This window comes from Sorangium sp. So ce296 (assembly GCF_051529605.1).
In the GTDB taxonomy this organism is placed as follows: Bacteria; Myxococcota_A; Polyangia; order Polyangiales; family Polyangiaceae; genus Sorangium; species Sorangium cellulosum_D.
In genome coordinates, this window is the sequence record NZ_CP150325.1 from 2,073,250 (window position 1) to 2,130,920 (window position 57,671).

39 protein-coding genes and 3 pseudogenes (1 of these 42 running past the window's edge) are annotated in these 57,671 nt (G+C 69.4%); 19 read left to right on the forward strand and 23 right to left on the reverse strand.

Annotated elements, in window-relative coordinates:
* The first annotated feature begins 180 nt into the window (after positions 1-180).
* Positions 181-1,800 (forward strand): chaperonin GroEL, encoded by a 1,620-nt coding sequence (gene groL / locus WME98_RS07970; RefSeq protein ID WP_437950735.1) that lies wholly within the window; start codon positions 181-183, stop codon positions 1,798-1,800.
* A gap of 338 nt (positions 1,801-2,138) precedes the next feature.
* On the opposite strand, the gene WME98_RS07975 is transcribed toward groL, so the two are convergent.
* A complete protein-coding gene (locus tag WME98_RS07975; protein ID WP_437950736.1) occupies positions 2,139-2,522 on the reverse strand; it encodes a CBS domain-containing protein in 384 nt (127 codons plus the stop codon).
* Between the two features lie 327 nt (positions 2,523-2,849).
* Between WME98_RS07975 and WME98_RS07980 the strand changes: the two are divergent.
* The 7 genes and pseudogenes from WME98_RS07980 to WME98_RS08010 form a co-directional block, all read left to right on the forward strand.
* Positions 2,850-3,671, forward strand: a pseudogene (locus WME98_RS07980) (helix-hairpin-helix domain-containing protein); the annotation flags it as partial.
* Between the two features lie 26 nt (positions 3,672-3,697).
* Positions 3,698-3,763 (forward strand): annotated as a pseudogene (locus tag WME98_RS07985) (hypothetical protein); the annotation flags it as partial.
* 3 nt (positions 3,764-3,766) lie between these two features.
* A complete protein-coding gene (locus WME98_RS07990) occupies positions 3,767-4,627 on the forward strand; it encodes a PHP domain-containing protein (protein WP_437953963.1) in 861 nt (286 codons plus the stop codon).
* Positions 4,628-4,745: 118 nt separating this feature from the next.
* A complete protein-coding gene (locus WME98_RS07995; RefSeq protein ID WP_437950737.1) occupies positions 4,746-5,507 on the forward strand; it encodes a BON domain-containing protein in 762 nt (253 codons plus the stop codon).
* 168 nt (positions 5,508-5,675) lie between these two features.
* Positions 5,676-6,635 (forward strand): ribose-phosphate diphosphokinase, encoded by a 960-nt coding sequence (locus tag WME98_RS08000; protein WP_437950738.1) that lies wholly within the window; start codon positions 5,676-5,678, stop codon positions 6,633-6,635.
* A 27-nt stretch (positions 6,636-6,662) separates the two neighbouring features.
* Complete coding sequence (locus tag WME98_RS08005; RefSeq protein WP_437950739.1) at positions 6,663-8,066, forward strand: family 43 glycosylhydrolase; 1,404 nt, start codon at positions 6,663-6,665, stop codon at positions 8,064-8,066.
* Positions 8,067-8,409: 343 nt separating this feature from the next.
* On the forward strand, positions 8,410-9,318 hold the full coding sequence (locus tag WME98_RS08010; RefSeq protein WP_437950740.1) for a PLP-dependent cysteine synthase family protein: 909 nt from the start codon (positions 8,410-8,412) through the stop codon (positions 9,316-9,318).
* A gap of 30 nt (positions 9,319-9,348) precedes the next feature.
* Here WME98_RS08010 and WME98_RS08015 read toward each other — a convergent pair whose 3' ends face one another.
* Together WME98_RS08015 and WME98_RS08020 are read right to left on the reverse strand one after the other, a co-directional pair.
* Positions 9,349-11,760: a heavy metal translocating P-type ATPase gene (locus tag WME98_RS08015; protein WP_437950741.1), complete on the reverse strand. Its 2,412-nt coding sequence runs from the start codon at positions 11,758-11,760 to the stop codon at positions 9,349-9,351.
* A gap of 107 nt (positions 11,761-11,867) precedes the next feature.
* Positions 11,868-12,368 (reverse strand): universal stress protein, encoded by a 501-nt coding sequence (locus WME98_RS08020; RefSeq protein ID WP_437950742.1) that lies wholly within the window; start codon positions 12,366-12,368, stop codon positions 11,868-11,870.
* Positions 12,369-12,601: 233 nt separating this feature from the next.
* Here WME98_RS08020 and WME98_RS08025 point away from each other — a divergent pair, with 233 nt between their 5' ends.
* Together WME98_RS08025 and WME98_RS08030 are read left to right on the forward strand one after the other, a co-directional pair.
* On the forward strand, positions 12,602-13,798 hold the full coding sequence (locus tag WME98_RS08025) for an NrdH-redoxin (protein WP_437950743.1): 1,197 nt from the start codon (positions 12,602-12,604) through the stop codon (positions 13,796-13,798).
* A gap of 559 nt (positions 13,799-14,357) precedes the next feature.
* Positions 14,358-14,483 carry a hypothetical protein gene (locus tag WME98_RS08030; protein WP_437950744.1) on the forward strand — a complete coding sequence of 42 codons (126 nt, stop codon included), beginning with the start codon at positions 14,358-14,360 and terminating at the stop codon, positions 14,481-14,483.
* 890 nt (positions 14,484-15,373) lie between these two features.
* Here WME98_RS08030 and WME98_RS08035 read toward each other — a convergent pair.
* Entirely contained in the window at positions 15,374-15,742 is a 369-nt protein-coding gene (locus WME98_RS08035; RefSeq protein ID WP_437950745.1) for a hypothetical protein, read from the reverse strand.
* A gap of 541 nt (positions 15,743-16,283) precedes the next feature.
* On the opposite strand from WME98_RS08035, the gene WME98_RS08040 reads away from it, so the two are divergent.
* Together WME98_RS08040 and WME98_RS08045 are read left to right on the forward strand one after the other, a co-directional pair.
* The gene (locus WME98_RS08040; protein ID WP_437950746.1) at positions 16,284-16,532 is read left to right on the forward strand and encodes a hypothetical protein; all 249 of its coding nucleotides are present in this window, start codon (positions 16,284-16,286) and stop codon (positions 16,530-16,532) included.
* An 875-nt stretch (positions 16,533-17,407) separates the two neighbouring features.
* Positions 17,408-18,814, forward strand: a complete 1,407-nt coding sequence (locus WME98_RS08045; protein WP_437950747.1) for a trypsin-like peptidase domain-containing protein — start codon at positions 17,408-17,410, stop codon at positions 18,812-18,814.
* Between the two features lie 120 nt (positions 18,815-18,934).
* On the opposite strand, the gene WME98_RS08050 is transcribed toward WME98_RS08045, so the two are convergent.
* Entirely contained in the window at positions 18,935-20,719 is a 1,785-nt protein-coding gene (locus WME98_RS08050; protein WP_437950748.1) for a protein kinase domain-containing protein, read from the reverse strand.
* Positions 20,720-20,743: 24 nt separating this feature from the next.
* On the opposite strand from WME98_RS08050, the gene WME98_RS08055 reads away from it, so the two are divergent.
* A protein-coding gene (locus WME98_RS08055; RefSeq protein WP_437950749.1) for an IS3 family transposase occupies positions 20,744-21,912 on the forward strand; the annotation gives its coding sequence in 2 pieces (ribosomal slippage) (positions 20,744-20,996 and positions 20,996-21,912; 1,170 coding nt in all).
* A 248-nt stretch (positions 21,913-22,160) separates the two neighbouring features.
* On the opposite strand, the gene WME98_RS08060 is transcribed toward WME98_RS08055, so the two are convergent.
* From WME98_RS08060 to WME98_RS08080, 5 genes are all read right to left on the reverse strand, one after another.
* On the reverse strand, positions 22,161-23,828 hold the full coding sequence (locus WME98_RS08060; RefSeq protein ID WP_437953964.1) for a sigma 54-interacting transcriptional regulator: 1,668 nt from the start codon (positions 23,826-23,828) through the stop codon (positions 22,161-22,163).
* A gap of 2 nt (positions 23,829-23,830) precedes the next feature.
* Complete coding sequence (locus tag WME98_RS08065) at positions 23,831-24,652, reverse strand: IS630 family transposase (protein ID WP_437948501.1); 822 nt, start codon at positions 24,650-24,652, stop codon at positions 23,831-23,833.
* A gap of 598 nt (positions 24,653-25,250) precedes the next feature.
* A complete protein-coding gene (locus tag WME98_RS08070) occupies positions 25,251-26,474 on the reverse strand; it encodes a hypothetical protein (RefSeq protein WP_437950750.1) in 1,224 nt (407 codons plus the stop codon).
* A gap of 42 nt (positions 26,475-26,516) precedes the next feature.
* Positions 26,517-29,750, reverse strand: coding sequence for a helicase HerA-like domain-containing protein (locus WME98_RS08075; RefSeq protein WP_437950751.1), 3,234 nt, complete (start codon positions 29,748-29,750; stop codon positions 26,517-26,519).
* Between the two features lie 34 nt (positions 29,751-29,784).
* A complete protein-coding gene (locus WME98_RS08080) occupies positions 29,785-30,789 on the reverse strand; it encodes a hypothetical protein (protein ID WP_437950752.1) in 1,005 nt (334 codons plus the stop codon).
* A gap of 530 nt (positions 30,790-31,319) precedes the next feature.
* Between WME98_RS08080 and WME98_RS08085 the strand changes: the two genes are divergently transcribed.
* Positions 31,320-32,375 carry an SMODS domain-containing nucleotidyltransferase gene (locus tag WME98_RS08085; RefSeq protein WP_437950753.1) on the forward strand — a complete coding sequence of 352 codons (1,056 nt, stop codon included), beginning with the start codon at positions 31,320-31,322 and terminating at the stop codon, positions 32,373-32,375.
* 628 nt (positions 32,376-33,003) lie between these two features.
* Here WME98_RS08085 and WME98_RS08090 read toward each other — a convergent pair.
* The 4 genes from WME98_RS08090 to WME98_RS08105 form a co-directional block, all read right to left on the reverse strand.
* The gene (locus tag WME98_RS08090) at positions 33,004-33,825 is read right to left on the reverse strand and encodes an ExeA family protein (RefSeq protein ID WP_437945564.1); all 822 of its coding nucleotides are present in this window, start codon (positions 33,823-33,825) and stop codon (positions 33,004-33,006) included.
* Complete coding sequence (locus tag WME98_RS08095) at positions 33,812-35,203, reverse strand: DDE-type integrase/transposase/recombinase (RefSeq protein ID WP_437950754.1); 1,392 nt, start codon at positions 35,201-35,203, stop codon at positions 33,812-33,814. The genes WME98_RS08090 and WME98_RS08095 overlap by 14 nt, the downstream gene beginning before the upstream one ends.
* A gap of 123 nt (positions 35,204-35,326) precedes the next feature.
* Entirely contained in the window at positions 35,327-35,908 is a 582-nt protein-coding gene (locus WME98_RS08100; RefSeq protein WP_437945562.1) for a DUF6431 domain-containing protein, read from the reverse strand.
* A 379-nt stretch (positions 35,909-36,287) separates the two neighbouring features.
* A complete protein-coding gene (locus WME98_RS08105; protein ID WP_437950755.1) occupies positions 36,288-36,521 on the reverse strand; it encodes a hypothetical protein in 234 nt (77 codons plus the stop codon).
* 289 nt (positions 36,522-36,810) lie between these two features.
* On the opposite strand from WME98_RS08105, the pseudogene WME98_RS08110 reads away from it, so the two are divergent.
* From WME98_RS08110 to WME98_RS08120, 3 genes and pseudogenes are all read left to right on the forward strand, one after another.
* A pseudogene (locus tag WME98_RS08110) lies at positions 36,811-37,675 on the forward strand (DUF2169 family type VI secretion system accessory protein); the annotation flags it as partial.
* A gap of 118 nt (positions 37,676-37,793) precedes the next feature.
* Positions 37,794-39,719, forward strand: coding sequence for a hypothetical protein (locus WME98_RS08115; RefSeq protein WP_437950756.1), 1,926 nt, complete (start codon positions 37,794-37,796; stop codon positions 39,717-39,719).
* A 337-nt stretch (positions 39,720-40,056) separates the two neighbouring features.
* Entirely contained in the window at positions 40,057-41,931 is a 1,875-nt protein-coding gene (locus WME98_RS08120; RefSeq protein ID WP_437950757.1) for a hypothetical protein, read from the forward strand.
* Positions 41,932-41,990: 59 nt separating this feature from the next.
* Here the strand turns inward: WME98_RS08120 and WME98_RS08125 are convergent, their stop codons facing one another.
* Both WME98_RS08125 and WME98_RS08130 read right to left on the reverse strand, forming a co-directional pair.
* On the reverse strand, positions 41,991-44,453 hold the full coding sequence (locus tag WME98_RS08125; protein WP_437950758.1) for a PAS domain-containing protein: 2,463 nt from the start codon (positions 44,451-44,453) through the stop codon (positions 41,991-41,993).
* 317 nt (positions 44,454-44,770) lie between these two features.
* Complete coding sequence (locus WME98_RS08130; protein ID WP_437950759.1) at positions 44,771-45,577, reverse strand: DUF899 domain-containing protein; 807 nt, start codon at positions 45,575-45,577, stop codon at positions 44,771-44,773.
* Between the two features lie 83 nt (positions 45,578-45,660).
* On the opposite strand from WME98_RS08130, the gene WME98_RS08135 reads away from it, so the two are divergent.
* Together WME98_RS08135 and WME98_RS08140 are read left to right on the forward strand one after the other, a co-directional pair.
* Positions 45,661-46,881 (forward strand): helix-turn-helix domain-containing protein, encoded by a 1,221-nt coding sequence (locus WME98_RS08135; protein WP_437950760.1) that lies wholly within the window; start codon positions 45,661-45,663, stop codon positions 46,879-46,881.
* 333 nt (positions 46,882-47,214) lie between these two features.
* Positions 47,215-48,126, forward strand: coding sequence for a M20/M25/M40 family metallo-hydrolase (locus WME98_RS08140; protein ID WP_437950761.1), 912 nt, complete (start codon positions 47,215-47,217; stop codon positions 48,124-48,126).
* Positions 48,127-48,244: 118 nt separating this feature from the next.
* Here WME98_RS08140 and WME98_RS08145 read toward each other — a convergent pair whose 3' ends face one another.
* The 7 genes from WME98_RS08145 to WME98_RS08175 all read right to left on the reverse strand — a co-directional run.
* Positions 48,245-48,742, reverse strand: coding sequence for a hypothetical protein (locus WME98_RS08145; protein ID WP_437950762.1), 498 nt, complete (start codon positions 48,740-48,742; stop codon positions 48,245-48,247).
* A 136-nt stretch (positions 48,743-48,878) separates the two neighbouring features.
* A complete protein-coding gene (locus WME98_RS08150) occupies positions 48,879-49,781 on the reverse strand; it encodes a hypothetical protein (protein WP_437950763.1) in 903 nt (300 codons plus the stop codon).
* 313 nt (positions 49,782-50,094) lie between these two features.
* The gene (locus WME98_RS08155; RefSeq protein WP_437950764.1) at positions 50,095-50,520 is read right to left on the reverse strand and encodes a sigma 54-interacting transcriptional regulator; all 426 of its coding nucleotides are present in this window, start codon (positions 50,518-50,520) and stop codon (positions 50,095-50,097) included.
* Between the two features lie 246 nt (positions 50,521-50,766).
* Positions 50,767-53,670, reverse strand: coding sequence for an endo-1,C4-beta-glucanase (locus WME98_RS08160; RefSeq protein ID WP_437950765.1), 2,904 nt, complete (start codon positions 53,668-53,670; stop codon positions 50,767-50,769).
* 246 nt (positions 53,671-53,916) lie between these two features.
* On the reverse strand, positions 53,917-54,615 hold the full coding sequence (locus WME98_RS08165; RefSeq protein ID WP_437950766.1) for a DUF4230 domain-containing protein: 699 nt from the start codon (positions 54,613-54,615) through the stop codon (positions 53,917-53,919).
* Positions 54,616-54,827: 212 nt separating this feature from the next.
* Positions 54,828-56,171 carry a hypothetical protein gene (locus WME98_RS08170; RefSeq protein ID WP_437950767.1) on the reverse strand — a complete coding sequence of 448 codons (1,344 nt, stop codon included), beginning with the start codon at positions 56,169-56,171 and terminating at the stop codon, positions 54,828-54,830.
* 101 nt (positions 56,172-56,272) lie between these two features.
* On the reverse strand, positions 56,273-57,671 hold the 3' portion of the coding sequence (locus WME98_RS08175; protein WP_437950768.1) for a transglycosylase SLT domain-containing protein. It continues 791 nt past the right edge of the window; 1,399 of the gene's 2,190 nt are visible here — the last part of the coding sequence; its start codon lies beyond the right edge, outside the window — the gene reads right to left on this strand; it ends in the stop codon at positions 56,273-56,275.

Consider the following 57,671-nt stretch of genomic DNA (forward strand, 5'->3'; position numbering starts at 1 on the left):
GTACCCGCTCGGCCGGGTCGCGGCGCGCGCGGCCGGGCGAGCCGTCGATCTCCGGTTCCGGGAGACCGCGGCCGGAGCGCGCGAACGACACCCGAGAGAGCAGGCCCTGGGGTTGCATCAAGGGTGTCGGCGACGGCGGCCACAGAGGCGCGGCCGCGCTCGTCCAGGAGGTCTCCCGCGATGACCCACAAGCAACTCCTCTTCCACGCCGCTGCCCGGGAGAAGGTCCTGCGAGGCGCCACGGCGCTCGCCGACGCCGTCCGCGTGACGCTCGGCCCGAAGTCGAAGAGCGTGCTCATCGGGCGCGCCTGGGGACGCCCCACCGTGTGCAACGACGGCGTCTCGATCGCCAAGGAGATGAGCCTCAAGGACCCTGAAGAGGACGTCGGGGTGCAGATCATCCGCGAGGCGGCCGAGCGCACGGGCGACGCGGTCGGCGACGGGACGACGACCTCCACCCTGCTGGCTCACGCGATCTTCGCGGAGGGGCTCCGCAACATCGCCGCGGGCGCGAGCGCGATCGATCTCAAGCGCGGCATCGAGCGGGGGCTCCAGGCGGCCGCCCGTGCGGTGCGGTCGCTCTCCCGCCCTGTGCAGAGCCGAAATGAGAAGGTCCAGGTCGCCACGGTCGCGGCGCACAACGACGTGGTCATCGGCGAGCTCGTCGGCGACGCGGTGGAGAAGGTCGGCGGAGAGGGCGTCATCAGCGTCGAGGAGGCGAAGGGGACCGAGACGGCGGTCGAGGTCGTGCAAGGCATGCAGTTCGACCGCGGGTATCTCTCGCCCTACTTCGTGACCGACCCGGAGCGCATGGAATGCGTGCTCGAGGAGCCGCTCATCCTGATCCACGAGAAGCGGATCGGCGTCATGAAAGACCTGCTCCCCCTGCTCGAGCACGTCGCCAAAGAGGGGCGGAGCTTCCTGCTCATCGCGGAGGAGGTCGAGGGCGACGCGCTGGCCACGCTCGTCGTCAACAAGCTGCGCGGGACGCTCGCTTGCGTCGCGGTCAAGGCGCCCGGCTTCGGGGACCGGCGCAAGGCGATGCTCGAGGACATCGCGACCCTGACCGGAGGACAGGTGATCGCCGAGGAGGCAGGGTTGCGTCTGGAGCACGTGACGCCGGGCCAGCTCGGTCGGGCGGCGCGGGCCGTCGTGAAGCAGGAGAACACGACGATCATCGGCGGCGCCGGCGACCCGAGCGCCATCCAGGCGAGGGTCGAGCTGCTCCGGCGGCAGATGAAGGAGGCGAAGAGCGACTACGATCGCGAGAAGCTGCAGGAGCGCCTGGCGAAGCTCGTCGGCGGCGTGGCGGTCGTCCGGGTCGGGGCGCCGTCCGAAACGGAGATGAAGTCACGGAAAGAGGCGTTCGAGGACGCGATCAGCGCGACCAAGGCGGCCGTGGTCGAGGGCATCGTGCCGGGCGCGGGGCTCGCGCTCCTGCGCGCGAGCGTCGCGTTGGAGCACGAGGAGCAGCGGTGCGACGGCGACGAGCGCACCGGCGTGCGCATCCTGCGCCGCGCGCTCGAGGCTCCGACGCGGCAGATCGCGGAGAACTCCGGCGTCGACGCCGGCGTCGTGATCGAGCGGATGCGCGCCGGCAGCGGGGATTTCGGGTTCGACGCGGCGCGCGGCGCGTACGTCGATCTCGTCGAGTCGGGCATCATCGACCCGACCAAGGTGGTGCGCGTCGCGCTCGAGAACGCCGTGTCGGTGGCGAGCGTGCTGCTCTTGACGGAGGCGACGATGACCGAGATCCCCGAGCCGGCGAAGGAACGGGCGGCCGCGCCCCCGCTCGAATGAACGGCGCCGTGAGCCCCCACGACGCGCCGCCGGGCTCCGGCGCGATGGGCCCACGAGGCTCCTAATGTCGTCGGCGTCGCCCCGGCCAGGATCGCATCGACGTTCCGGAGCACCGCTTCGAGCCGCTCGATCGCCGCCTTCAGGTCGGCCCGGTATTCTCGATTGTCGGTGTGGACCAGCTCTTCTCGCATCCCCACGAGCCGGATCGATAGAGCTGTCCTCATGTCTCTCGCTTCGCGCTCACTGAGCTCGATCTGGAACTCGGCCATACCTTTCCTCCCCTGACTCATGAGCAGCACGTCCCCTCGGGCAGCGGACTCGAATGGACGGCATCGGGGTCACTCGCCCGTGACCGGCCCGGCTCGCTCCTCGCGCGGCAGGCTCGCGAGATCGTCGCGCGTGATGACGCCGACCATCCGCTCGCCCCGATCCAGGACGACGAGCCGCCGGATCGTGTGCTCCTCCATCCGCCGGGCCGCCTCCTCGATGGACTCGTCCTCGTAGCAGCAGAAGACCCTCCGCGTCATCACGTCGCCGACGTGGCTCGTCCTCGGGTCGAGCCCGTTGGCGGTCGCCCGAACGGTGATGTCGCGGTCGGTGATGACCCCGATCGGACGCTCGTTCTCGAGGACGGGCAGCATGCCCACGCCCGCCTCTCGCATCTTGAGCGCCGTCGCCTGGAGCGTCGCCCCCGTGGATGTCGTCTCCACCCCTCTCGTCATGACGTCTCCAACGAGCATCGATCCCTCGCTGGGACGGTACGGAGCACGCTCCATACCGCGCGCCGGGCGCACAGGCGGCCTCCTTGACCTCGCCTCCTTCGCCTCGGCCGCGTTCCCGCGCGGCAGCCCAGCCTCGTGGCACATCGCCTGCTTCAACGGCGCGGCGGGGTGGGCGGGTATTCGTGCGCGCCGCCGACTGGCGGGGATCTCACGCATGAGCGCGGCAGCGCCGGCAGGGGTGGCGCCCTTCGCGCGCGAGGACGCGCGCCGCCGGAACGAGGCGCTACGCGTGAACCCGACGGGAACCCGACGGGCACCGAGGGACGCATGGAAAACGTCGATATCGCTCGCATCTTCGAGGAGGTGGCGGACCTGCTCGAGATCCAGGACGAGAGCCCGTTCCGCGTGCGGGCCTACCGCACCGCGGCGCGCACCCTCGGGGCGCTCGGCGAGCCCGTCGCGGGGATCGTCGAGCGCGAGGGCGCGGGCGAGCTCACCGCCTTGCCCGCGATCGGCAAGGACCTCGCGGGGAAGATCGTCGAGCTCCTCGAGACCGGCGAGCTGCCGCTGCTGAAGGAGCTGACGGCGAAGACCCCCGAGAGCCTCGTCGAGATGATGCGGATCCCGTCGCTCGGGCCGAAGCGCGCGCGCCTGCTCCACGACAGCCTCGGCATCGCGACGGTCGACGAGCTCGTGGAGGCCGCGCGGTCGGGCCGCCTCGTCGGCGTGCGCGGCTTCGGCGAGAAGCTCGCCGCGACGATCCTCGACGGCTGCCTGAAGCGGCGGGCGACCGCCGGGCGCGTGCGGCTCGCGGACGCCGAGGCGCAGGTCGAGCCGCTGCTCCGGCACCTCCGGGCGGCGCGCGAGGCCCTGGCCGTCGAGGTGGCCGGCAGCCTCCGGCGCCGCAAGGAGACGGTGGGCGACGTCGACATCCTCGTGTCCGCTAGGCAGGGCGAGCCCGTCGCGTCGCGCCTGATGGCGTATCCGGAGATCAAGCAGGTGCTCGCCCACGGCGCGACGAAGTGCTCGGTCGTGCTGCGGTCCGGGCTCCAGATCGACCTCCGCGTCGTGCCGCCGGCGTCCTACGGCGCGGCCCTCCACTACTTCACCGGATCGAGGGCCCACAACATCGCCGTTCGCACGCTGGGCGTGAGCCGCGGGCTGAAGATCAACGAATACGGGGTCTACCGGGGCGACCGGCGGACGCGGGCCAGGCGGAGGAGGATGTCTTCCGCGCGGTCGGATTGCCCTGGATCCCGCCCGAGCTGCGCAAGGACGCCGGCGAGATCGAGGCCGCGCGCGCGCGGCGCCTCCCCGCGCTCGTCGAGGTCGGCGCCGTCCGGGGCGACCTCCACGTGCACACGACGTACACCGACGGGCGCGACGAGCTCGAGGCGATGGTCAGGGCGTGCGCGGCCCGCGGGTACGCCTACGTGGCCATCACCGACCACACGCAGGCGGTCCGCGTGGCGGGCGGGCTCGACGCCTCGGGGTTTCGCCGGCAGGCGCGGGCCATCGACGGGCTCCGCCGGACGATCGGCGGGATGGCGATCCTGCACGGGGCCGAGGTCGACATCCTCGAGGACGGGGCGCTCGACCTCGACGACGCGGCGCTGGCGGCGCTCGATTACGTCGTCGCCAGCGTGCACTCGAAGCTCACGATGCCGGAGCCCGACATGACGCGCCGTGTCCTCCGCGCGCTCGAGAGCCCGTTCGTCACGGCGCTCGGCCACCCGACCGGGCGCCTCCTTGGCAAGCGGGAGCCGTACGCGCTCGACATGCCGCGGATCGCGCGCGCCGCGCGCGAGCTCGGCGTGCTGCTCGAGATCAACGCTCAGCCCGAGCGCCTGGACCTCTGCGACGTCCACGTCCGCCTCGCGCGAGAGGCCGGCGCGAAGCTCGTCGTCGCCACCGACGCGCACGCCGTGGCGGAGCTCGGCTTCATGCGCCACGGGATCGATCAGGCGCGGCGGGGCTGGTGCGCCGCGGCGGACATCGCGAACACGGCGCCTCTCGCGGAGTTCCTGGAGCTCATCGGCCGGCGCAGGCGCGCGGCGACCGCCGCGCGGGGGTCGCGCCCGGCCGGGAGCGCGGCCAGCGCGTAGGGGGCTCGGGAGCGGGCAGGCCCGAGGACAGGCCCACCACGCGCGCGCGGCGCAGCGCGCGGCGTTGGCCGCCTCCTGGCCTGTACATCGCCGCGGCTCGGCACCATGGCCCGAGCGCATGGGTGGCGCAGACTCGGTCACGAGCAGGGCCCACGCAGCGCTGGGCCGGCTCGGCTTCGACCTCCATCGATATCCGGTCCGACTGGAGTATCTGGACGGCGTGCTCACGATGGAGGGCGAGCTCCCGGATATCGCCGCGAAGAAGCGTGCGCTCGAGCGCGGCGCGGCGCTCCCCGAGGTGCGCTGGGTCGCCGACCGGCTCCGCGTCGAGCCGAGCGTCGACATGATGAGCGACGTCGAGGTCCTCGACCATATCCGGGATGTCCTGCTCTCGGAGCCGACGTTCGACGAGTGCACCGTCCGGGTGCGCGGTGGGGGCACGCTCGACGTGCTTCGCGAGCCGCCGCGGCCGCGCGGCGCGCTCGAGGTCGCCGTCGACGAGGGGATCGTGAGGCTCGAAGGGGCCGTGCCCAGCCTCTCGCACAAGCGCCTGGCCGGCGTGCTCTGCTGGTGGGCGCCAGGGACCCGCGACGTCATGAACGCGCTCGAGGTCGACGCCCTGGAGGAGGACAACGACGACGAGATCTCCGACGCGGTGCGCATCGTCCTCGAGAAGGATCCGCTCCTCGACGCATCGGAGATCGGGGTCAGCACAGAGCGCTCGCGCGTCACGCTGCGAGGCCTCGTGGCGAGCGAGGAGCAACGCAGGATCACCGAGAACGACGCCTGGTACGTCTTCGGCGTGAACGACGTGAGCAATGAGATCGAGGTCTCCCCGGACGTGGCCTCCGCGCGGTGGAGGCGTGTCGCCGCCTCATGATTTCCTGCGCCGGAGATCCGACCGCTCGTGCAGTCCGGAGGCGAAGGCCACGCGCCGCACCTGGTCTCTCCCTTGCACCCTTGCAGATCGAGCGGGCCCACGAACAACCCCTTTTCCTCGCCGCTGCCCGGGAGACGGTCCCGCGCAGCGCGGCGTAGCGGAGCAGCCATGGAGATCTGCCTCTTCGCGGGCAACGCGAACGTCCCTCTCGCGCAGGCCGTGGCGGAGCGCCTCGGCGTCGGCCTCGGCGACGCCCTGGTGCGCCGCTTCGCCGACGGCGAGCTTCACGTGCAGATCCGGGAGACCGTGCGAGGGCGGGACGTGTATCTCCTCCAGCCGACGAGCCCGCCGGTCGACGAGCACATCCTCGAGCTCCTGTTCCTCGCGGATGCATGTCGCCGCGCAGGGGCTCCGCGCGTGACGGCCGTCGTGCCGTATTTCGGCTATGCCCGCCACGACCGCCGCGCCTCGGGAAGGGAGCCGGTAGGGGCCCGGCTCGTCGCCGATCTCTTCAGGACAGCGGGCCTCTCGCGCGTGGTGGCCGTCGACCTCCACAGCGCCGCGCTCGAGGGGTTCTTCTCCGTCCCGCTCGAGCACCTGAGCGCCGCGCCGCTGCTCTTGGAGGCAGCGAGGCCCTGGGTCTCCGAACGCAGCGTCATCGTGGCGCCGGACCTCGGCGCTGCGAAGCTCGCGGATCGCCACGCGCGGCTCCTCCGCTTGCCGGTCGCCGTCGTGCACAAGACCCGCCTGAGCGGCGAGGACGTCAGCGTCCACGCGATCACGGGCGAGGTCCGGGGGCGGTCGCCCCTCCTCGTCGACGACATGATCAGCACCGGCGGGACGATCGAGGCCGCCGTGAACGCCTTGCTCTCGGCGGGCTGCGCGCCGGACATCGCCGTCGTCGCGACCCACGCCCTCTTCGCTGGCCCAGCGGTGATCCAGCTCCCCGCCCTCCCGGTGCTCCGCTTCTTCGTGACGAACAGCGTCGCCGCCGCCGCGTGCCCAGCGCTCCCGATCGAGCTCGTCCGGCTGGAGGGGCTCCTGGCCGAGGCGATCCGGCTCCTCCATGACGGCCGGTCGCTGGAGGCGCTGCTCGCGCACGGCGCGGCCGGGAGCCCTCCGCGCTGAGCCGGCGCTGAGCGAGTGGACCTGCCCTTGCGCCTGGAAACGCCGCTCGGCGCGCCGTTCGCCCTCGAGGTCGTGATCGACCCCCGGGGGCCGCGCCGCTTCCGGGTGACCGAGCCGGGGCTGGACGCCCGGATCTACGAGCTCGCCCGCGCGCAGCAGCCGGATTACCTCGACCTGTTCGAGGCGCTGGCGCGTGACCTCGGGACCCGCGTGCCGCTCGCCCGCACCCCGCCGCCGCCGCGGAAAGGCGGACCGCCGCTGCGGCCGCTGCTGACCGAGGCGGTCGCGCCGGAGATCCTCTACGGCTATGGCGACCCCTGCGTGGCGCGCGTGGGCGAGCGCGAATGGCGCTTGCTGGTGACCTCGAACGACGCGCCGAACGCCTTCCCCATCCTCGCCTCCAGCGACCTGACCACCTGGCAGCTCACCGGCTTCGTCTTCCCGAAAGGGCAAACGCCGGCGTGGGCGCTGACCGGCCCGGACCGGGCGGACTTCTGGGCGCCGGAGATGCACCGGGTCCGCGAGGAGTACTGGGTCTGCTTCACGGCCCGCGCGCAGGACCGCTCGCTGGCGATCGGCCTCGCCCGGTCCCGGAGCCCGGACGGCCCGTTCAAGGCCGATGAAGCCCCGATCGTGACCGGCGACGTGATCGACGCGCACATCCTCGTGGACGCTGGCGGCGCGCCCTGGCTGATCTGGAAGAAGGACGACAACGGCGTGTGGCCCGGCAGGCTGGCAGCCTTGCTCCACCGGGAGCCCGCCCGGGTGGGCGAGCTCTTCGCTGCCCGCGAAGACCAGCGCACCGCGGTCCTGGCGCTGACGTTGTGGCCGTGGGTGGAGACGCTCGAGCCCATGGAGCAGTTCTTCGTGCTGCAGCCGCTGATCGAGGCGGCGACCGCGGACTTCACCGGGTTCGCGGCGCGGCTTTCGGGCCTCGGGGCGCGGGCGAGCGGCGCGGAGGCGGAGGGCATCGCCGCGATCTCGCGGGCGCTCAGGACGCGCATCCACGCCCAGCGGCTGTCGGCGGACGGCCGCAGGCTGGAGGGGGAGCCCGCCGTCATCCTCGAGAACGACCAGCCCTGGGAGGCGCACGTCATCGAGGGCGTCTGGATCACCCAGGAGGGCGGGCGATATTACCTGCTCTACGGCGGCAACGACTTCTCGACCGCGCACTACGGCATCGGCGCCGCCGTGGCGGACGCGCCCACGGGCCCGTACCGCAAGTCCTCGCAGGTGCTCCTGAGCTCCAGCGCGGAATGGTGGGGGCCAGGGCACCCCTCGGTGTCCATGGGCGCCGACGGGCGACATCACGTCTTCCTGCACGCCTTCCGGGCAGGCGTGGCCGGATACAAGGCCTTCCGCGCCTCGCTCACCGCGCCGATCCGCTTCGAGGGCGGCGTCGTCTCGCTGGACGGGTCGCCGAGGGCCTGAGCGTTCATCGCGGCACATCTCAGGCGCTGAAGGACGGAGGCAGCCGGGCATCGTCGATCAGTGCGTGTCGATGATGCTCTTCGCGAAGCGGGCCTTCCCCTCGCGAAAGTGCCAAAGCGGCTGAGGACCCCGGGCGCTGGTCGACCAGCGGCATGACGCGGCGCGACGCGCCGTGGATGGCTCTCACCACCTCGCGAGCGATGACGGCGGTGACGCAGCCGAGCGGCCCAGGTCGTGCACGACGAGCCGGTATAGCGGCGCGAGGGGAGCGCGGCGCGAGGCCGGGGGCGCGGCGCGCGGCCGTGGCGCCGGGACGCGCGCTGGACAACGCGGGGCCATGGACATGAAGACGATACTCGACGCGATAGGCAAGACTCCCCTGCTGACGCTCGACGGCATTCACGTGAAATGCGAATTCCGGAGCCCCTCTGGATCCATCAAAGACAGGCTCGCCAAGTACGTCATCGAGAAGGCCGAGGAGACAGGGCTCCTGAAGGAGGGCGCCACCATCGTGGAGGCCTCGTCCGGAAACACGGGGACCGCCGTCTCCATGGTCGGCGCCGTGAAAGGGTACAAGGTGACGATCTTCATCCCCGAGGGTCTCTCCCAGGAGCGTTACAGGATGATGAAGGCGTTCGGCGCTGACGTGCGCACCGTCCCGCGGGACCGGATGGATCTCGCCGTGCAAGGCGCGATCGCCCTGGGGAACGAGAAGGGTCACTTCCACGTGAACCAGTTCGCGAGCCCCTGGAACGCGGAAGACCACGAGCAGCACCTCGGCGGGGAGATCCTCCGCGCCTTCGGGCGCCGGCGGATCGACGCGGTCGTCGCGGCGATCGGCTCCGGAGGGACCCTGATCGGCCTCGCGAGGGCCTTCAGGCGGGTCAACCCGGCGGTCAAGGTCTTCGGCGTCGAGCCTGCCCGGTGCGCCCTCGTCCACGGGCGGCTGCACGGCCAGTCCGAGGTGTGCCGGCCCCACCGGATCGAGGGGATCGCCGAGGGGTTCGTGCCCCCGCTCGTCGAGGACAACATCGAGCTCATCGACGACGTCCTTCTGGTCGAGGACGGAGCGGCGAGCGAGGAGGCGAGGCGGATCGCGAGGGTGCACGGCTGCTTCGTCGGGGTCTCCTCCGGAGCGAACCTCCTGGCCGCGAGGCGGGTCAAGGAGAAGAGCCCGGAGCTGAAGAACGTGGTCACCTTGTTCCCGGACGAGGGGGAGAAATATCTGAGCGAGCCGTGGTTCTCTCGCTGAGCGGGAGCTCGGCCCGCGCGAGGCGCGATTTCACCTCGGCCGGCCCGGGCTGGGCGAGCGCCCGTGCCTGAGCGGATCCAGCAAGCGCAGCACGCGACGTGCGGTCGCTGGCGCTGGCGCCGGCGCCTGCTGGAGGGGTGGCTCCCGGGAGCTCACAGCCGGCTGGTCGGGAGCATCCGCGTGGTAGCGCTCGCTCAGCGACGCATAGAGCTCCTCCTCCTGAGCGAAGTGGAGCCGCAGCACCGCGTGGAGCCCGTAAAGAATCCGCTGGAAATCCTGCACGTCCGCGGCCGTGGGTCCGCGCGGCTCGAGCTCTCCGAGGAGCTGCTCGTAGAGCCGGACCAGATGGAAGATCTCTCGATGCGTCGCGCTCATGCATGCCAGAGGATCCTCGCCGCCGAGCAGTCGGGAGATGACCGGGTAAACTTCGGCGTCGTCGGCGCGCTCGTGCGGGAGGAGCCGCTCGCGGAGGAAGCGGTCGAGCGCCTCGAGCTCTTCGCGCGCCTCCTCTTTCGCTAGGCGATCGATGCGCTCGGCCACGACCCGCACCCGATCGAGCCTAGGGATGAGCTGATCGTGCTCGAGCTCCAGCCTGCGGCTCATGGCCTCCCCGAGCGCTGGCCTCCTCGCGCCGTGCCCGCCGCTCTGCGCCCGCAGCGCGCTCAGGATCGCGGCGACGTCGATCGCCTCCTGCAGGAGCGCGCCGGCGGCCGGCGGCAGGAAGCCGAACGCCGCCGCGCCCATCGCGAAGAGCGACAGCCCCATGCCGAGGAGCGCGCTCTGCACCGCAATGGTGCGAGCGCGGCGCGCGATGCTCACGGCCTCGGCGAATCGATCGAGCCTGTCCACCACGAGCACCACGTCGGCCGCCTCGGCGGAAGAGGTGGCCCCGCGCGCGCCCATCGCGACCCCGACGTCGGCGGCGGCGAGCGCTGGAGCGTCGTTGATCCCGTCGCCGATCATCACGGTGAGCCCCTCGGCGCGGGCTTCGCGTACGGCCGCGACCTTCTCCTCCGGCGACCGCTGGGCGAGCACGCGATCGACGCCGAGCGTGGCGCCGACCGCCTCGGCGACCAGGGGGTGGTCGCCTGTCACCATCACGACACGGCGAATGCCGACCCGCCTGAGCGCCCGCAAAGTCCGCGGCGCATCGGGGCGGATCGGATCGTCGAGCGTCAGCGCGCCGATGACGCCTCCATCCACTGCCACGAACACGGTCATCGCACCAGCGCGCGAAGCGCGGCGCCGGAAGGCGCGGGCCTCCTCCGGGAGCGGAGCTCCTTGCGCTGCCCATTCGGCGCTCCCCACGCGAACGGCGCGCCCGTCCACCCGACCCGTCATTCCGGCGCCGGGCGCCTCGTGGACGCCCTCAGGGAAGGACAGCCCGAGGCGGCGCTCGCGGGCGGCGCGCACCAGGGCCGCGGAGAGCGGGTGCGACGAGGTCTGCTCGAGGGACGCCGCCAGGCGGAGCACCTCCATGTCGTCGTCTATTATCGAGCGGAAGCACGTCACGCCGGTCACGCGCGGGCCGCCGAACGTGAGCGTGCCTGTCTTGTCGAGGAGCAGGATCTCGGCCCGGGCGAGGGCCTCGAGCGCGGCGCCGCCCTTCACCACGATGCCGCGCCGGGCCGAGCGCGAGATGCCGCCCACGATCGCGATGGGCACCGCGAGGAGCAGCGGGCAGGGCGTCGCGACGACGAGCACGGCGAGCCCGCGGCCGGCGTCGCCGGAGAGGCCCCACGCCGCGGCCGCCATGGAGAGCGAGAGCGCGGCGAACGCCAGGGCATGGCGATCGGCGAGGCGGGCGAGCGGGGCCTTCGAGGCGGACGCCTGCTGCACGAGGCGGACGATGCCGGCATACGTGCTCTCGTCCGCGCTCGCCACAGCGCGGACCTCGAAGGCGGCGCCGGCGTTCGTGGTCCCGCTCCCCACGCGGTCGCCGGGTGTCTTTTCGACCGGCCGCGGTTCGCCGGTCAGCGCCGATTCGTCGAGGAGCGCCCGCGCGCCCACGACGACCCCGTCGACCGGCACGATCTCGCCCGGCGCGACCAGCAGGCGGTCGCCGGGGGCGACGGCGCCGATCGGGACGGTCGTGACGGCGTCTCCCTCGCGGCGATGCGCCGTACAGGGAGCGCGTGCGAGGAGCGCGGAGAGCTCACGCCGGGCGCGCGCGGCCGCGTACCCCTCCAGGGCGCTGCCGGTCGCCATCATCGCGCCGATCAGCGCGCCCGCCAGGTATTCCCGGAGCAGGAGCGCGCCGCCGATGGCGAGGAGCGCGATGACATCGACGCCGGCCCGCTTCTCGAGCACGTCTACCAGGACGCGCGCGCCGACGAGGGCGAGCGCGACGACCGCGCCGGCCGCCCAGAGCGTGTCTCCTAGACGCGCGTGTCCCTCGAGGTGTGCCGCGGCTCCGCCCAGCAGGCCGGAGAACGTCGACACGACGAGCGCACCGCTCCTCAGGGAAGGCCGCTCGGGGCGAGGTGCGTCGAGCCGTGACACCATGGGATGCTCACGTGGTCGATGCGATCCCCGGTCACGCCGGGAGCTCACCGCATCTGATAGCGCCCTGTCTTCTCCACCGGCTTGATGCACCCGACGACCGCACCGCGGCCACCTTCGTAGGCCCGATGACCGAGGCTGTCGTCGGCGGGGGCCTCGGACGGGCGGAGCCATACATCGTCCTCGGCGGCGAGGGACACCAGCCGATCGTGGATGCGTTGCATCGCCCTGACCGCTTCTGTCCCCTTGAGCTCGCGAAAGTGTCCGAACACGATGAGCTGGGCGTCGTCTTCCTCCGCACACCTGACGATCTCTTCCGCCGCGGACCCCACCCGGATCATCGGGACGATGTGGACCCCACCGCCGAGCTCTGCCACGAAAGCGAGCAGCGCGTCCGCCACCTTCGGCTGCGCCTGCGCGGACGCAGCGACGTAGAGGACCCGGAGCTCAGCGTCCCAGGAGCGCGCTTGTCCCAAGGCGACTCTCACCGCCGCGGCTGACAGCTCCGAGAGATCCGTGGCGACCAGGATCCGCTGAACAGGCTCCATGCTGCCCCTCCCCGGTCTGGCCCAAGTCCCAGGGTTGTGATGGACCGACCTGGCGCGTGACTACCGTGCCCATGAGCCAGCAATAACCAGCAATCATCGTGCCCCGTCATCGTTGCCCTGCGCCATGCATCACGCGCCACCTACGAGGCCGCTCGCAGCGCTTGTGGACCGGTCACGTGATCCGCTGAGCATGCGTCGTGCGACAGCCACACCGCATGCGACCTGCCGTCGTCATGCGAGCTCTCGTGGCGTGCGTGCTCGCCCTCTCGCTGCTCTGGAGCGTCTCCGGGCGAGCTGCGCCGATCGAGCCGCGCGCGGACGTGGAGCTGTTCACGCGTATGGGGTGCCCTCGCTGCGACGAGGCCAAGCGCTTCCTGACCGAGCTCGAGGGCCGGCGGCCCGGCCTGCGCACGCTCGTCGCGGATGTCGTCGAGGACCGCGCGGCGCTCGACCGGCTGAGGGCGATCGCCGAGGAGCAGTCGACCGCTGCGTTGAGTGTCCCGGCGTTCTATGTGCGCGGGGTGCTCGTCGTCGGGTACGCAGGGCGCGACGTGACGGGCCGGCGCATCGAGGCGTTGCTCGACAGCGCGCCGCCGCCACCCGCTGCGGCCGGCGAGTCTGCTGCGTCGTGCCCTCTCGCGCCGGAGCAGCCGCCGTGCCCGGCCGACGGCGCCGCGCCGAGGCCCGGGGTCGTCGACGTGCCCGTCCTCGGGCGGCTGGACGTCCGCGATCTTGGCCTGCCGGCGTTCACTGTCCTCCTGGGGCTCGTCGACGGCTTCAACCCATGCGCCATGTGGGTGCTCCTCTTTCTCCTCTCCTTTCTCGCCACGCTGCGGAGCCGGGCAAAGATGCTGCTGATCGCCGGCGTGTTCGTGCTCGTGAGCGGCCTCGCCTATTTCGCCTTCATGGCTGCCTGGCTGAACTTCTTTCTCCTGGTCGGCGCGTCGCGTGCCGTGCAGATCGCGCTGGGGGCCATCGCCGTGCTCGCCGGTTCGGTCCACATCAAAGACTTCTTCGCGTGGAAGCGGGGCGTGTCGCTCAGCATCCCCGAGTCGGTAAAGCCGGGGATCTACGCGAGGATGCGGGCCGTCGTCAGGGCGGAGAGCCTGCCCGCCGCGCTCGTCGCCGCGGGCGTCCTCGCCGTCATGGTCAACATGGTCGAGCTCCTCTGCACCGCGGGCCTGCCCGCGCTCTACACCCAGCTCCTCGCCGAGGAGCGCCTCCCCGCGTGGAAGCACTATGCCTACCTCGGGCTCTACAACGTGGCCTACATGGCGGACGACATGGTCATGGTCGGCGTCGCGGTGGCGACGTTGAGCCGCCGCAAGCTACAGGAGAGGGAGGGACGGTGGCTCAAGCTGCTGAGCGGAGCGATCATGGTGCTGCTGGGTCTGCTCCTGCTGCTCAAGCCCGACTGGCTGGCCACATGATCGGCGCGTCATGTACGGCAGCACGAGACCGCGACGTGGGCCTGGACCGCGTGGTGCGTGCTCCCGGTGTGCAGCGCTCCTCGTGCCTCTCGGCTTGCTCCGCGGTCAGCTTGGGATCCAGAGGGAAGCTCTCGCGGTCCTTGTCGCCGACGAGGACGCGGATGTAGAGCCGACCAGCGTCGTTGCGGAAGCGCGATCCCGTGGGCCTGCGGGGCATGGCGACGCTCTTCTACCGCGATTCGCGGTCGCGCTCACGCACGGGCGGCCTGCCAGCGTAGGGGCCCGGCACGAGGCCGGCCTCACGAAGCACCGCCGCTGCGCCGCCCCCCTGCGGAAGACCCGCCGTCCCATCGACGATTCCGCTGTTGCACTCCAAAGACGGGCAGCCGAGGACGTTGCTCATACACGGCAGCCGGGTATTGACGAGCGGCACCTTGGTATACTTCTCGTTTACGACGTCAGCCGGCAACGCTGGGATGCTCGTAATCTGCCCTCCTGACGCCGCGACCGCTCCGCCGCCGAGATCCTCCGCTCCGTCCCGCCGCGCGACCGCGTCGTGATGCTCCGGTTTGGCCTCGACCTCGACGACCCCGCGCACGCGGCGCACTTCGTCTCGGGTGTCCGCGCCGCGGACGACGCGACCGCGGCGCAGGAGCGCTGGGAGAGGGAGAACGCGCTACGTTGAGGTGGAATCCCGCACGATGAGATCATCGCCAAGGTAAGAGCGCGCCGGCCTCGATGACCTGACCTTCCGCTGCTTGCTCTCAAGGCTCGGCATCGAGCCCTGCTACGATGCCGGCGTGCGCAGATGCAGGACCGCTGAGATCGCCTCTGTCAACATCGCTGCGCTTGCCAGCGCCGCCCGACGCGGCGAGGTCGACACCGATGTCGAACTCGCCATCGCGGGCACCTGCCTCGTGCTGGCCGGGACGATCACCGTGCAGCTCGAGACGACCCGCGTGGCCTCCGGCGGCCTCCGGCTCTGGGCGCGTTGTCCCGGCTGCTCCGCGCGGGCGGCCGTGCTGTACCTCGCTGCGCCGGGCCTACGCTGCCGGCGCTGCGCTGGGCTCGTCTATCCTGCGACACGGCAGCGTCCCGAGGAGCGTGTCCTCGAGCAGGCGCTCGCACGGCGGACGAAGGCGCGGGCCGCACTCGGCGCTGGGCCGGACCCGCGGGAGCCGATCCCGCGACGACCGCAGGGCGTGCGCTTCTCGAGCTGGGTGCGTCGCCTCGACGAGCTCCACGAAGCCCAGGCCGCGGTGCAAGCCGCGCTCGCCGCGCTCGTCGGCCGGCTCGGTGCCCGCTCCGGAGCGCTCGCTCAGGACGCCGGCTCCCCTTCCCCGGCGCCGCCGGCCGCGCCCACGCCTGAGACGCCTTCGAGTGAGGGCCGGCCAGCTCGCGGAACCGCACCCTGAGGGACCTCCAGCGCCCTCGAGCCTGGCGGTACTCCACCTCGGGGCGGCCCCGCGCGGAGCGCCCAGCACCGGGAGCAAGGAGACCGGCGCTGTCGTGGCTGGCCCCCGGCCTGCCACGCACGCCCACGCGACGCCGCTGGCAGCGCCAAGCGGACCCGCTCTACTTCTGCAGCAGCCGGCCACGCCTCGCGTCTTCGGAAGAGGCGCTCGCTCGGCCGGCCCGCGGCTGCCGGACCGGCTCAAGGCCGGCAGCCGCCAGCACCGCCGCAACCCCGGTCCGCTCGTCCTCCGCTGGGGCTCGACGCGGTGCCCGGTCACTGCCCAGCGCCTGGAGGTAGGCGACGAACGCCTCGCGCCGGACCAGGCGCAGCTTGCCGAGCTTCGCGACCGGTAGGGGAAAGCCCGGCGCGCGGATCGCGTCGAGGAACACGCGAGCCGGGATCCCGGTGACCGACGCGACGTTCTTCTGCGAGAGCGTCTCCGGCTGCGGCGCCGTGATCGTGAGCCCGTCCAGCGGGATCGCGAGCATCGCCGTGGCCATGGCGGAGGAGCTGACGGCCCTGGGGCTCCGCGATCCGTCGACGGGGGTCTCCAGGGTCGTCCTCTCGATCGCGCGCATGCTGTTGTCAGACTCACGAAGAGCAAGGTGTGACGACACACGCGCGAGAGCCACCGATGCCATGCTGTACCTCCATCCGTGTAGGGTTCGGGAGCAACGGTGACCGAGGTCGCCCGAGAGGGCCCGAAAAGGTATCTCGGAGACAAAGGTATCTCTGCAAAAGATACGTTTGAACGCGGGTCGTTCGTCTTGTTCTTCTCGAGGTGCGTATTCCGGGTCGACGTGACGGCCGATTCCGAGAGCACGTGACGGCCCGTTCCGAGGGGACGTGACCGGGCGTTCCGGGCCACCCGACGGGGTGTTCCGACACACCTGACGGCTCGTTCCGACGCACGTGAGGGGCCGTTCCGAGGGACGTGACGGACCGTTCCGACGGGGGTAACGGCCCACAGGCGGCGCTCGCGGTCGCAGCCTCATCGCGTACATGGGCGCGATGTCGGAGCGGCTATCGATGCGGAAGGTTCGAGAGATTTTGAGGCTCAAGTTCGAGTGCAAGCGCAGCCGAGCGGAGATCGCGGCGGCGGCCTGCGTCGGCGAGAGCACGGTCAGCGGCTACCTGGCGCGCGCGGAGAGGGCGGGGCTGACGTGGGAGGTCGCCCGAGAGATGACCGAGGCTGAGATCGAGTCGCGGCTGTTTCGCGACGTCGGCCGCAACGAGCCGCCCGCGCGCGTGCCGATCGACTTCTCCTGGGTGACCTGACCGCGCTCGTCGCTACGCTCCGGTCCACGTCACGCCGGACTGGGCCGTCGCGTCGCTCCGGAACGAGCCGTCACGTCCGTCGGAATACGCAGTTCCTGCGCCGTGACGCTCGGTGCACGGCGTCGCGGTGCTCGGGGCAGCAGTAGATCTGCCCGCGCTCGCAGCACGCGCACACGACGAACACGCGCATGCAGCACGGGTAGCTGGCGTTCCGACCGATCTGCGCGCTGCCTCCGTCGTGCACCGTCTCTCCGACGGCGTGGCGATTTGTTGCCCTTGTGGCTGGCCTGCACGAAGCTCCGGCACGTCGCGCACCGTCACGTAGCGCCGACCGAGGGCTCAGGCAGCAACCTGGGCCCTCACCTTGTTGTCACGCCGACGCCAGCGAGCTTACGGGCCGACCATCTCCGGCCGCCAAGTTCGCGTCCAATATCCGCGGATATGCGTGACCGCTTACAAACTTCTACCGCCTCTACATCACCGGCCGGCAGTCGCGCACGGCTACATGCCCCCCCGCTGACGCGATGGGAAGTCACGCCGCTGCGAAGTCGTGACCCGGCTGACGCAGTGGATACATCGACGGGGAGGTGCCACTCCGGGGAGTGTCGCCACCGGTGATGCGGCGGGCACCTGTGCCGCCGGGAGCAGGTCCGCATCTTGCATTCATGCCCGAAGATTGCTCAGATGTTCGGCCACACGGGCAGAAGCCAAGTGCGGTGGCCCTGCACGTTCGGCGCTATGCGGGTAGCTCAAACCGCGAGGACAAGGCCGTCCCGACCCAGATCCATGGTGGTGGAGATAAAATCTTACGATTGTGCTAAGGTTAGCTCGTACACTCGCGCAGGTGTGCTTCCGCAACTCCCTGGAGTTCTCCTATGCTTCTTCCTGCCGATCAGATCCAAAGCCTGCATGCTGCCGCGATCACGGCGCAACTCGTCGACCAACGGGAGACGCTATTCGCCAATGTTAACAAGCACTTCGTTTCTGGGCTCACGCGCTCTACCGTGCCCATGAGTCAGCTGCTCCTGGATCTGCACCGCATGAATGATGTCCACGCGCTCACGGATGGGACCGTGCCATTGGAGTCATGGCTCCAGCAGGCAGTGATCCTGACCACAGGCCTCCCGCAGCAGGCGGAGTTCGAGGAGGCCCTCGATCGAGTGCAATCCGCGCTGGAGCTTGGGGGCAGGAGGCGAGGACCGCACGAGCAGACCGGCTCGTCGCCGGGCCACAGATCGACAGCAGGTCCCTCGCGGCGTCGCCACTTCCTCGATGAAAGCCCATTCGATTTCAGTCGGCCCGAGGCTCAGTCGCTGTGGTCGCTTTTGGAGCAAAACCTCTACCGCATCGACGACACAGTAGAGGCGCTCGAAAAGGCAGGGATATCGAAGGGGCGCGTCCGCCTGGAGCAGCCGCCCCGTACCCGGTGGCACGATGCACTGGCTGCCGCCGCGTATCAGGGGCGCCTACGGCAGCTCGTCGAGGGGCTCGTCAGGGATCCCGAGTGGGCAGGGCTTCGCGGACGGTTCGAGGAGCTCCTTGGCGAGGCCCCGGCAGGAGAGATCGGCCCCCGGAGCATGGAGTGGAAGGCACAGGAGCCCGTCCGGGGACACGAGCGCCTCACCCGCAGGAAGTCCAGGCTGGTGGACGTGGCATTTCTCGAAAAGGGTTTGGAGTGTACAAAGTCCGTCGTTCGGATCAACGCCTTCTTCGACGGCGAAAGCCTCACCGGAACTGGCTTCTTCATCGCGCCGGGCCGTGTGCTCACCAACCATCACGTCCTCTTCCATCTAGGGAAGAAAGCCAATCGGGTCGCCGTATGGCTCGATTACCAAATTCGTCCGGACGGCAGTTTGCCGCGCCCGGACGTGGTGACGACAGTCGGGCCCGAGATCCAAGGGCAAGCCGAGTATGATTGGGCCACGGTCGATGTACAGGATCAGAGAGTTCAAGGAGTTCCGGCCCTCCCGCTGCGCGCGGGGCAAGCCGTTCAGGTTGGCGATCATGTCAGCATCATCCAGCATCCGCACGGCTTACCAAAGAAGCTCGGGATTTTCGGCAGCGAGGTTCGCTTCGTGAGCGAGGACGTGATTCAGTATCTAACGGACACGGAGCAGGGCTCGTCTGGATCGCCGGTGTTCAATCACCTGTGGGAGGTCGTCGCTCTGCATAACCAGTGGACCGTGGCCGACATGACAGGCGGCGGGCAGGAGATCCGCAACCAGGGCGTCCGCATCGACCGCGTGGTCGACGCTCTAAGCCGTCGAAATCTGCTCGCGTAGCGCGAGGACGGAGGCTCTTCCGGTGTCTGCGGCAGCGCAGGAGCTGCGTTCGTCCGAACGCGCGCACGTTAAAACGCACGCAACACGCGACGCCCCTGAAAACGGGGCGGCATCGGCCCCCTACGAAGGCGGCTGGATCTTCGACGCGTGGGCGGCGTGGCCGATGGCACGCTGCCTGCATCTGTGCCATCGACGCCGATCCTCATCGCCTAGGAGGGACGAGACGTGCCGATTGTCGTGAAGCCCATCTCCAGCGCTCAGGAGACCCACCCGAAGCTCGATCCCCGTCTTGCTGCGCTTGTTGAACTTGATGATCACGTGTTCGAGCCGGCGGATCCCGAGGCAGCAGGCCCCTTGGACGCGCAGCGAGGGGGTGTGGAAAGCCACGTCACGGTGCAGCGGCGCGGCGGGCCTCTGGCGTTCCTCACCGGTCCACGGCGATGGGCCGGCGCCTTCGACGCCCATGAAACACGGCTCCCCGGAGGCCGTCGCGATCAGCGCCGCGTCTGCGTGGGGCCAGGCCAGGGTGAGCCACACGAGCAGATCGACGAGCGCGTCAGGGACGCCCTGCACCTTGACTGGGCTGGGATCGATGGGCGCAGCGTGGAGAAGCCCGGATTCCAGGGCTTCGATCGCCGCACGGTGTACGACGAGGAGATTGCGCTTCCAGCGCGCGACGCCTAGGCGCAACCAGGTCGCGAGCTCCTCGATGATGCGCCCGGGCATGCCCTCGGTGCGCATATGAAGCACACGCGCAGCGTCCTCGCGCAGGTGTAGGAGGCGGTCCGGACCAGCGAACAGGCCCCGAAGATGCTCCTCGCGAAGCGGCGACAGCGTGAGTGTCTCCTCGGGATGGTCGGGATGGCGGTGGTCCGGGGGTCCCTCGTCCGGCAACGGTGCCGTGCCTCGTACGCGTACGATTGTACCGGCGGCACGGCACGCAGCGAGCACGTTCAGGCTCGCGCGATCGAGTTGTTCCGCGTCATCCGCGAGGAGCACCGCGCCGCCCGCGAGCGCCTGGCGAACCTCTGCCTCCACGACAGCGCCGACTTCCGCGAGTGATCGGACGGCGTGATCCGCGAGCGCCCCGACGAGAGGCGACAAGCTCCCGAACGCCCGCTCCGACGGCGTAAGGAACACAACGCGCCGCTCGTCGCCGAGAACCTGAGCCAGGGCGCGGAGGTAAAGTGTCTTCCCCACGCCGCGAGGTCCGACGAGATCCACCGATCTCCCGGCCCGAGCGGCACGCACGAGCGCGTGCAACGTATCCTGCGGTCCCAGCCAGGAGAACTGCGGCGTCTCGACGGAGACCTCTCCGCGCAGCCTGCGCAGCGCGTCGGCGGCCGAGCGCGGTCGAGCCTCGGGATCGTAGGCGATGAGCTCCTCGACCACACGGGCCACCGCTGCTGGCACCCCCGGCGCCGCCTCTGCGAGCGGTACGGGCGCCTGCTTCTGCGCGCGGAGGAGCTCGCCGAGCGTGGCACCATTGTATGGCAGCCTTCCGGCGAGCGCCTCGTAGACCATGACGCCCACCGCGTAGAGATCGCTACGCTCGCTCGCTGAGCCGCGCAGCTGCTCCGGCGCCCTGTACGCGGGCGTCCCGAGGATCTCCAGATCGCGTGTGAAACGCTGGGCCATGGCGTCCGTACGATGGACGAGCCCAAAGTCGAGCACCTTGACCTGCCGCTCCGGCGTGATGAGAACGTTCTCCGGCTTGAGATCGCGATGTACCACGAACCCAGCGTGCACATGGGCCATCGTCTCGAGGAGCGACGCGGTGACGTCTGCGATGTCTGCCCAGGCGCACGGGCGCCTCTGCCCCGGGAAGGACTCGCCCTGAATCCGCTCCATCACCAGGTAGGGCCTTCCGTTCTCAATCTGGTCCTCCCCCGCTTCCGTCGACACCCCCGACGGCACCAGGAGGCAGGGATGGGACGGAGAAAGAGGAGGGCGTTCACGCCCGAGTTCAAGGCGGAGGCGGTACGGCTGGCGAAGGCGAGCGACCGGAGCATCGGCCAGGTGGCGAAGGACCTCGACCTGACCGAGACGGCGCTGCGCGACTGGATCAAGCGCGCGGACACCGACGCGGGCCACGGCCCGCCGGGGGCGCTGACGACGCCGGAGCGTGAGGAACTGCAGCGGCTGCGCCGCGACGTGAAGCGGCTGGAGATGGAGCGCGAGATCTTAAAAAAAGCGGCGGCCTTCTTCGCGAAGGAAAACGAGTGAGGTTCGAGTTCATCGACGCGGAGAAGGCGCACTACCCGGTGCTGGTGCTGTGCGCGGTGCTGCTGGTCTCGCGCAGCGGCTACTACGCGTGGGCCAAGCGCTCGGAGTCCGCGCGGGCCAAGTCCGACGCTCAACTGAGCGTGCAGATCAGGGCCGTGCACCACAAGAGCCGTGGCCGCTACGGCAGTCCGCGCATCCACGCGGAGCTGCGTGCTCGCGGCATGCGTGTCGGCAAGAAACGGGTCGAGCGGCTGATGCGCGCTCAGAGGCTCGCGGCTCGGAGGAAGCGGCGCTTCCGCCGCACCACCGACTCGCGGCACAACGGCCCGATCGCCCCGAATGTGATCGAGCGGAAATTCGATGCTCGAGCGCCCAACCAAGTCTGGGTGACGGACGTGACGTACATTCCCACCGGCGAGGGCTGGCTGTACTTGGCCGTGATCCTGGACCTGTTCTCGCGCCGCGTGGTCGGCTGGGCCGCGAGCGCGTTCAACGATCGCGCCCTGGCGCTCACCGCGCTCGCGTTCGCCTTGGGAACGCGGCGGCCGGCGCCTGGGCTGGTGCACCACTCGGATCGTGGCAGCCCCTACGCCAGCGACGACTACCGGCTCGTGCTCGGGGCCCACGGGCTCATCCCGAGCATGAGCCGCGCCGGCGACTGCTGGGACAACGCCGTGGCCGAGAGCTTCTTCGCGACGCTGAAGGCGGAGCTGGTCGAGCACGAGCGCTACCCGACGCGAGCGGCCGCCATCGCATCGATCGGAGACTACATCGAGAACTTCTACAACCTGAAACGACGGCACTCACGGCTCGCCTACATGAGCCCGATCGAGTTCGAATTGAAGACCTACGTGACCGCGCGCGCGGCATAGTGAGACTGTCCGCGGAACCGGGGGAGGACCAATCCCATCGTCGAACAGCTCGACGACACCCGGCAGGCGCAGCCGCAGCGCTGCCATCTCTAGCTGGACGCGCGCAGCTGAGACATCGGCCTCTGGTCGCAGGAGCTTCACGGCCACGGCGCGGTTGCTTAGCCTGTCACGCGCCTCCCACACCTCGCCGAAGGTGCCCGCCCCTAGGCGAGCGGTGAGCTCGTATCTGCCGGCAATGAGGTCGCTGGTCATCCCTTCCCCTCAGCGTCGTCCTGTGGAGGCGAGCCCAGGACGCGACGCGCCTCCGCCAACTTCTCGACCTCGCGGCGGTAGTATGCGCTGTGATTACGGCTCTCCACGGTCGCTTCCTTGCCGAGCAGCACGAACGCGCGACGGACGGACTCCTTCTCGTCACCCCCGAGCCGTCGGCGCGCGGTCTCGACGACCAAGGCCTTGAAAGCGTCGGCGATGTCCAGGTCAAGCTTCGCCTGGCCGGCGACCACGCGCCGCTCCGCCTCGGAGACGAACGCATCGGCGGCGCGCTCCAGGTGATCCAGGACCGACTGCGGACTGCCCCTGCCCTCGTACTCGAGGGCGCGTTCGACCTCATGAGCGCCGAGCACCATGTCGACGTGCTCCGCGCCGCCCGACAAGCGGGATAGTGCGTACGCGCGCCGCACGATGTTGTCGAGCTGCCGCAGGTTGCCTGGCCAGTCGTGCGCCGTAAGCAGCCGCGCCGCGTCGGGCGCGACCGCCACCTCGCCGCCACCCGCGTGACGCCGCCGCAGCATGTACAGTGCCCAAGGGACGATCTCGTCGCGCCGATCCCGGAGGCTCGGGATGCGAACCGGCAGCACGTTGATGCGATAGTAAAGATCCTGTCGGAAGCTGCCACTCTTCGACAGCTCGTAGAGGTCAGCGTTCGTGCCGACGATGACTCGCACGTTCGCGGGCTGGTCGCCGGTGCCCCCGCCGAGCGGCCGATACGTCTTCTCCTCGAGCAAGCGGAGCAGACCCGCCTGGGCACGCAGCGACAGCTTGTCGATCTCGTCGATGAACAGCGTGCCTCCCTCAGCCTGCGCGATGCGGCCGAGCGTGTTCTTCGCGGCGCCGGTGAACGCGCCCTTGCGCCAGCCGAAGAGCTCCGCCATCTGCAGATCTTCGGGGACAGTCGCAAGATCGAGCACCTCGAACGGCAGGCTGTTAATCCGGGAGTGCTCGTGGCACCATCTCGCGAGCCGGCTCTTGCCCACGCCCGTGGGCCCACCGAGCAGGATGGTCTCTTCCTGATCGGCGAAGACGCGGAGCATCTCGACGATCCTTTGCATCGACGCCCCGATGACGGGGAGGAACTGATCGGGGCGGGTCGACTCCACCACCGTCACGGGCAGCCTCGTCACATACGCCGTGGCGACGGCCGCCAGCGCCTCCAACGTGGAGCCGCACGCGAGCCACACGAAGGCCTCGCCGAGCGCCTCCTGACAGCTGGCCTCGATGGACAGCATGCCGTCGACGCCGCCGCCGGGCACGCGCAGCGGCACGGCATACAGGTGCGTCACGTCGCGTTGGAGCAATGTCGCGATGCTACCCCGAACGTCGAGCTTCTGCGCCGGCGCACCGGCGATCGTGAGGCCCGGAGCGAGCGTCACCTCGCCGAGAACGACGTCGATCTGGACGGATTGATTGTGCTCCTTGACCCAACGCCATGCGGTGGCTGACGACAGGTGCGCGCCGCCGCCGCGTGTCAGGACGCCACGCCCACCCGCAGGTAGCGCATCGAGCGCGACAAGGCGGACGTACCCGTCGTCTGGCCGCAGGTGCACCATCGCGCGCAGGATGCGACCGCGCTCGTAACGGGACGACGAGACGCCGCTCTCCGCGACGTCTAGTGGACTGTTCGATAAGTTTTTTAACATAATCACGCGGCATGCCGCTCAACCCAGCGGTGCATTTTCTGCCGCGTCCAGGACCACCTGAACGGGTGAGCGTAGAGCTGGTCGTACTCTCGCCAGCTCGCGTCCAGGTGCTCGACGAGCTGCTGGCGGCTGTTCCAGCTGCCGCGCTTCAGGTAGCGCTCGCTGAACGCGCGGAGCAGCAACTCAGCCTGGTTGAGCCACGAGGCGTGCGCCGGCGTCACGAGGACGCGGACGTGCGGGTAGAGGGTACGCAGCAGGGTGGTGGTCTCCTGTGCGACGTGGGACGGGGCTCCGTCCCAGATCAGGTGCACGCGTCGCGCATCGCAGCACTCGTGGAGTAACTCGGGCAGGATCGCGCGCAGGTGCTCGCTATCGTTCCGGTTGGGGCACCATCCGCGCATCTTGCCCGTGTGCACATCGAGGACCGCGGCGAAGTTCACCGTCCCGTGCCGGATGTACTCGAACTCCTGGTGCTCGGCCTGGCCGGGCCTCACGGGGCGCGTCGGTCGCCGGCGTTCGAGCACCTGGATGTTCGGCTTCTCGTCGAAGCAAAGTACAAGCTCGCCGCGCGCGGCTAGATCCGAGGCTCTTTCGTAGCACCACAGGATGCGCGTCACCCTCCTCTCGAAGTCGGCATCGATCGTGGGCGTCTTCCAGTACCGCGAACGGTGGGGTTGCAGATCGGCGGTACGCAGGATCAGCGAGACGGTCGAGTGCGCGATCTTCGGCACCAGCCCACGCTCAGCCGCCACCTTCGCCAGGCTGCGCGTCGACCAGTGCGTCATGTGCAGCCCGAGCCCTGCGGGCTCACAACAGGCGAGCATCTCGAGGCCGACGCGTTGCAGAGGGGGAAAAAGCCCGGGGCCGACCCTCGCGAGGGGCGTCCTCGACCGCCCGAACCCCCACCTTTTCGTACCGACGGCAGAGGTGCCAGATGCTCTCGCGCCTCTGCTCCACGTGCGTCGCCAGTTCCTCCACGACCGTCGCCGGGTCTGCCATGGCCAAGAGCACCCGAGCTCGGCGAGCCACGCGTTGCTCGGTCCGTCCATCGCGCACCAGCCGCTCCAGGTACGCCCGATCCTCCTGCGACAGCTCGATCTTCCTGGGTGGTCGTCCTCGCATGCCGAAGCTTACGCCACCCCGGGGAATATGTTAAAAAACTTATCGAACAGTCCACTAGCGCCTGGCTGAGCAGCGCCGACGCTGCTTCCTCGAACGTGCGGGCCGGAGCCAACCGCTCCAGCAACACGGTGATGCTCTCCTCCACGTACCTTCCCTCTCTGGATAGGATGACACCCGGTCCAGGAGTATCTCAAACTCGGCGCGCCTTTGCTACAGGCAAGCCTGTGAGGCTCAGCCGCACCGCACACGTCGAGGCGGCAGAGCCGGGGACCGGACGCTCCCGCATGAGGCCGTGACCTCCTACGGCTCATTCATGAGCGCACGGACGATGCGGGCCCCGTACCCGGCGCTGTGAAGGGAGTTCCTCACCTCTCGCGCCGCGGCCCCGTTGCCCGGCGAGAATACCACCAGCAGCTTGGACTGCTCCGACATCCCTTCGAGCAAGCGTGGAGTCGGCAGTGGATCCAATGTGGAGGGAGGAGGCTCCGGGACGTCGTGGGCGAGGATGGGGCAGATGACTCCCTCCCTGAGCACCCGTTCCAGCACGATGGACGAGATGGGTACCCCATGATGGCTGAATACGTCGCCCGCACACTCCGTCACGCCACGCGTGCGCCAGTCCATCCCGAGCGGCAGCGGCGCTGGCGGACCGTGCCGCAAGAAACTTCGGGCGGCGACATGGAACAGCTGCAGAGGAAAAGATTCCGCATCGGCATCGCGTGGCTGCACGAGCAGCCACGCGTGGGTGCGTGAGTCGCGCAAAAATGCAGCGAGCGCGTCCTCGGCCGGACGCGCTTCGCCACCTTGGACGATCGAGAAGCCCGCCTCTGAGGCCGGCGGCGCCTCCCCGAGCACGCAACGGATGATGGTCTCGATCGTATCGAATCTGACGCTCCGTCGCTCACTGTAGTCGATAGCGCGCAGCTGTGCCTGGAGCACCTGCTCGCGGTCCGCCTTCCGCGCGGACGGCGCAAGCACGATGTACCCCTCCGCGTCTTCACCGCTGCTACGGGCAGTGTGAAGCCATTGTTGAACAATCGCAATCAGAGATCCGAGCGGCGGCCCCTTGTTTCCACCGTCATAGAACACCGCCACGAAGGACGTACGCCGGTCGGGATGTTCCACCATGAAGGGTCCCGGCGGCTCGTCGATGCTCGGCATCACCCGGCAACCGAAGTCCAAGTAGGTTTCCTTCATCCGACGGGTGAAGAGCGCGTAGAAGGTGCGGTCCTTCGAATCCTCGAGGGTAGCCGGCTCGGCGAACGCAGCCTGCGCCACGCGGAACGTGTCCATCAAGCCGTAGGGTTCAGCCAGATAGCAGCACACGTCCAGCGCCGCGCTCATCGGGTGCGGGCGGCCGGGCGGACAGGACATCTTGTTCAGGTGGAACCATGCATGAATGAGCTGCTTGCTCTGCGTGTCCCCGGTGGGGATGCTTGCCGCGATCTCCGCCGGCACGGCCGCGAGGAACGATTCGCGATCGATCCCCACCTTCAAACAGGCGTCGATCAGCGATAGCACCATTTGGTACGGAAGGCTCGCCATGAACTCCGTGCCCCTCCGCCGTCAGCCAAAGCCCGCAAGCGTCTCGCGTGCCAGTAAGATCAGCTCCTCGTCAGCGATCTGCTCGGTCTCTAGCACGCTGCGTCGAGCGCGGAACGGTGAGACCTTCTTCTCTCCCACCACGCAAAACTCACCGGTCTCCTGGCTCGGCAGCTTGGAGAGTATGTCGCCGGGCGCGACCTCGACCATCGGCTTGACCTTCTGGAGCGCCGTCTGCTCTTTGATGCGGCCGAGGAACCAGGTGCGAACGTTGTCGCGGCAACGATAATCGAGATCTCCCGGGCTCTGGGTGGCTAGCATGACGCCAAGCCCGGCTGAGCGGCTGCGCTTCAGGAGGTTCTCCATGGGTGCCTTGGTGGCCGGCTGTCGGAGGGCTGGCAAGTACATGTCGGCTTCGTCGAACATCACCACCGCTTGGAGGCGATCCTTCGGGTTCTTCGCCGACCATCGCGAGATGGCGAGGAGGAGCTGGGCGACCCAGAAGAGCACCTGGGATTCATCGCGGAGGAATTTGGTGCTAATGATGGACAACCGCGTGCGGCCCGGCCGTGCGTGGGCACCGGTGCCGAGCAGGAGGTCCACGTCCAGCGGCTCTCCAGAAGAGGAGAAGAGCTGCGTCGTCGTGATCTTCAACGTTTCGGCATCCTGCACGATCTGCCGGAAGAGCTTGGTATCGAGCTTCCCCACGGCGCTGACCAGCGCCGGATCTTCCTCGTTGACGAGGTCGATGACCGCTTGCAGATCGATGCGGGAGTCTGTCGTGAGCGACGCGAGCACCTGGAACGCCTGGAGCAGAATCGCGCGTAGGGTCTTGTCCTTGCTCGACGTCTTGTACCCGAGCATATCGGCGAGCGCGCTCGCGGCGCACGCGGACGCCTCCTCGCGATCGACCTCACCCATGTCCGCGAGCCCGTCCGGCGCGAGCGCGATCGAAAGCGGCCGCCCATGAGCGTGCCCGGGCGTGAACAGGGCCACGTCCACCTTGTCTCTGAGGGCTACCCGTCGGGCGTCGAGCTCCTCGTCGAGGATCGCGCCCGACCACGCGGTCTTCCTCGCATAGCCGGCGAGATCGCCCTTTCGGTCGACAAGGATGACCGGGATGCCTCGGAGCAGGAGCTGCTCGACGACGTTGAGCGCCAGCGTCGTCTTGCCGCTGCCAGAGCCCCCGAGGAACGCCGCGTGCCGCGTCATCTCCGCGGCGGTCAAGGTGATTGGCTGGGGGGACAGCCCCTTGGTAAAACCGACGATCATGGCATCTGCGATGGAGACGGTGGTCGCCCGAACGGTGCCAGACTTCCCGATGTTGGATACGGCGCCTGCCGCCGTAGGTGCGGGGGCAGCGCCCGACTTCGCTGGCGAGCTCGCAGAAGCGGCCGGGGTCTTGGGCGCCTTCACTGTCAGCGTGGGGGCGGGCGGGACCTCGCGCTCAAGGCGGTCTAGATCGAGCATTGCGCGGAGGGACGGGAGCTGTGACAGGTGGTTCTCTGCCATGGCCCACGCATCAAAATATGGCTCGTTCTTGTGCGCGCGCTGGAACATCTGGAAGGTCAACATCACACGCCAGTCCCCGTGGGGCACCACGATCGTCCGGCCGCCTTGCTTGATGACCTCCTTGATGGCCTTATTCACGGAGTCTGCTTTCGAGAACTCGCTGCTGCGGACGAGCACGAGCCGAGGGTGGTCGGCGTGCGCCCTGGCCTCCTCCGCATAGCCCTGGATCTGCTTCTCGAGCCAGCCGAACCGCGGCGTCCTATTGCAGATGGCTACCCAAGTCTTCGCATGGACGCGACCGTCGCGACGGGTCTCGACGGAGACCACTGAGCCCTGCTTGCGCGCCGCGAACCGCCAGCCGCTCTCTAGCTCTTCTCCGGCCGTGTCGACAGCCCAGCTCAAGAGAGCGAGGATGCTCGCCTCGTCGTCCGCATCGGGCGGCGCGACCTTGCTGGCCGCCAGTTCGTCGCTCCATCGCTGCTCCCATGCCCCGATGGCTTGCTGAATCTGCTCCGTGACCGGCGTCTCAACCGTCCCTTCGCCGCGAAGGACCTTCGGATCCACCAGACGGCCTTCTGCCTTGCACACTTCTCTGTACTCGTTGCAGCGCCGGAGGAGGGCGCGCGTGGCGCGGTTCGCCAGCTCGGCAACAAAGCCCTCCGTGAAGGGGAATAGTCGCTCCTCCTCGAGGAAGGTCGCCTCCGACGACAAATAGAGGTGCCGCAGGCGAGCGGCGATGACATCCTCTGCCTGCTTCGGCGTGAGGCTCTCTTTCAGGATACAGGGCTTTGGATCGTGCTCGATGCGCTCGATGTAGGATTGGATCAATTTCGAGCGGAGCGCCACGTAGATGTCGTCCAGGCAGCAGATGACGAAGACGGACGAGGGCACGTCGTCCGCGAGGTCGCACACCGTCTGGATCGCCCGCTTTGCGCTCCGTGACGTATCGTCGTTCCATAGACCTTCGAGCTGGTCCAGGCAGATCACCAGCGCCATGTTCCCGATGGCCCAGATGAGCCGCCCGAGCCGGGAGATCATTTGGGCGGGGTGTTCCTCGGCGGTCCGCGGCTTCAACCCGCCCAGCACCTTCTGGTCGGCTTCGCTGAGGTCCTCGCAGCGCAGATACATGAGGACCCGCGTCTTGATCCGCGGGTCGGGCCGGTGAAGAAAGAGAAGCGCGCGCAAGAGGTCGAGCGTCGCATACGCATAGCGCTTGTCCGAGAGGAGCTTCTCCGCGCCCGTTGTCACGATGTCGGCGATCTCCTCGGCACCGAGATCCGGCTCGTCACGCAGAAGGCTCGCCAGCTGCGGCTGGAACGCACGCGACGCCAGGATCCCGGCGAGCCGGACCAGGCCCGAGCGCGTATCGGTGATTTCATCGTACGGCTGGTCCAACGAATCGATGAGATTGCTCAGGATATACCGCGCGTAATTTGCGGACTGCGATGTCATCGGCATGTAGCCGACGAGCCCCGCACGCGTTGAATGGACCTCATTGCGGAACGCTCGCAGCAGGTGCGTCTTGCCGGCGCCGGCATTGCCTCTCAAGAGCAGGATCCTGCCGCGCTCCTGTCCCGGCGGCGTGGTGGCGAGCGAGAGCATGCTGCGGAAAGCCTCGCGCGCCTCAGGGTGAATCGTTTCGACGTCGAAGGGATCCTCTCGCCAGATCTCGTGGCGATGCTCCACCGCATGGAAGACATCGAGCGGGCTCGTCAAAAATGCTTGAAGTCGGTTGTCTTTGGCCATGGGTTACTTCCGGAGTTCAAACAGCAGACCGCGCCTAATCGAGGCGGACGAAGTGGAACGTTGCGCCCAGGGACGCGATCTCCGATCGTTGCACGTCCGCCGGGTCCATCTCCTCCACGAGATCTGCGCGGCTCAAGGACAGAAAGCCCGCCTGGTTCGCGCGCACCAGCATCTGTTTGAATGCGTCGAGGTCGCCGGTCGAACCTCCGTCTCTCCGCTGATACTCGTTCCACACATGCGACACGAACACCTTCTGGTCACCCCACCGGCCCGTCGTCGAGGAGCGCGCCGCCGCGAGCGCCCGCTGAGAGAACGACTGGAGAGTCATCGGAGGCGCCTCCACGACGGGCGCCGCCGTCGGCATGACCGCCTCCGTGTCGCCCTCTGTCATCCAGCGTCGCACGAGGGCCGCCCGAATCGGTGCGTCCCCGCGGTTCACGTTCATCACCGATGACGCGAGCGTGCGGAGCGCCGCCTTGGAGTCTTTAGGCGTTTCGGATACATCAACCGTCTTCCGGAGGATGTAGGTGAGCACTGCTTTCAGGGTGAAGGGCGCTGTCGACTCGACGTTGAGCTCGCGCCACGCCACAGCGTTGCCCACCTGGGCGAGCGTAAGCTCTGAACGGCCCGCGTCTTGAAGCTGGTAGTGCTTCTCCAGCACGACCGCTGCCAGCCCCTCGGCGGTCGCCACACGCCGGAGCGCAGCGGGCGTCACGTCGATGCCGTGTCCGCGAGCGACGAGCAGGCTGTGTACCCATTTCCAGCTGGCTCGCTTCGGCAACGACGGTATACCGAGCGCGGCGAGCGCCTTCTGTCGGCCGCCAGGTGTCAACATCCAGGAGGTGTCCCCCTCGATGTCTCGGCGCGTCTTCAGACGAGCGAGGCACTGGCGCGCGACCGATTCGGGCGCTGCGCCCGTGCCGCGGACGAAGGGTGACAGCATTGATGCCAGTGAACGGTGCGATGGCTTCTTGCGCGGCACCACGAGCCACACGAGCACGAGCCTATCTAGATCTTCAATACGAAGCGTGCTTTCCACGCGTCCTCCTGTACGAGGTCCCCGATGGAGAGGCTTACCGCGAGCGACCGGCCGCTGTCACCTGGAAATGAGCAGTAAGGCACTGGCTGCACGTCGCGCGCGGTCCGGGCAGCGGGACGCCAACCAGTGTCGAGATCGTGACGACGACGCGTCGCATCATCACGGCCGCGCTCGTATGGCGAACCGTGTGGACGGACGATGGTCCCCGCTTGGAGCGGGTGGTGTAAGGCGGATGGCGGCGAACCGAGCCGTCGTTGAATATCACGCGCATGCGTGACGAACGACGCAGCCTGCCGGAAGCGTGCACCGTGCGGCGGGTCGAGACAGCCTCGTAAGCTCGCGATACCGCACAAGCTGCCGCTTGGCAGTAGCGGTGCATCGAGCAACAACTCATGGAGAGCACCTGGAACGGACATTGCTAACTCGGTAGCAGGCACCTGGTCCAGCCGGGGAGGACGAGCCGACCGCCACGGGGCGCGTACCGTCCCAGCCGACGCTCTATCACGCTGGGCCTTCGATAGGGATTCGTCATGGAAGCACACTCCTATTTTACCGACTTTCTCCAGCACATCCGTCCGTCCGATGAGGAGCGCCAGGCGCTCAAGGACGGGCACATCATGCTGCGCGAGCGGCTCGATGAGTTCGAGCCGCTCAAGCCCGCCATCGTGACCACCTTCCTGCAAGGGAGCTATCGTCGCTCCACGGCCCTGCGCCCCGCGCCGAACCGTCGTTCGGATGTCGACATCATCGTCGTCACGAGGTTGCATGAGAACGAGTACGATCCGGCCGCGGCCCTCGAGCTCTTCAAGCCTTTCGTGGAGAAGTATTACAAGAGTCAGTACCGGATCCAGGGTCGGTCCATCGGGATCAGCCAGAGGCACGCCGACCTGGATCTTGTCATCACCTCGGCTCCTCCCGAGAGCGTGATGGGAATCCTGCCGGACGAAGGAAGGGAGGACGAGCCGCTGGAGGAGGAGACGCCGGCGCAGAAGCTGAAAAAGGCGAAGCAGTCCGTCGCATGGAAGGAGACGGCGCTCCGGATTCCGAATCGAGAGGCCAAGCGCTGGGAGGACACCCATCCCCTAGTGCAGCTCGAATGGACGCGCGAGAAGAATGCCTCGACGAACGGTCACTTCGTGAACGTCGTTAAGGCCATCAAATGGTGGATGTACGATCGCCACGCCGATGTCGGCGCCCCGAGAGGCTATCCGCTCGAACGCATCGTCGCCGAGTGCTGCCCCGACGGGATCGAGTCCGTCGCCGAGGGGACAACGAAGACGCTGGAGTCGATCGTCGAAAAATTTACGTTTGGGAAACCCGTGCTCCCGGATCACGGCTGTCACCCCGACGTGCTCCACCGTATCACGCCGGGAGAGTTCCACTATTTTCACGGTCTTGCCACGCGCGCGGCAAGGATCGCGCGGAGCGCCCTGGATGCGCCGGTGCTTGAGGACAGCGTTCGGCTCTGGAGAGAGCTCTTCGGCGAGAAGTTCCCCGATACGCCACCCGGCGAGGGCCGTGGCCAAAAGGGCGGGTTCAGTCCTCGGAAGGACCCGACGGTGCCTGGGAGCGGCCGGTTCGCGTGAGGCCTCCGTCGCCGGCCCCTTCTGAAGAGCTTCGCGCTGGCCGCCGCGCGATCGATGGGATTGCCGGCGTCAAGATTCTCCGCGATCTCGTCTGGGACGCGCAGGAACTGGTCTGGCTTCTTCACGTGCGCATACGGATCGACATCCTCCCGGTGGATCCGACCGTCCCCCTGGTGTCTGACTGGTTCATTCACATCCACGAGCGCTACCCTCTTGGCCGGATAAAGTTCTATCCAGCCAAGGCCGGCGGCCTGCGAGGAACGTTCCCGCACCAGTCATACAACGTTGATGTGGAGGGTGTGCCCTGGCGTTCCGGAAACATTTGCCTCGACTCTCCGCACCAACGACCCCTGGGAAGGAGCGCTCCGGAGAAGGAGCCGTCCGACGCGAGTTGGTGTTACCGAGCCGACTGGCTAGTGTCACTGCGCTCCGCCTGGAGGATGGCCATCTCGCGGCCGCTCGGCAGGGTCTCATCTGCGCCGAGGGCCATCGCGGGCGTTGCCCCGACGCCGCTCGTTGCGATGGGCATCCTGCCGGCCACCGCCCCTTGCGGCGAGGCGATGGCCATCGTGGACCTGAGCGACTTAGCCCGCGAGGCCGATGAGCCTCGCGGGCTGCACGCCGCCGCTTAGCCGAGCGACGAGGAGAGCGTGAGCGTCTCCGCAACGCGGGCGACCACGTCGCGGTCGACCAGCTTCCGCTTGCGGCGCGCCGATTCCCGCATCGCCGCCGAGGCGAGGCGGTCGATCTCGCGCAGCGAGCCGGACGCGAGCTCATGCAGAGCGGTGAGCGACTCGCGTGAGAAGAGCTCGTGGTCCGCGCCGGCGCCCTTCAGCCGGAAGGCCACGTACTCCGCCGTGTCGTCCACCGTTGCTGGCTCGATCATGAAGCGGTGGTGGATGCGAGTGAGCAGCGAGCGGTGGGAGCGCAGCGCCATCCGGCCCTCCAGCTCCGGAAGGCCGACAAGGACAATCGACAGAAGAGCGCGGCTGTCCCACTCGTGGTTCAAGAGGATATGCAAATGCGCCATCATGTCCGGGTGGAGCAGATGGGCCTCGTCGAGCAGAAACACCGGGTGCACCTGATCCCTGCGCAACTCATGGACATGCCGCTCGACGGCGAGGAACAGGCTCGCGGCGCTCGATGTCGGCTGCAGGCCGAGCGCGTGGCAGAGGTAGCGGTAGAAGTCGCGCCGGCCGAGCGTCGCATTGTGGCAGTAGGTCAGGCGGAAGCCGGCCTGGGGTAGCCGATGCCGCAAGGCCCGTAGCACACACGTTTTGCCGACCCCCGGCTCACCGACGAGGAGCACGCTGGCGCGCTCGAGGAGCGCGGCTTCGAGATCGTCGACGAGCACCTGCTTCGACGTGGGCAGCCACAGCTCGGCATCGTCGAGCTCCTTGGAGAAGGGGGCGGTGCGGAGGCCGAAGAAGCCGAGCTCAGAAGATCGCATCGAGATCCTCCTCTGCGTCGACGTCGACTGCGCCAGCGGCCAGAGCCGCGTCGCGCGCGCTCTTGACGAGCAGGGCGCCGGCTGGGTCGAAGGCGACCGGCTGCCCCGCGGGTGACGCGCCGCTCTGCGTGACGCGGCGCGGAGGCCGCTTGACGTGTGCATTGTGTACCGGGTCGACGAGGCGAAGCGGGATCCGCTGTCCCTCAATCTCGACGACCGGGGCGAGAGGCTCGTCGAGCAGGCAATAGGCGACGGTCACGACACGGCCGGCGAGGTAGCCGTGATCGAGCTCGTAGAGCCGCCCTCGGACGGAGACGGTGGTATCGCGGCGCACGCGCCGACGCTGCCGGAGTGTGAGCGCTTCGCGCAGACGAGCCTCGGAGAGGGGGTCGATCTCGCGCTGCCCGGGCGCGTACACGAGCCCTGGCGCGCGCCCCATCAGACCGGCGTGCGGGGACGGGTGGTAGTGGACGTCGACGAAGGCCTGAATACGAGAGGAGATGTCCTCCAGCGAGGTGATCGAGCCCAGGTGGTCGAGCACGTTTTCTCGAAGCGTCCGCCAGAATCTCTCCATCTTGCCGCGCGCCTGCGGGTCGTAAGGGCGCGCGTGGAGCAGGGTGATTCCGAGGCGCGAGCAGAAGAGGCGCAAGGCATCACCCCGGTAGGTAGCGCCGTTGTCCAGATAAAGCGCGCTTGGAACGCCGTAGAGCCGGAGGGCGCGGACGAGCAGCCGCAACATGGTGTCTTCCTTCTCGTCGCTCTCGACCGAGGTAACCAGGATGAAGCGCGAAGCATCGTCGAGCAAGGCGTGGATTCGGACGGTGACCCTGCGCCCGGCGAGATGGAGTGTGGGGCCGTGACAGACGTCGCCGTGCCAGAGCGCATCGGGGTGGTCGGCTTGCCACTTGAGCCGGGTCGTCGGCCCCTTGCCGTCGCGCTGCGGGATCTTGTCGAGCCCCTCTTGACGGAAGAGGCGGCGCACGGTCGAGGCGCTGACCGTGGCGCACAGCCGTCCGTCGGCGCAGAGCGTGCGCAGGATGAGCGGCACCGAGGCATCCGGGTGCTCCCGCCGGATGTCGCACAAGAGCTGCCGCAGCACGGGGTCGAGCTCGCGGCCGCGCCCGCGGTCGCGACGGGCGCGAGGGCGCAGACCTTCGAGCCCCCGCCGGCGATAGGCATAGAGCCAGCGCTCCAGGGTCGGTATCGAGAAAGAGCGCGTGCACGCGCTCCCGGGCGGACGCAGGCGCTGCATCGAGAGGGTGCGTAGCGCTTGGGCGAGGTCGCCGTGCTCGAGATCACGAGCGCAGATCTGCCCGATGACACCATGGCGGAAAATGGCGATTTCCTCCGCGTGATCTTTGGGTTTGAGGATGTCCACGAACGGTCCTTTCCACGGGTGCGTTTCGACGACCCGTGTGGATCCCGTGCCTCATCTGCCGGCCGCCGTGCCCGATCCTGTGTGGTGGAGTCGCCGGAGCGCGCGTTTGCCTGCGGATGGGCATCACGCGGCGAGCGCGGCGCCGCGGAACGCCAGGTGAGCGGCACGGTCGCCGGCGCGGCCTCGCGGCGACAGCGCGACGAGCTGCATCGCCGTCCGCTCGGCGACCTGCGCGCGGGTGCTCTCGGCGCCATGGCGCCCGAGCCGGAGGAACAGCTGCCCGCGGCGACTGGCCTCGATCCATCTCGACGGCGCGAGCCACCGCTCGGCCGCCGCGACGCCCAGGATCGTGGAGCAGCAGACCTCGGCGCGGACGACGGGCGTGGTCGCGCCGTCGAGTCCGATGCGCGCGAGCACCCAGCCGATCGCCGCCGCGGAGTAGCGCCGCCGGGGCAGCAGCCCGCGAGGCACCACGAGCACGACCGCGCGGCAGGCGCTGCAGCGGTAGCGCCGAGCCTGCACCGTGACCTGCTGCGGAGCGCCGCCCGCCTCGAGCGGGCCGTACACCTGACGCTCGCGCAGGCCGTGGCCACGCATCACCAGCGGGCCGTCGACGGGTCGGCCGGCCGCGTCGCAGCAGGGACAGCGCGCCGGCCGCAGGTGCTCAATCGTTGGCAGCACCGTCATCCAGCGCTTGATATCCACGTCGGCTTGAACGATCCTGCATGAGCTCCGCTCCTGCATGGTGCTCGGAGCACGACGAGGGGAGGACGGGTCGCCACAACACGCATCCCCTCGTCACCTATTTTGTGGCCGGCCTCGCGCCGATGCTCCGCTCCGTCGGCCCGGCCTTACGTCAGCGGCGGTGCTGACGTGGAGCAACGTGCACTGGTAATTTAGGGCAAGGAGCCGGAACGCATGACAACGGAAGCGATGTAGCTTTGGGTCCAAGATTCTGTGAGAATTTCTGGTGAGGACACGGAATCCACGACGGCGAGCGCCGACCGACGACGGAGCCGCTGCATCCACCCCGGCTTCCTCTCCCCGGTCGGTACCGACTCCATGATGGAGGAGCACGGACCACTCAGGAGATAGCCATCACGAACAGGGATCGAGATCGGGGCGAACTCCACTTTTGGGAGGGCGCGGTAATAACGAACAGCGGCGCAGAGGGAGCCGGGTTCCCGCGGAGCGCGAGCCAGGCGCGCAGCGCTGGAGCGATGCCGGGCGAGAGCGCCCACGCGCGGGGATCGTTCGTCTTGTTCTTCTTGTTCTTCTCGAGGCGCAGCGCGCCGCGATCCATGTCGACGTCCTGCACCTGCAGGCGCGCCGCCTCGCTATGCGGGGCCCCTCGCGGTTCATGAAGCCCCACAGGACGCGCCGGCACAGCGGGATCCCGGTGCAGGCCAGCAGGCGCGCGTCCTCGTTGCGGCCGAGCCGCACAATGGCGCTGCCGACGAGTACGGCGCCTGCAAGGTCAGGGTCGAGCCCCAGAACGCTGAACGCATATCCAGCCGTCGACCCTCGCCGACGCCACGACCGACGCTGCGGAACAGATCAGCGAACCGACGCCGTGTACGATGCCGGTGCTTTCCGCGGACATCTCCATGAGCGTCGCGAACGAGTCCCCCTTCGCAGTCCAGCCCGTACCCCTGATCGATCGGGATGGGAACGACGTCCTCGTCGCCATCATCAAGGGCACCTTCATCGTCGACCGGAGCGGCCGACCGACGCTCGCCGACGATCCGGCCCCGGTCCGCATCGCCGACGAGCCCTGGGATCCCGGGAGCCCCCGGAGCAGCCTCCGCTTCCCGTCCGACCTCGGCGTCGCCAAGCTCGGCACGGACGTGGTGGTGACCGGCGACGCGATAGCCCCGGCGAAGGTGCCGGTGCTCGACGTCGTCGTGAAGGTCAGGCGGCGTTTGACGCCGCTGCGCGTCCACGGCCCGCGTGTCTTCTCCCGGGGCGTCTTCGGCGTCAGGATCGGGCCTGCCCAGCCCTTCCTCCGGACGCCGATCGTCTACGAGCGGGCCTACGGCGGCATGTCCGAGGACCTCTCGGTAGTCGAGCTACGCAACCCTGCGGGCGTCGGCGCAGCCAAGAGCGCCGCGGAGCTCGTGGACCAGCCGGCCCCGCAGATCGAGCACCCGGACCGGCCCCACGGCTCACCTTCGGATCGCCATCCCCCGATGGGCTTCGGCGCAATCATGACGCACTGGTCCCCGCGCCTCGAGTACGCCGGCACCTTCGACGCGCGTTGGAAGGCGACCCGGATGCCGCTCCCGCCCGACGATCACGACGTCCGCTTCGGCAACGTCGCCCACCCCTCGCTGCAGTTCGAGGAGCACCTCGCGCCCGGCGGATCCGGTGGGCGTACACGGCATGTCGCTCGATCGGCTCGTGTTCGCGCTCCCGGCGCTCCCGCTGGCAGTGAGCGCGCGCTACGACACCGGCGAGCGCGTGGTCGCGCGGCCGCCCATCGATACCGTGCTGCTCCAGCCTGAGGCGCGGCGGGTGGAGCTCGTGGCGCGCGCGGTCTTCCCCATCGGCCGGGGCCGGCGGGTGCTGCGCGAGGTGGTGGTGCGCGGCGATGGCTGAGAGGACGGCCGACCCGACGCCGCCCGCAGATCCCGAGATCGCGGGTGTGGCGCTCTCGGCGTACGCGGCGGTCCTTGCGTACGTCGCCGAGGGCGTTCCGCTGGAACAGAGCCTGGAGCACGCCGCGATCCCGGTCGCAGCGTGGCCGCAGGTGGAGGCGACGTGGTCCGCGCGGCTCGCTGAGAGCGCGATGGAGGACGGGGCGCTGGTCGAGGCGTGCGACCAGCATCGCCTGGCCGCTCAGGCGCACGTCGACCGCAAGCTGCCGCCGCTCGACACAGAGCTCCGCGCCTGGCTCGATTTCTTCCGCGCCTTCACGGCCGCGGAGGACCCGCTCGGCTTCCTCGAGGCACGCGGGCTGGGCGAGGGCGACGTCTTCCGCCTGCTCGGCTTCTGGCACGAGCGCATCGCGGCCGACGAGGAGGTGCGCAACGAGGCGACCGCGCTCCTCGCCGCTGCGCCCGGTCCGGCGCCCGAGGTCCGGCCGGAGCCGCCGACGCTGAAGGCGCCGACGCGGAAGCCGCGCCGCGCCGCCAAGGGGCAAACAAAGCAGAGAACGGCGAGCGTCGCGCTGAGCGAGACGACGCAAGCGCTGTCCAACATCTCAGAGCCCATCCTGCCCTTCCTGCAGCCGGTGAGCGCGCCGGCCGTGTCGCCCCCCCTCCGCCGCGTACGCCGGTGGTCCGGAGGGGGCTCGACGAGCAGACGGCGCTGGCGTTCCCGGGCCCGATCGCGCCGGCGCTCCCCTTCGCTGGCAGAGCGCCGCGCGAGAGCGAGCGCGGCGCTCCGCCGACCCAGGATCCGGCATTACCGCCGGCCGCGGGCGCCGCGCCGGGCTCCGTCGAGCAGGCCACGAGCGAGGTCTTCGCTCTCGCGAAGCAGGCGCTTCCGTTCGCTAAGTCCGCGCCCTCGCCGGCCGCGGGCGCCGCGCCGGGCTCCGTCGAGCAGGCCACGAGCGAGGTCTTCGCCATCGCGAAGCAGACGCTTCGAGCTGCCGCTGCGCAGGAACTGCTCCTACATCCTGCTCGGACACTCCACGCAGCCCACGCGCGCACACCCTTACCTGGAGAGGGACGTCGTGAATCACGAGCTGGGCCATGCGCTGCACTACGGCCTTTGGCTCGCCTCCGGTCCGCTCGGCGAGCGCCTCAGCACCGCCGCGAATGAGGCCTTCGCCGACATCCTCGCGCACGTGTTCGACGGTGATCCCTGCCATGGCAAGGTGCTGGACGAAGGGGGCACGCCCGTCGACTGCCGCCGGAGGATGGACGGTTACGAGCGGTCCGTCTCCGACGCGTTCTGGGGCTTCGGTCGCGCCGATCACGAGACAGGCCAGTCGCTCCGGCAGCTGATCTGGACCTTGCGGGAAGAGGTGCCGGCTGACGCGCTCCGAGCTGCCATCGTCGATGGGATCGCCGCGGTGCAGATCGCGCTGAATCAGATCGATGCGGAGCCGCTCGCCAACGTTCCGATCTTCGACGACGAGATCCTGGCCACGCGCTATCGCTTCGTGCGCGAGTATGATGCGGCGAGCGCGTTCTTCCGCGCGGTGTGCGCGCGCCTCGGCGATGCTCCGCCGGCCTGCGGCGAGCACGCCCAGCGCATCGGCGATCCGCGCCTCGCGATGCGCGAAGCGTGGCTGGCGAACGCGCCGACATCGATCGGTCGCAGCGGCGTCACCCTGGCCGATGGCCGCCGCGTGGCGTTCGAGCTGGAGAGCGCGCTCATCCGGCAGATGACGGTCACGCTGGCGGACGGCGAGCAGCGGAGCTACCCGGGCGATCCCGATCTCGGGTTCCCCGAAGCGGAGCGCGAGCCCACGAGCGGTCGCATCACGCTGTGGTTCCCGGAGCCGGGCTCCACGGCGCCCGACGCGATGGTGGGGTGGACCTCCGACGGGGAGCTGATCGCGCGCTGAAGCACGACGAGGCCGCGCGTGGACGCGTCACGGATCGCTCGTGCAGCGGAAGCGGCGATGGACGAGCAAGCAGCAGAACGCGTCCAAACTCTTTCATGCGATAGCAAATATCGCGTTTCGCTGGATCGAAATCTCCGCGACGACACCCCTCCAGGTGTCCAGGCGAGCGAGCCGAGGACGCCACGGCAAATCGGCTGAAGGCTCGCGCCCCCTGGCGGCATCAACGATGCAGTTGCACATGAGAAAAGCATTGCCGTTTACCATGGTTTGAATATTCCATCCGCGGCGCCAATGCTTCCTCTCGCGGCACCAACCATTCGCAATGGATGTATGTCCTATGAACCAAGCGCGCTTGATCACCCTTGCGGCCCTGCTCTTGCCTGGACTCGCGTTGAGCGGGGCATGCTCCAGTGAGCCGCCCAACAACCCGAAGGAAGCCATCTTGGATCCCGATGGCGATGAGACGCCCGCCGACCCTGGCGATGAGACGCCCGCCGACCCTGGCGATGAGATGCCCCCCGACACGCCGCCGGGCTCGCAGATGTTCACCTGCGACGCTTCGAAGTCGCCCATGTTCAAGAGCCGCGACGTGTTGAACATGCGGATCTCTGCCGATTTTACGAAGCTGAACAGCGCGCCAACAAAAGAGGAATCGGGCTCGCAGGCCGTGATCGAGCTGAGCGACCAGAGCGGCGCGGCGCCGATCACCGCGAACATCATCGCCCGGGGAGTCTCGCGCTTCAATTGCGGCTTTCGCCCGTTCTCGCTCAAATTCGAGGAGAAGCAGAAAGACAACATCTTCGCGCACCTCGGCAAGTCGGTGAAATTCGTCACGCATTGCGGAGACAGGGAAGGCTTGTCTCCCACGCTCAAGGCGGACTCTCTCGAGACCTACGAACAGCGCCTGCTGATGGAGGACACTATTTATCAAGTGCTCGATCAGCTGCAGGTGCCCTCGCTCAAGACTCGGCTCGTACGGCTCACCTACCACGACGCGCCGACCGGCAAGGAGGAGACGCACCTCGCGTTCGTGCGCGAGCCCGAGGACGAGATGGCCGAGCGCTGCGGCATGGAGGAATTGGAAGACCTGTCCGGGGTCGACACCTCGCAGTTCAAGGTGGACCAGCAGGGTGTAGTGCTGCTGAACCTGCTGAACGATTTCGTGATTCAGTACGACGGGATCGATGGGAAGAACCTGGTCGCCATGGCCGACGTCGATCGCAAGGCGATCGTTCGCGCTCCCTACGACTTCGACCTGGTCGGCGTGTCCCGGCCAGATTACGTGGCCAACGAGGGGCGCACGCTCGAACAGAACCGAGACGCGTTCGCTGAGTGGCTGCGGCGCAACCAGAGCCCCACGCTGTTCGAACAGATCGACAGGATGCTGGCTCGAGCCGACCAGATGCAAGGCGCCGTCGATCAGTCGACGATGAACGAGGAGAACCATGAGGTCTTCTCCCGCTGGCTCTCGCTTTACTTGGGTCTCCTCCGGGATTTCCGCGCGTGCGAGGGGCACACGGACGACCCGTCGCGGCCCCTGTGCCACGTGGAAGACGACCACGGCGATGGCCCGGATTCGGCCAGCGGGGTCGATCCCGGCGAATGGAGCGCGCGCATCGAGCCGCCCGGCGACGCGGACATGTTCGCCGTCGATCTGCAGGCGAACACGCTTTACTCCCTCGGTGGCCGCGTGCCTCTCGAGCTCTTCGACGCCCAGCAGAACCTCGTGGCATCGGCCTCGGAGCGGGCCGTCTCGCTCAAGCCGAGCCAGACGGGCACATACTACCTCCGTGCGTCGCTGGGCGAACAGCTGGTCACGTCGCCGCTGCTCCCGAGACCCGAAGAGCTCGATCGTTACATCTCCCTCTACGCGGACGATCACGGGGCGTCCCTGGAGACGGCGACCACGCTGGAGGCCGGCGAGGCCGGCGAGGGCACGTGGGAGCTGGCCAAGGGAGAAGACGAGGATTGGTTCCTGGTGAGCGCTGGCGCATCGGCCAACGTCCACATCGTGCTGCGGGATACGGACACTGGCCGCGTCGAGGTGAGCCGGCGCGATGCGCCGGCCGACGAGCTCCCCCTCGAGGAGTATCTTCTGGAAGGTGACAACGACGTATCGCGGCTCTTCGAGCAACCTGGCGAGTACGTCGTCCGGGTCATCCAGATGATCGGCCTCCGCGCCAATGGTTCCTACACCATGACGCTGCAATAGCCGCGCCGCCCCGCGGCACGCGTCCGGTGCCCCACATGCTGTCCTGGGGCTCCTCCGCGCTATGCGGGCCAGGTGAACCGGAACGTGGCGCCCTGGCCGGGCGTGGACTCGACCCACACCCGGCCGCCCCGCGTCTCGATGATCTTCTTGACCACCGAGAGGCCGATGCCGGCCCCCTCGACCTTGTCGCGGGCCTCCAGCGTCTGAAAGATGCCCCAGATGCGCTCGTGGTACTCGGGCGCGATACCAGGGCCGTTGTCGGTGACGAAGAACTCGAACGCGTCGCCCGCCGGCCGGAAGCCGAGCCGGACGAGGGGATCGGGGCGCGCCAGCGCCGAGAACTTGATGGCGTTGCCGAGCAGGTTCATGAACACCTGCTGGAGCGGCACCCGCTCGGCCATCAGCGTGGGCAGCCCCGGCTGCACCGCGATCTGGACGTGCTCCGGCGGCGCGAGGAGATCCAGCACTTCCCTGACCATCGTCGCCGTGTCCACCGGCGCGGCCGCGTCGCGCACCCGCCCCGCGCGGGAGTAGGCCAGGATCCCGTCAATCAGCGCCTCCATGCGGTGGACGCGCCCGAGCAGCAACTTGATGTGCTCCTGCGAGCCGGGCGAGAGGAGCTCGCCCACGTCCTCCTGGAGCCACTGCGCCAGGCTCGCGATGCCGCGGAGCGGCGCCTTCAGGTCGTGCGACGTGACGTACGCGAAGCGGTCGAGCTCGCGGTTCGACTGCTCCAGCGCTTGCGTGAGGCGCGTGAGCTCCACGGCCCGCTGCTCCGCCTGCTGACGCGCGCGCACCATGTCCGTGACCTCGATCGCGTGGGTCATCACGCCGAACGCGCTGCCGTCCTCCCCGATCAGCGGCTGATAGACGAAGTTGAAGTACGCCTCCTCCGTGCGCCCGAAGCGCTCGACCCGCACGAGCGCCTCGTTGCCGACGTACGGCTCGCGCGTGGCGAGCACCTGGTCGTACAGCGCGGGGAAGCCCTGGTCGACGAGATCCGGGAAGGCCTCCCGCACCGTCCTGCCGAGCAGCGGGCGCTCCCCGGTCACGTGCGCGTAAAGAGGGTTGGCGGCCTCGATGACGTGCGTCGGCCCGCGCGTCACCATGATCGCCGCCGGCGCCTGCAGGAACACGTCGTTCAGCCGGTTGCGCTCGTGCTCGAGCTGCTGCTGGAGCCGGTGCTGCTCGGTGACGTCGCGCGCGGTGAGCACCACGCCGATGTGCCGCCCCTGATCGCCGTAGACCGGCACCGCGCTGCCCTGCATGCGGCGCGGCGCCGCGCCGGGGCTGCGCACGACCCACGTCTCGTCGATCACCCGCTCGCCCCGCCGCGCCCGCGCCGGGGGGAGCTGCTCGGCCGGGTACGGCGTGCCGTCCAGCCGCTCCAGCGGGAGCCGCTCCTGCTGCTCGGCGAGCGTCGCCCCGGCGCGGAGCTCGGGATAGAGGGCGCGCGCCATGTCGTTGAGGAAGTTGACCCGACCCTCGCTGTCGAAGGTCACCACCGCGTCTGCGATCTGCCCCAGCATGGCGGCCCGCTCCGCCGCGAGCTCCTCGACGCGCTTGCGGGCGAGCACCTGCTCCGTGGTCTCCACCGCGTGGGCCATGATGCCGAAGACGCTCCCGCCCGCGTCCTTCAGCGGCTGGTACACGAAGTCGAGGTAGACCTCGTCCAGCACGCCGTCGCCGCGGCGATCGAGCTTCACGAGCGCTTCGTGGGCCACGAACGGCTTGCCGCTGCGCCGCACCGAGTCGACGAGCTCCGGGAACCCTTGGCCGACGACCTCGGGCAGCGCCTCCCGCAGCGGCTTGCCGACCAGGTCGCGCCGGCCCACGAGCTCGAGGTAGCGCGGGTTGGCCACGGTGAACGTGTGCTCCGGCCCCTCGAGCACGGCGATGATCGCCGGGACCTGCATGAACACCTCATAGAGGCGCTCCCGCTCCGCCTTGGCCTCCGCCAGCGCGCGGTCGCGCTCGATGCGCGTCCGCACCTCCTGGGTGACGTCGAAGACCGTCACGAAGACGCCGCCCACCGCGCCCGACTCGTCGCGGACGGGGTTGTAGCAGAGCGTGAGGTAATGCTCCTCGACTCGGCCATGCGGGGCGAGCGGGTACATCGTCTCCTTGAAGGAGATCGTCTCACCCTGGAAGACGCGCGGGTAGATGCCCTCGTTGATGTGCCAGACCTCGGGCCAGCACTCCCGGTTCGCCTGTCCGAGCCCCGCCGGGTGCTTGGCGCCCATGAGCAGCCGGTACGCGTCATTATAGATTTGCACGAGCTCCGGCCCCCAGAGCACGATCATCGGGAAGCTCGAGCTGAGGACGATGCTCACCGCGGTCTTCAGGCTCTGCGGCCAGCGCTCGACAGGGCCGAGCGGCGTCGCGCCCCAGTCCTTCTCCCGGCAAAGCGCGCTCAGCTCGCTGGCGCCGGGGAAGACATCGGCGATGGCGGGGCGGCGGCCTCCGCCGGCGGCCACGGTGCTCTCGGCGGGAGCGAAGTGCGTGCGAGAGGTTGGCTTCATTCCTGGACGTCCGTCCGGCCAGACGAGCAAACGCCTCCGACGGCGTCAAGTCCATCAGACCGCGGGACCCCGCGCGCGGCGAGCTCATCAGACGTGGCGCTCGACCGCTCGAGCAGCGCGCCGAGGTCGATGGGCTCCTTCTGTCTCGCAGCTTTACCGGACGCTCGCGCGATGCTTCGGAGTGAGCGTCCACGATCGCCAGAACCGCGTGCGCGAATAAGGCTCCTCGCCGTCCATTCAGCTCGTCGCGGAGGGGAGAGCGCGCCGGCCTCGAGGCCTCTCGCCCTCCCGTCGCACCGTCGACAGCGACGCCCGGTTCACCCGCAGCACGGCGCGCCGACGCTCTTCGCCGGCGCATCGTACTCGTCATGACGACGCCACCAGACGCCCGTCTCGTTGCGCCCCTTGGGAGCGCGGTCGAGCCACTGGTACGCGCCCCACAGCCCGTCCAGGCCGCGCGCATACGTGGAGTACGTATGGTAGACGGCGCCGTCCTCCAGCACGAAGGCGCTCATGCCCGGCCGATCGCGGTGGAACGTGGCCGTGTCGGTCCCGCACATGGCCGCGATCTTGGACTCCGCCCCCTCGCCGCCGCCCTCCTGGCCCGGGCGCCACACAAACGCAGTCTCGCGCCGGTAGTTGTAGTCGACGCCCCCCTTGCGCTGCTGCTCCTCGGTGAACCAGACATTGAAGTCGGCGTTGAAGTCGCTCGCAGACGACGACGCCCAGGGGAAGGTCCAGCCCATTCGCCGCTTGTACGACTGCAGCTTCGCGAGCGGCGCCCGCGAGACCGCCCAGAGCATCACGTCGTGGTTGGCCAGGTGAACCGAGAACCCGTTGAACCCGTCCGCGATCATCGAGCAGGAAGGGCAGCCCGCCGCGTAATCGGGTCCAAACATGAAGTGGTAGACGAGGAGCTGCGAGCGCCCTCGGAAGAGGTCCGCCAGCGAGACCGCCCCCTCGTCCGTCTCGAAGCGGTAGTTCTTTTCGACTCGGACCCATGGCAGCGCCTGGCGTCGCTGCGCCAGCTCATCGCTGCGCCGCGTCAGCTCCTTCTCCGCCTCCAGCAGCTCGCGCCGCGCCGCCAGCCAGTCTTCGCGTGTCCCGATCATGTGTGCCGTCATCGTCTTCACTCCTTGAATCGGTCGTGAGGTAGTTTAGGATCGGGCGCCGAGCGGGCGGGAGTTACAAGTGTGGCGGGATTCGGATGGACTCACTGATCACGGCCGCGGCGCGCGCGCTCGCGGCGGGTGATCCGCTCGGCGCGCTGAGCCGGGTCGCCTTGCGCGACGACGCGCCTGCGCTCGCGCTGCGCGGCATCGCGATGGCGCAGCTCGGCGATTTCGCGCGCGCGAAGTCTCTCCTGCGAAGGGCGGCGCGCGCCTTCGGCGCGAAGGAGGCCGTGGCCCGCGCGCGATGCGCGGTCGCCGAGGCCGAGATCGCGCTCGCGTCGCGCGACCTGGACTGGCCCGCGAAGCTGCTCGACGCGGCGCGGATGACGCTCGAAGCGCACGGCGACCGGGTGAACGCCGCGCATGCGCGGGTCCTCGAGATCCGGCGCCTGCTGCTGATCGGACGCCTCGACGAGGCCGAGGACAGGCTCGCCGAGCTCGACCCGGCGCCCCTGCCGCCCGCGCTCAAGGCCGCCCACGAGCTGGTCGTCGCCGGCATCGCGATGCGGCGCCTCCGGACGAAGCCGGCGCGCGCTGCGCTCGCCCGGGCCGCGCGCGCCGCGCGCCAGGCGGGTGTCCCCGCGCTGACGGCGGAGGTCGAGGGCGCGGCCCTCACCCTGACCACACCGGCAGCACGCCTGATCGCGCGCGGCGAGGTGCGCCCCCTGCTGCTCGAGGAGGTGGAGGCGCTGCTGGCGTCGGAGGCGCTGGTCGTGGATGCCTGTCGCCACGTCGTGCGCGACGCGCGCGCGGCGGTCTCGCTCGCGCGACGCCCGGTCCTGTTCGCGCTCGCGCGCGCGCTGGCGGAGGCATGGCCCGGAGATGTGCCGAGGGACACGCTGGTGGCGACGGCCTTTGCGGCGAAGCGCGCCGACGACTCGCATCGTGCGCGGCTCCGGGTCGAGATCGGGCGGCTTCGCGCGACGCTGCGGGCTCTGGCCAGCGTGAGCGCGACGCGGCGGGGCTTCGCGCTGGCGCCCCGCCTCGCCCGCGAGGTCGTCGTGCTGGCGCGGCCCGTCGAGGAGCAGCATGCGGCGGTGCTCGCCTTCCTCGCCGACGGCGAGTCCTGGTCGAGCTCGGCCCTGGCGCTCGCCCTCGGCGCGAGCCAGCGCACGGTGCAGCGGGCCCTCGACGCCCTCGCGGCGGTGGGCAAGGTACAGTCCTTCGGTCACGGGCGGGCGCGGCGCTGGATGACCCCACTGGGGCCGGGCTTCACGGCGATCTTGTTGCTCCCCGCCCCGCTGCCGAATGACTGAGCGAGCCGCGCGCCGCCATGTGCGATGAGCCAGCGCGCTGCGCGGCGCCCGCACGCGACCCTTGCGTGCGCGCGACGTGTGCTGCACGGTCTCTCGCCAGCGGGTCGATGCTGAGCGGCTCGGTCGCTGGCGCGCACGTTGCGCCTCCGCCGAGGCGCCAGCCCGCATCGTTGCTTCGGATCGGAGGTCGACGTGGAGCTCCTCGAGAATTTGCTGTGGCTATGCAAGATCCCCTCGCCGACGGGTGAGGAACGCTCGCTGGCCGACGAGCTGGGTCAACGTCTCGAATCGCTCTCCTTGGCCTCACCGCTGCGCCGTTACGGCAACTCTTTGGTGGCACCGCTCACGCGCGCGTCGGGAGGCCCCAAGGTTCTCCTCGTCGGGCAGCTCGACGTGGCGAACGCGGGGAATCGCGGGGAGGCGCGGACGGAGAACGGCCGCGTGCTTGGCGCTGGAGCCGCCGAGAAGAGCGGCATCAGCCTGATGCTCGATCTGGCCGGGCGCAGGCCGCCGGTGCGCGCCGATATCACCCTCGTTTTTCACGCTGGCGGAGGGCGCGGCTTCGACGGGAGCGAGCTCAGGCTGGTGATGGCGAAGGACGCCGAGCTCCGGAGCGCCGACTTCGCCCTGGTGCTCAAGCCGACGGACAACAAGCTTCAGCTCGGCGCGGGCGGCTCCACGCACGCGACGCTGGCGTTCGCGGGCCGCACGGGGCACAGCGGGTTGCCCGGGGCCGGCGTGAACGCGATTCACAAGCTCGCGCGCGTGCTCTCCCGCCTGGCCGCGTTCGAGCCAGTACCCGACGTCGTGGACGGCCTCACGTGGTACGAAATGATGAACGCCACCTCGGCGCACGGAGGCCGATCCGGCAGCGTCGTGCCGGATCAACTGGAAGTGAATGTGCACCACACGTTCGGTCCGAGCACGGACTCCCACGCCTCGCAAGACCGGCTGATCGCGCTCGTGGACCGAGTAGGGGCTGTCCGGTTCGAGGAGCTCTCCGAGCCGGCGCCGCCGAACCGGAGCCACGCGCTCATCGCCGCCCTCGAACAGAGCGGCGTTCAGGGCGTCGAGGCCCGGCAAACGTGGACCGAGGTGGCGAGCTTCGCGGCGCTCCAGATCCCGGCGGCGAATTTCGGACCGGGCATGGAGCGGACGATGCACGCTCAAAACGAGGTGACGGAGCTCTCGGAGCTCGGGCGGGCGCAAACCATCCTCGACCGCTGGTTCGCCAACATGCCGTGACGCGCCGTTCGTGCGAGGTGGAAGAATCGAATGAGCATCGATCTGAAGGGGCCCGCGCCTCAACCCCTCATCGATGCATTGCCCGCTGGATCGCGCCGCGCCCGGCCGGCGCGGGGCGCTACTTCACGTTCAGCGTGGCGCTGGCCGAGCGACAGACGGGCTCGCAGCCAGGGCCGTTGGGGCGCGACTCGACGTACGATGGGGAGAAGTCTGCCTCGGCGAGGGACGTGCCGTCGCGCGAGATCTCGACGGTGACCTGCCCGGGCGCGGAGCTCATCTGGATCTCGGAGAACCCGTGCGCGCTCGGCGGCAACGCGCAGCCGGACTCGCCGATGAGCAGGCTCGGGCCGCTGCACGTGAGCGCCCGGCCCGCCGCGCAGTCCGGCAGCGGCAGCTTTCCTTCGCAGGTGGTTGTCTCGCCGTCGGCGGTGATCACGAAGCGATACGCACCGGCAGGCCAGGGCGCTTCGGACGCGAGCCGGAGGGTAAAGCCGTTGACGCACCCGATCTGGGTGCAGCCCCGGGCCGGGGGCGGCTCGCCGGCGGCGGAGGGAGAGTCGGGAGACGGGGTCTCTGCTGCACACGCAGCGACGATCCCCAGAACGATCAAGACCAAGGGCGATGCGCTGGCGCTCCTCATCCTCATGTTCCGAGCAACGCGCTCGTCGCCCGGCAGCTTACACCCGGAAGGCGATCGCCAGGAGCCCTTCGCGCGCGGCGGTCGCGCGCGATCGCTCCGACCGGCGGACGGGCTAATGGGGCACCTCGGTCGGCGCGCACGTCGAGACGCCCGCGCCGATGACCGCGGTGAGGAGCACGGGCACCGCGAGCTCCGGCGGGGCCTGGGAGTCAGGGTCCAGGCGATAGACCCTGGACGAGAGCGCGTCCTCGTCGTTGGTCACGAAGAACCAGAAGTCGCCCCCCCACGTCGCGAACGCCCAGCTGGAGCCGATGGTCACGCCGGGCAGCGCTCTCTCCGAGAGCGTGGCGCCGGTGAGCTTGTCGAGCTCGCTCACGGACGACACCCCCGCCGGCTGCTTCACGAACCCGAAGAGGCGGCCGTCGCCCGTGCCCGTCAGGTCCGCGTTGGCGCCCGCGCCCTGGCCGAGCGGGCGGACCGCGTACGACCGCCTGTCGAAGACGCCGAGCGTCCGGGCGGGGTTCGCCCCGTCCGTGTCATTGAAGAAGACCGCGTCTCGCACATAAAGGGTCTCCTGGTCGGGGCCGTCATCGGCGGCGAACGCCATGCCGAAATTGCGGAACGGTGCCCCGTCTTCCACCTTGTAGGGCGTGACTTCGCAGCGACCCGTGGCGATGTCGACCCGGCTGACCGACCCGTTCCAGTCGACGATCCAGGCGACGCCGTTCCGGTCGACGGCCATCGAGAACGGGCCGCCATCGCCGCACCCCAGCCTGCCGATACGATGGAGCTCCAGGTCGGCGGGATGGAACGAAAAGAGCTCCTGGTAGGGCGAGACGAGATAGATGTGGTGCGTCACATCCGAGCACGGGCCGGCAGAGCTCCCCGGCGGCGGATCCCAGCCGCTCCCGTCGCGAGCGCTCCCCCCTTCGCCGACGTGCCCGATCGCGCCGAACGGGCCAGCTTCCCCCGCGCTCCCATCCTCCCCGTGGCTCCCATCGACGGGGTGGTCCAAGGTGGTGCCTTGCGCGCACGCGGCGAGCGAGACGACGACGGTGCTTACGGAAATCAGAGGCCGGACGATACGCAGCATGGTCGCCCCCTGGGACAAGGTTCGCGGCTGCGAATGGGTGGCGACGCGCGCGGGGCGCCATTTGGAAAAGTGAACCTTCCAGACGATCCGCTACTGCTGCAAGGGCGCAGCCCCCCGTCCACTTCGACCTGTACCGGGCGCTCCGCCTGGCGCGCGAGCCCGCGAAATCCAGGCAGCTCTCGGCGACCGGACCGCCCGGCGGCCTGAAGCCTGACGACGGCGAGGCTCGAGTCGACTATAACTCCATGTACGCCTTCTCGTACTCCCTCGCGACGCGGCTCCGGCCGACGAGGAGCGGCTCGTCAAGCCGCACGTCGAGCCCACCGGACGCAGGGGGCGACTGCGGCTTCGATCCGGCGGGCTCCGGCGCGCCTAGCGCGAGAGCACGCGCCACCGCATTGCGCAGCTCCCGCACGTTCCCAGGCCAGGACTGCTCGACGAAGAGGTTGACGACGTGCTCAGGGAGAGGCGCAGCGGCGGGAATACGGCTGGCCAGCTGCTGCTCCAGGTGGCGCACCAGGATCGGGATGTCCTCGATCCGCTCGCGGAGTGGCGGGAGGCGGATCGGCACCACGGCGTCCAGGAAGAGCGTGCCGCCCTCGGCTTCCTCGAGCATCCCCACGCGGTCCTCCGAGGCGCCCGTGAACGCACTTCTTGACATGAGCCGCGTCCGGATCTCGTCCGGAGCTCGCGCGACGCGACCGCTGGCTCGTCGAGCGCGAGGAGCTGGCGCACGTCGCCGGCGAGCTGGGTCCCATGCAGGCTACCGTCGAGAGGGACGACGGTGCGCCCTCGGCGACGCCGGGGCATCATCGATCATCGGGTGCCAGAGAGATTGCAAGAGGCGCGCCGGCCTCGACGTGTGCGGGGCAAGCGTCTCCCCGCTGCTTCTCGGGGAAGCTCGAAGCTATTGGCTCAGGTGCTCGATGGTGACGATGCCGTGGCCGCTCGGCGTGCACACGCCTTCGTCACCCGCGGGGCTGGCGCCTGCATTCCAGGAGCCGCCGCCGCCGCCCACGCGGCCACCGCCGCCTCCCGAGTAACCGCCGCCGCCGCCACCGCCATAGCAGCCGTTGCCGGCGCCGCCGCCGCCGTACCCGCCGTGAGCCAACCCGCCGCAGGACTTTCCAACCCCGCCCTTGCCGGCCAGGATCCCGGCCGAGAAGGCGAAGCCGCCCTCGCCGTAGGCTCCGTCGGAGGCGCCGTTGCCCAGCCAGCCGCCGCCGGCGGAGCCATAGGACGCGATCCTGCTACCGCCGAGGCCGTTGGCGCCGCCCGGGATGAACCCGGACGTATAGCTGGAGCTCACCGACCCGCTCACACCGCCCGTGCCGACGCTCCCATGGCGACCATGGACCAGCGCGCCGGAGCGGACCCCGCCGCCTCCACCGGCGATGACCAGGGGAGAGCCGTTCAATGTAACGAACGTCCCGCCGCCGCCGCCGCCGCTGTAGGGGGCAGAGGTCCCCTTCTGGCCGACGAGGATCGCGACGTTGTCACCGGCCGACAACATGAAGTCTCCGACGATCCGGGCGCCGCAGCCGCCGGAGACGTTCGTTGCCTGCGATGCGCTGGCACCGCGAGCGCCGATCGCCGTGATGCGATAGACGCCGCCCTCCTGCACCGTCCACGTTTGCAGCGCAGGCGGTCCCGTCGGTCCCTCGTACGCCACACCGTCCACCGTGTTGGTGAACTTGAGTCTTCCCTTCAGCACCGTGAATGGCGAGAAGCTCTTGGTCATGCCACAGACCTGGATCACGCTCACCGGAGAGTCTGGATCGCTGTAATCGATACCGCAGCTCGCCTCATCGACGCATCCGCACGCCGCGAGATCGTCGATGCAATTCAACGCCGGCTTGTCCGCTCCCGGCGGAGGCTCGAGCGGATCCCATCTCCTCTCTGTCTCATTGTAGTGACCGAGAACGAAGAATTCGGTCGGCTCGGGACCAACGATCTGCCTCTTCACGCACACCTTCACCGACGGATCGGCTAGACCATCTGGGTAGGCAGCTGTGGTCTTGATGTCGTAGTAAATAGGGCTGCATCCGGATATGTCTGTGGCGGCCTGCCCGTCCGCACAGTACGCAATGAACCCCTCCGGCGGCTCGGGACCGAAGGGGGTCTCGGTCACGGTGGTGACGCCGGGGGATGTCACCTGCGGAAACTCCAGGCTTACCGTGAGCGCCGTGCTCTCGATAGGCTTGACCAATACCTCTGGATGGGAGAGATCCGTGCTCGGGAGCGTGGGTACCGGTGTTCCGAACGTGACGTCCTGGGTGCTGAGCTGTGTCACGGATCCATTGACCGTGGCGTACGCTCTCATGGTATAGGTGCCCGGCTCGGCGACCATGGTCAAGGCGGACTCGTCCTTCTGAGTCGAGGAGCCGTAGGCGCGGAACCATCTGTACGTTTTCGTAGAATTGTCACCATTATACTCGTACCTGTACGCATCGACGTAAGGGCTGCTCACGAGGGATGACAAATTTCTGACGGAGAAGTAAGCGTTGCTCTTGACGAGCACCACATCCTCGTCACCGAGGCTCTGGACCGCGCCCGGAGCGACCGTGATCGATAGAGCGCTGCTGTCATTATGATGATAGCGATAGTATTGAACGTTGATGGGGAGCTCCGGGTCGGACGAGTCAAAGAGGCCGAACCTCAGGAGGTAGCGTTTCCACACTCCGCTCGGGAGCCAATGTTCAAACTGACCATCGGCCGGTGTGTAGTGCTCGGCCGAAGTCTGGAGGCCCTGGCCCAGATCCTGACGGATGAGCTGCGAGGATGCCCAGGAGAGATCGGCGTTGGAGACGAGGCCGCTCACGTTCAGCGTCACCTGGCCCGTACCCAACGTCTCGACGAAATCCTGGGTGGCCGTCGAGCCGACGGCGATGTTGACGCGGTACGATCTGGTGTCGGAGTAATGTTGTAGGAAATTGCTCCGCAGGTACACGTCGTACTGGCCCGGTGAAAGCTCAAGCGTGTAGGACCCATCAGAGGGCACCACCATCGAACCTGTGATTCCCTGGGCCGGTGTGCCGGTCACACCCTGAAAGTACAAAGTTTGCCTGGTGATGCCGCCGCCAGGCGTGAAGGCGATGAGCCCCGCCAGCGTTCCCGTACTGGTGAGATCGATCGGCCAGATCACGCTCGCTTGCCCCTCTTGCAGATTGACCGTCTGCTCGCTTAGGCGACGCCTGACCCGGGTCGTCCCGTCGGCGGCGATCAAGTCGACCGAACCCTGCACCTTGACCGCATCCCGAGGGATCATCGCGTTCCAGCTCGTGAAGGATGACGGCCGCGGGCTGGAGGGGTACCCGTAGGTAGTCGCGCTGTAAGACTCCGCGCTGGTGCCTGCGGACGCATTCACCTGATAATACTCGATCGTACCTCCGGCGATGTCGATCGTGAAGTTGACTCGATGGATGCTCGAATAGTTCCAATCGACCGTGGTCGGCCCGTTCGCGCTGTCAACGAGCAACGGTGACGATCGGCTGATCCGCAGAGACGTCGACCCAGCGGTAGGATTGCTGAAGAAGGCCTCGATGCTGGGCCTGTAGCTGTGTCCGCTCTCCACCGTCAGCGAGTACGGACTCGTCGTGATCGTCTCCCGCGCCTCAAGCCCGTCGGTGGAATAGGCGGACACGATGGCACTCGTGAGCGTTTCGGTGCTGAACGACACCTTGCCCGCGATCTCCGCGGGATTGAGGATCACCACGGTCGACGCGACGGCGCCAGCCGCAATCACCGAGCTGGCGATTCCCACCCCGCCGCCCGCTACCCATACCAGCAGCTTCTTCGATCGCTCCCGCATGGTCCGCTCCTCGTCTCTCGACCTCGACACAGGCGAGCAAACGCTCGGCCTGTCGAAGTGAGCGCGCATACTAAATGCGAGCTTGGAAGAACGGAATTCCATTTTTGTGGTATGTGTCGGGAGGCCGAAGCGGCCGTCATTGTCGCCCGTGACCGGTGGCGGGCCGGCGTTTGAAGCGCGCCCCATCGGGGGCACCCCTGCACCGCGGTCCGGCATCGCGTCCCCCCCCCCGACACGCCCCCCGCGTCAGTCCCCCCCGACGCCCACGTCGCGCCAGCGGATCTCCACCCGCTTCGCGCCGAGCTGGGTCGCGAGCGCCGTGATCTGCCGCTCGGCCTGCGCCTTCGCGCGCGTCATCACGTTCCCCTCGAGCGCGGCCTTCTCGATCGCCTCGGTCGCCTCCTTGCGCGCCCGCGACTCGAGCTGCTCGTTGCGCCGCGCGAGCAGGCTCGTCTTGCGCGTGTAGACGTACGTCGCATCCTCGTCGAGCCGGGTCGCGAAGACCTCGGGCGCCGGCAGCGTGAGCCGCGCGACCCCGGTCTCCGGATCCATCGCGATGTCGCCCTCGCCGATCCGCGCGAGATCGACGCCGATGGTGACGTGCCCGACCGCGACGAGCAGGAGGGCGTCGGTGGCCTGCACCAGGCCGAACAGGCGGCTCTGCCGGTCGGCCAGATCCACGACCTTCTCGACGTGGACCTCGGTGGTCTCGAGCCGCGACAGGTCGCGGATCGCGACGACGAGCGCGGGCGTCGGCCGCGCGACGAGGGTGCTCTCAGGCGCGGGCGCGCGGAGGCGCGGCGCCACGACGAGCGCGCCGAAGCCGACCGACGCGAGCAGCGCGACCGCGAGCAGCGCGATCCGCGCGGCGCGGCCGGCCTGCGCGCGGGGGCGCGGCGCGTGCGCTGCGACCGGAGCGTAGGGGTCCTGGAGCGGGCCTTCCATCGGGGGTACCTCGGAGGACCGCAGGCGCGCAGGCGCCCGCGGCAGCTCGGCTGGGCACAGCCTAGAAGAGCCGCGCGTCCTCCGGGAGAGAGTTCTGAGAACAGGAAGGCCGGAAGGCGAGAAGAATCGACTCGGCCCGCTGGCCCGGCGAGGAGCGCGCCCCTCCGGGCAGCCGTGCGCGGCCGGCGTCACCTCACGCAGCCGGCGTCACCTCACGCGGCCGGCGTCGCGCACCGCGGCGCGTCCAGGCGCGGCCGCGCCGCCGAGGACGACAGCGCCTGCTCGAGCATCCCGTCATCCACGTCGCCCTCGGCCGCCTGCTCGATGGCGAGCCGCACGTCGCGGTTCGCGCAGCCCTCGGCCACGATCCGCAGCCGCTCCACCGTCTGGTCGTCGCGCGTCGATGACAGCGCGAGCGCCGCGCCGACGCGGAGCTCGGCCGGCGCGTCGCCGTCCTCGAGCACCGCGAACGCCTGCTCCCGCGTGAGCTTCGCCGTGCGGTAGTCGGCGCCGGCCTCGCTCACGAGGCGGCGCAGCGCCGCCCGCCAGGCCGGCGCGGTCAGGCCGCGGCGCTCGAGGAGCGCGCCCGCCCGCCCCACCTCGCGCGCGCCGCGCCCGCTCCGCTCGCGCACGAGCGCGAGCAGGTGCTCGCGGCGCCGCTCGGCGAGCACCATGCTGAGCCCCGTCTCGCTGGGATCGCGCAGCAGCTGCGGCGGCACGAGGGTCAGCGGCAGCTCCTCGCCCCCCGTGAGCACGAGCTCGACCCCGAGCGCGGTCTCGTCGACCCGCTCGATCGATCCGAACGAGACGAAGCGCTCGCCGGCCTCGTCCCGGAGCGAGAGCCCGTCGCTGCCCGCCACGAGCACACGGAGCGCCGAGCCCTCCCGGAGCAGCGCCGCGAGCACCCACGCCGCGGCGCCCGTGATGACGCCGAGCGAGAGCGCCAGGTCGAAATCGAGCACCGACCAGCAGATCAGCGACACGAGCGTCGCCACGCCGACGAACAGCCGGCGCCGGAGCGGCCGCGGCGCGTCGTCGTAGAGCCGGGCGCTCCACGTGCCCCGCGCCCGCCCGGCGGCGATCGCGCCGAGCAGCCGCTCCGCGTCGACCGGGTCGTCGACGCGCACGCGGATGACGTCGCCGTCGTCGGTCCTCAGGGCGACCTCGCCGCCGGAGCTCGAGAGCCGCGCGCGCGTGAGCGAGAACAGCGGGAACGACCGGCGGTCGCCGGGGCGCTCGATCCAGAGCGCGTTGCTCACCCGGACGACCGCCGCGCCGGACGAGCCCACCGCCGCGCAGAGCCACGCGATCGGCGTGTACAGGAAGCACGCGAGGCAGAGCAGCGCGAGCAGCGACCCGAGCAGCACGAACGGCATCAGCAGCACCATCGCGAGCCGGCCGGCGATGGGCTCGACGAGCGAGGCCACCGAGAAGAGGACCAGCAGCCACGCGAGCGCCGAGGTGAGCAGCCGGCCGACGAAGCGCGCGTCCGCGTAGGGCTGGATGAGCACCCCGCAGCGCTTGAACACGCCGTCGCTGCCAGCGGTTCCTGCCACCCCATCACGGTGAGCGCACCCGGCCTCGAGTTCAAGCGCACAGCGCAATTTCAGCGCAGGAAGAACGCCCGCGCCGCCGCGGCGCGGCCGCCCTCACGCCCTCAGTACGCGTCGGCGGGGGCGCGCGCGTCCGCGGGGAGCGTCAGCGGGAGCATCTCCACGGCCGCGTCCCCGCCGTCCAGCCACTGATACCGCGCCAGGTTCGCGAGGACGCGCCCCACATAGGTGCGCGTCTCGTCATAGGGGATCCGCGCCACCCACACGTCGGTGTCCCGGTCGATCTTCCCCTCGAGCCAGTGCGACACGGCCTTGGGGCCGGCGTTGTAAGCCGCGGTCGCGAGCGGCAGGCTCCCGTCGAACGTCCGCAGCAGCTTGCCGATGTAGAAGCCGCCGAGGCGCAGGTTGAGCGGCGCGCTCTTGAGCTGCCCGAGCTCGAAGCCGAGCGAGAGCTCGCTCGCGGCCTTCCGCGCGGTCGCCGGCATGAGCTGCATCAACCCGACCGCGCTCGCGGGGCTCACCACGACGGGATCGAACGCGCTCTCCTGCCGCATGAGCGCGTGGACCAGGCCCTTCGGCAGCCCGTGCTGCGCCTCGAGCGCGCGCACCTCGCCGACGTACGGCTCCGGATAGACGCACTCCCACGTCCAGCGATCGGCCTCCGACGGCGCGCGCTGGAGCGCCGCGGCGGAGACCGCCTGCGTGCCCACCCGGTAACGGCGCTTCGCCGGCGAGAGCATGCCGTACATCCGGCAGAGCGCCTCGCTCTCCTGCCCGTCGTAGGCCGCCGTCACCTCGCGCTCGTTCTCGGCGAGGTAGCTCTCCGCGTCGCCGTCGAGCCCCATCGACGCGAGCAGCGCCGCGGCCGGCGGCAGCTTCACCTCCACCGGCCGCGCGTCCCGGAGCGACGCCGGGACGAGCAGCGGCGGCATGGGCGCGCCCACCGCCGCGAGGCGCGAGCGCGCGAGCAGCGCGCCCCACGAGAGCGGCTGCTCCTTCATCACCTCCGTCCAGAGCCGCACCGCGCCGTCGCGATCGCCGCCGCGAAGCGCCGCGAGCCCCGCGAGCTCGCGCAGCCGCGCCGCGTCGGCCGGGCGCGCCCCGCGCGCGAGCTGCTCCAGCGGCTTGCGCGCGCGGGCCGCGCCGCTCGTCGAGAGCATCGCGAGCGCCCGCTCGTAGAGCGCGTCGTCGCGCCGCTCGCTCCGCGGGTAGGCGTCGATGAACCGGCCGTACTGCGCGACCGCCTCCGCGTAGCGGCCGACCTGCATGAGGAGCCGCGCCGAGAGCAGGCTCGAGAGCTCGCCCCAGCGCGTCCTCCGGAACTTGCGCGCGACCGCGAGGTGCCGCTCGATCGCCTCGGCCTCGCGGTGGAGCCGGGAGAGCGAGCGCGCGGCGAGGTGCAGCTGCTCCGCCTGCCGCGCCGACGGCGAGGCCGCGACCTTGAGGAACGCCTCGGCCGCGCCCGCGTAGTCGCGCGCCTGGTACAGCGCGGTGGCCCTGCGG

Bases quoted from the DNA above. Each gene is read 5' to 3' on its own strand.
- WME98_RS08020 (WP_437950742.1), bottom strand. From the start codon at position 12,368: ATGGAGCCTGTTCAGCGGATCCTGGTCGCCACGGATCTCTCGGAGCTG.
- groL (WP_437950735.1), top strand. From the start codon at position 181: ATGACCCACAAGCAACTCCTCTTCCACGCCGCTGCCCGGGAGAAGGTC.
- WME98_RS08090 (WP_437945564.1), bottom strand. From the start codon at position 33,825: ATGCGATCTTCTGAGCTCGGCTTCTTCGGCCTCCGCACCGCCCCCTTC.
- WME98_RS08135 (WP_437950760.1), top strand. From the start codon at position 45,661: ATGGACTCACTGATCACGGCCGCGGCGCGCGCGCTCGCGGCGGGTGAT.
- WME98_RS08065 (WP_437948501.1), bottom strand. From the start codon at position 24,652: ATGCTCGCCTGTTGTGAGCCCGCAGGGCTCGGGCTGCACATGACGCAC.
- WME98_RS08060 (WP_437953964.1), bottom strand. From the start codon at position 23,828: ATGTTAAAAAACTTATCGAACAGTCCACTAGACGTCGCGGAGAGCGGC.
- WME98_RS07995 (WP_437950737.1), top strand. From the start codon at position 4,746: ATGGGTGGCGCAGACTCGGTCACGAGCAGGGCCCACGCAGCGCTGGGC.
- WME98_RS08030 (WP_437950744.1), top strand. From the start codon at position 14,358: ATGCTCCGGTTTGGCCTCGACCTCGACGACCCCGCGCACGCGGCGCAC.
- WME98_RS08010 (WP_437950740.1), top strand. From the start codon at position 8,410: ATGAAGACGATACTCGACGCGATAGGCAAGACTCCCCTGCTGACGCTC.
- WME98_RS08075 (WP_437950751.1), bottom strand. From the start codon at position 29,750: ATGGCCAAAGACAACCGACTTCAAGCATTTTTGACGAGCCCGCTCGAT.
- WME98_RS08120 (WP_437950757.1), top strand. From the start codon at position 40,057: ATGAACCAAGCGCGCTTGATCACCCTTGCGGCCCTGCTCTTGCCTGGA.
- WME98_RS08165 (WP_437950766.1), bottom strand. From the start codon at position 54,615: ATGGAAGGCCCGCTCCAGGACCCCTACGCTCCGGTCGCAGCGCACGCG.
- WME98_RS08155 (WP_437950764.1), bottom strand. From the start codon at position 50,520: ATGTCAAGAAGTGCGTTCACGGGCGCCTCGGAGGACCGCGTGGGGATG.
- WME98_RS08040 (WP_437950746.1), top strand. From the start codon at position 16,284: ATGCGGAAGGTTCGAGAGATTTTGAGGCTCAAGTTCGAGTGCAAGCGC.
- WME98_RS07975 (WP_437950736.1), bottom strand. From the start codon at position 2,522: ATGACGAGAGGGGTGGAGACGACATCCACGGGGGCGACGCTCCAGGCG.
- WME98_RS08045 (WP_437950747.1), top strand. From the start codon at position 17,408: ATGCTTCTTCCTGCCGATCAGATCCAAAGCCTGCATGCTGCCGCGATC.
- WME98_RS08025 (WP_437950743.1), top strand. From the start codon at position 12,602: ATGCGAGCTCTCGTGGCGTGCGTGCTCGCCCTCTCGCTGCTCTGGAGC.
- WME98_RS08125 (WP_437950758.1), bottom strand. From the start codon at position 44,453: ATGAAGCCAACCTCTCGCACGCACTTCGCTCCCGCCGAGAGCACCGTG.
- WME98_RS08035 (WP_437950745.1), bottom strand. From the start codon at position 15,742: ATGCTCGCGATCCCGCTGGACGGGCTCACGATCACGGCGCCGCAGCCG.
- WME98_RS08085 (WP_437950753.1), top strand. From the start codon at position 31,320: ATGGAAGCACACTCCTATTTTACCGACTTTCTCCAGCACATCCGTCCG.
- WME98_RS08070 (WP_437950750.1), bottom strand. From the start codon at position 26,474: ATGGTGCTATCGCTGATCGACGCCTGTTTGAAGGTGGGGATCGATCGC.
- WME98_RS08160 (WP_437950765.1), bottom strand. From the start codon at position 53,670: ATGCGGGAGCGATCGAAGAAGCTGCTGGTATGGGTAGCGGGCGGCGGG.
- WME98_RS08000 (WP_437950738.1), top strand. From the start codon at position 5,676: ATGGAGATCTGCCTCTTCGCGGGCAACGCGAACGTCCCTCTCGCGCAG.
- WME98_RS08115 (WP_437950756.1), top strand. From the start codon at position 37,794: ATGGCTGAGAGGACGGCCGACCCGACGCCGCCCGCAGATCCCGAGATC.
- WME98_RS08130 (WP_437950759.1), bottom strand. From the start codon at position 45,577: ATGACGGCACACATGATCGGGACACGCGAAGACTGGCTGGCGGCGCGG.